We start from the raw sequence: 57,142 nt of genomic DNA on the forward strand, positions 1-57,142 counted from the left end.
CGGCCGTGTAGCGCTCCAGGTCGGCTTCATCGACACCGCGATAGTACAGCCCGACCAGATGGCGAAATTTATCGCCCTTGCTGGTTGCCTTGACCGCTGCCTTGATCAGCGCGCGTCGACGCGCAGGTATCTTTCCAGACATGTTTCTGATTCTTCGCCTCGTGGCTCAGGGCGTGCGCCCGGCCAGAACGGGTATCGGCATTCTGACCGCGGTTTTGAGTAGCGGATTGAGATGCAGGTCGCCATTGCGCCGTGGCGGTGGCAGGTTTCGGGACTGCGATTATACATCGCCGTCGGTTCAATTGGCCTCGCAGCGTGATCAGTCGTTGCCGCCGGACGCAAGTGTCTGCGGCGGCAGGAAATGAGCTCGCGAAAGATAGTCCTCGCTCTGCATTTCCATCAAGCGGCTGGCCGTGCGCCGAAATTCGAAAGTCAATTTGCTGCCACGGTACAGCTCGCCCGGTGGCGCAGCGGCCGAAACGATCAGGTTGACGCTGCGATCGTAAAGCTCGTCCACCAGAGCGATGAAACGTCGTGCCGCGTCCTCATGGCGGGCGTCGAAAACCGGTACGTTGCCAAGCAGCACCGATTGGTATTGGTCGGCGATCTCGATGTAGTCCGTCTGGCTGCGGTGACCCTGGCAAAGGGCGCTGAATTCGAACCATATGACATTGTCGCTATGGCGGACGTAGGGAATCCTTCGGCCGGCAACGGCAATGCTGTCATCTCGCTCGCCCACTTCGCCGCTCAGCAGTTCGAACAGTGTCGCCAGTTCGTCGCTGCTCGCCGCGACGGCGCTGTCGAGATAGAGTCGGTGGCGCGTCAATTCGCGAAGGCGGTAATCGACGCCGCGGCCAATCTCGACGACTCGCGTGTTGCGCTTGATGTGCTCGATGGCCGGCAGGAAGCGTTGCCTCTGCAGCCCGTCGCGATAAAGCTCATCCGGCGGTACGTTCGATGTCACCACGAGCGTCACGCCGAGATCGAACATCGCCTTGAACAGGCCGCCGAGTATCATCGCATCGGCAATGTCGGCAACGAAGAATTCGTCGAAGCAAAGCAGCCGCGTATCCTTGGCGATCTTCGCGGCAACCCGCTCGAGTGGCGCAGCGACATTGCGCAGGCTTCGAAGCTGGCGGTGTACTTCGAACATGAAGCGGTGGAAGTGCACGCGCCTGCGCCTGTCGAGATCGAGGTGGTCGAAGAAAAGATCCATCAGGAAGGTCTTGCCTCGCCCGACATCGCCCCACAAGTAGATGCCGCGGACAGGCGTCTGCGCGCGTGAATTACCGAGCCGGCGCCTCAGCTTGGCCGCCAGGGACTGCGAGTCGAGCTCCGCTTCGAGTAGCTCGCTCCCCAGCCGGTCGAGTTCCGTGAGGACCTTGCGCTGCGCCGCATCGGATTTGAGGCCGCGCGCCTCGAGCGCGTGCTGGTAGGCAAGCAGTAGTGGTGAGCGCGGCGTGCGATTTGCAGACATGGGCGGACTCGCCTGCGCTTGGCTGATGTCAGTTCAAAGCGTCTGGTAGTTCGGTCCCGAGCCGCCTTCCGGAGGCACCCAGTTGATGATCTGGTAAGGATCCTTGATATCGCAGGCTTTGCAGTGCACGCAGTTGGCGGCATTGATCTGCAGTTTTTTGCCACCAGCGCCATCGTCGATCATTTCATAGACATTGGCCGGGCAGAACCGTGTGCAGGGGTTGCCATATTCCTCCACGCAGCGGCTGGCGCAGATGCTGGTATCGGCGACATGCAGATGTGCCGGCTGGGATTCGTCGTGCGTCGTGGCGGCGAAGAACACCGATGCGAGCCGGTCACGCGGCGGCAGATCGCGATCCTCCCACTGCTGCGCCGTGCCTTGTGTCGCCGCGAGCTTCTCGAGCGGGTAGGTTGCGCTGTTGTGCAATGTCCATGGCGAGTGCCCGCGCGTAATGTAGGTTTCGAACGCGGCGTTGGCCAGACCAAACCACAGACCGCGTTTGAAGCCGGGTTTGATGTTGCGGATGCGCTTCAATTCCTGGCCGCCGGGCGATGCGCGCCATTTCGCGTCGAACCCGGCCAGCTGGCCGCTATCGCCATAGTGGTTGGCTGCCAGCATGCCGCTGCGCAACGCCTGGTGGATGCCCTTGATCTTGGCAAAATTGAGCGTTCCGCCAGCATCTCCGATCAGTACCGCTCCCGGCATCTCGAGGACGGGGGTCGACTGCCAACCCCCTGCCGACACGGTACGAGCACCGGCCGATAGTATCTCGCCACCCTCCAGCAACTCATGCACCTGCGGATGGTTCTTGAATTGCTGAAAGACCTCGAACGGAAAGAGGCGCGGATCGCGATAGTCGAGGCCGACCACCATGCCGACGTAAACCCGGTCGTCGTCGAGGTGATAAATGAAGCTGCCGCCGTAGCTGCGGCTGTCGAGAGGCCAGCCCATGCTGTGCTGGATGAGTCCAGGCGTAACGCGCCCGGATGGCACGCGCCACAGTTCCTTGAACCCGAGGCCATAGCTTTGCGGGTCGCAGCCGCGCGCCAGATCGTAGCGTTTGATCAACTGCTTCGCGATGCTGCCGCGACAGCCCTCGGCAATAAAGGTCACGGGTGCGCGAACCTCCGGACCCGGCGCGTAGTTCGGGCCCTGGCTGCCATCGCGCGCCACACCCATATCGCCAATGCGTACGCCCGCGACGGCGCCCCGTTCGTCGAACAACGGTTCTGCAGCTGCAAATCCCGGAAATACGTCGACACCGAGTGCCTCCGCCTTGGTGGCCAGCCAGGGCGTCAACAACCCGAGGGAGATGATGAAATTACCGTCGTTGTGCTGCTGCGGCGGGGTTGGCAGCCGCACGCGCCCACGGCGCGTGAGGTACAGGAACTCATCGCGCACCGCGGGCACGCAGATGGCAGGCGGATCCTCACGCCACTCCGGCGTCAGTTCATCGAGCGCCGCCGGCTCCAGTACAGCGCCGGAAATCGAATGCGCGCCTATCGTCGAGCCTTTTTCGAGCAGGCAGATATTGAGATCAGGCTTGCGCTGCTTGAGCTTGATCGCGCACGCGAGGCCGGCCGGGCCGCCGCCGACGATGACGGCGTCGTATTGCATGACATCGCGTTCGCTCATGGCAGTCGCGTTCCTGTTATTTCGGTTGCATGCGTATGGCGCCATCTAGGCGTATGACTTCGCCATTCAGCATGGGGATCTCGAAGATGGTCTGCACCAACTGCGCATACTCTTCCGGCCGCCCAAGCCGGGAAGGAAAGGGAACCTGCTCGCCGAGCGAACGTTGTGCGTCGGGTGGAAGCGAAGCGACCATGGGCGTTTCGAAAATGCCCGGCGCGATGGCCATGCAACGAATGCCGAACCGGGCCAGTTCGCGCGCGATGGGCAGCGTCATGCTGAGTACGCCGCCCTTGGTGGCCGAGTAGGCCGCCTGGCCGATCTGTCCTTCGAAGGCTGCAACCGAGGACGTATGAATGATCAGGCCGCGCTCGCCTTCGGCATTGGGTTCGTTGTTCTGCATGATTGCGGCAGCCGCCTTGTCGCAGAAGAAAGTGCCGATCAGGTTGATGTGTATGACCTTGGTGAAGAATTCGCCGGCCATCGGTCCATTCTTGCCGAGCACCCGGCCGGCGCCGATGACACCGGCGCAGTTGACCAGCAGGTTGAGCCCACCCATCTGCGAGCGGGCGCTCGCTATCGCCGAGTCGACCTCAGCCTCGGACGTGACATCGCATTTCACGAAGAAGGCATTTGCTCCAAGTTCGCGTGCGGCTTTCTCTCCGGGACCTTCCTGCACGTCGAGCAGCGTCGCTTTGCCGCCCTGCGCAACGATATGGCGTGCAACCGCATTGCCGAGTCCGGAGGCGGCACCTGTTATTACCGCGCATGCTTCACTGATCCGCATCTTGATGAGTCCTTGGGTTTGAAGCGAAGTGGTTCAGACGAGTTCGATTGCCATCGCGGTGGCTTCGCCGCCGCCGATGCAAAGCGAAGCCAGGCCGCGTCTCAACTTGCGGGCCGAGAGCGCATGGATCAAGGTCGTGAGTATGCGCGCACCGGTCGCGCCGACCGGGTGCCCGAGCGCGCAAGCGCCGCCGTTGACGTTGATGCGCTCGCGGGCAATGCCCAGGTCGTGCATGGCCGCCATGGTTACCGCCGCGAATGCTTCGTTGACCTCATACAGGTCGACATCACCGGCGGACCAGCCAACCTGCTGCAGTGTCTTCTTGATGGCCCCGACAGGCGCGGTCGTGAACCACTCCGGTTCGTGCGCATGGCTGCCATAGGCGAGGATACGCGCCAGGGGTTTGATGCCCTGCGCCTTGGCTGCCGCAGCATCCATCAGCACCAGTGCAGCCGCGCCGTCGGATATCGAGCTCGATGAGGCGGCCGTGACGGTGCCATCTTTCGCGAACGCCGGTTTCAGTGCCGGAATTTTCTCGATATTGCAGGTAAAGGGTGTTTCGTCGCGATCGACCACAACCTCGCCCTTGCGACCCTTGAATTTGACCGGCGTAACCTCGGCGGTGAAGGCACCGGATTCAACGGCGTGGAGCGCACGGCGCACGGACTCGGCGGCAAATTCGTCCTGCGAGGCGCGCGTGAAACCATATTTGGCGGCGGTCGCGTCGGCGAAACAGCCCATCAACTTGCCGTCGAACGGGCTCTGCAGGCCGTCGTAGAACATGTGATCGAGCAATTCGCCATGTCCCATCCTGTAGCCGCCGCGTGCTTTGAGGAGCAGATAGGGCGCATTGGTCATGGACTCGAGGCCGCCGGCAACCGCCAGCGAAACATCGCCGGTACGAATCTGGTCGGCGGCCATCATCACGGCTTTCATTCCCGAACCGCACATCTTGTTGATGGTCGTGGCGGGTGTGCGGTCCGGTATGCCCGCTGCGATCGCTGCCTGGCGCGCGGGCGCCTGGCCCTGGCCTGCCGGCAGCACGCAACCCATGATCACCTCTTCGATGGCGGCCGGCTTGACACCCGCTGCATCGATCGCGGCGCGTATGGCGGCCGCGCCGAGCGCCGGCGCCTTGACTTCGCTGAACACCCCCTGCAACCCGCCGATTGGCGTTCGTTTGGCCGCTACGATGACAGTTTCGATCTTGCTCATGTTCTCCTCGCCGGACTCATGCTAGAGAGCTGCCGCACAGTATGACGCGATGGAAGCATTGCCGGCATGCGGCCACGCCATCGCGCTGCTAGACTCGCGCGGGTGAAGGACCATTTTGACCAATTTTGAGCTCCATGAGTACTCCCGCGCGACAAATGACCGCCGAAAACCCGCAAAGCCGGGCTCCCCTGCGCTTTATCAGCGCGGCATCCCTGTTCGATGGGCACGACGCGGCCATCAACATGATCCGGCGGTTACTGCAGGCTGCCGGGGCGGAAGTCGTCCACCTCGGGCATAACCGCAGTGTCGCCGACATCGTGCGCGCGGCCATCGAGGAGGACGCCGACGGCATCGCGGTCAGTTCCTATCAGGGCGGGCACAACGAGTATTTCGCGTACATGATCGACATGCTGCGCGAGTTGAATGCGAGCCACATACGCGTGGTCGTCGGTGGCGGCGGGACGATAGCACCGCAGGAAATCGCCGATCTCGAGGCCCATGGCGTCGAGAAGATCTATACGCCTGAAGACGGGCGACGCCTCGGTTTGAAGGGCATGATCGACGATGTATTCGCGCGGGTGCGCGCTGCTTCGCGGCCGCCCTACGCCTTCGGGCCCGTCAATCATCGCGACCGCCAACAGCTGGCGCGGACGATCTCCGTGCTCGAGACGGCGCCCGATGGCGATGCCGCGCTCGAGCAGATTCGCCGGGCGTTGTCACGCAGCCAGCGCGGGATTCCAGTGGTCGGAATCACCGGCACCGGCGGTGCCGGCAAGTCGAGCCTGACCGACGAGCTGCTGCAACGATTCGTACGTCACTTTCCGCAATACAAGATCGCGGTGGTGGCAATCGACCCGACGCGCCGCCGCAGCGGTGGTGCTCTGCTCGGCGATCGTATTCGCATGAACAGTCTGGCGGCGGAGAGCATCTTCATGCGCTCACTGGCCACCCGCCGTGCCAATCTCGCCACGAGCGCGGTGCTGCGCGACGTGATCGGGCTCTACAAGCTCGCCGGGTTCGACCTGGTCATCGTCGAGACCGCAGGGATCGGCCAGAGCGATACTGAAATCGTCGATCTCGTGGACCATTCGATCTACGTCATGACCAGCGAGTACGGTGCTGCGAGCCAGCTCGAGAAGATCGATATGCTCGATTACGCCGAGCTGATCGTACTCAACAAGTTCGAAAAGCGCGGTGCCGAGGATGCCTTGCGCGACATTCGCAAACAATGGCGCCGCAACCACCACGATCGCGCAATGCTTGCCGACGAGCAGCTGCCGGTCTATCCGACGATTGCCAGCCGGTTCAATGATCCGGGTGTCAACGCACTGTTTGCGGCGATCTGCGAACGCCTGGCATCGGATGCGCAGGCGCTGCAGAAATGGCAGCTCGACGATCCGGGGCCAACCGCATTTCGCGGCCGTGATGCGCTGATTCCGGCCAATCGTGCCCGCTATCTTGCCGATATCGTGCAGTCGGGCAGGGACCGCGCCCGGCGTAATGAGCGCTCCGCCAGTGCTGCCGGGCGCGCGCAGTCGCTGCACGAGGCATTGCGGGTACTCGGCGCCGAGCCATTGCCGAAGCTTCTCGCGTCCTTTGACGAAGATGACCTCGCGCGGCTGCCGGCGGAAAAGACGCTGCGCCAGCTGGCCCGTAGCTACAACGATGCGCTCGCCGAAATCGAACCGGCGGCGCTTGCCGAGCTGCGCGACTGGCCGCAACGCGCCGAGGCCGTGCGTGCCGATACTTACACCTACCAGGTCCGCGGCAAGGATGTCACGGGAGAGAACTACACCGAGACATTGAGCCAGAACAAGGTGCCGAAGATTTCGGCCCCGACGTATCCGAGCCTTGCAGAGCAGGCGCGCTTCCTGCTCAAGGAAAACCTGCCGGGCTTTTTTCCGTACACGGCTGGCGTATACCCGTATCGGCGCGAAGCCGAAGACCCGACCCGCATGTTCGCGGGCGAGGGTGCGCCGGAGCGCACCAACCGCCGTTTCCACTACCTGGCAGCTGGCCACGAGGCGACCCGATTGTCGACCGCCTTCGACTCGACGACGCTGTACGGCGAGGATCCGGACACGCGCCCCGATATCTACGGTCGTACAGGCAATTCCGGCGTCTCGATAGCGACCATCGACGACATGAAGAAGCTCTACTCGGGTTTCGATCTGTGCGCGCCGACGACTTCAGTGTCGATGACAATCAACGGGCCGGCACCGATGTTGCTCGCCATGTTCCTCAATACCGCCATCGACCAGCGCATTGAGACCTTGTTGCGCTCGAATGGCCGGTTCGAGGACGTGCGCGGTCTCATCGCGGAGCGCTCCGGGGCGGCGGGCGATACCTGGCCCCGCTACAACGGCGATTTGCCGGAAGGCAACGACGAGCGAGGCCTCGCGTTTCTGGGACTGCGGCCGCAGGATCTCATGGAGGCAGGCGTTCTGAGCGTCGCCGAGTATCAGCAATGCCGCGGCGAGGCACTGCGCGCGGTGCGCGGCACTGTCCAGGCCGACATACTCAAAGAGGACCAGGCGCAGAATACCTGTATCTTCTCCACCGAATTCGCCATGCGCATGATGGGCGACGTGCAGGCGTATTTCATTGCCGAACAGGTTCGCAATTTCTATTCCGTGTCGATCTCGGGCTATCACATCGCCGAGGCCGGCGCGAATCCGATCTCGCAGCTCGCGTTCACACTCGCCAATGGCTTTACGATCGTCGAGTATTACCTGGCGCGCGGTATGCAGATCGACGATTTTGCACCGAACCTGTCGTTCTTCTTCTCGAACGGTATGGATCCGGAATACGCGGTCATTGGCCGGGTGGCGCGGCGCATCTGGGCCAACGCAATGCGCGATGTCTACAGCGCCGGACCTCGCAGCCAGATGCTCAAGTACCACATCCAGACATCCGGGCGATCGCTGCACGCCCAGGAAATCCAGTTCAACGATATCCGCACGACATTGCAGGCGATGTATGCGCTGTTCGACAACTGCAACAGCCTGCACACTAATGCCTATGACGAAGCGCTGACGACGCCGACCGAGGAGAGCGTACGCCGGGCGGTGGCGATACAACTGATCATCAACCGCGAGCTCGGGCTCAATCGCAGTCAGAATCCTTGGCAGGGATCGTTTGTCATCGACTACCTCACCGACCTGGTCGAGGAGCAGGTCTACCGCGAGTTTGAATCGCTGTCCGAACGTGGCGGCGTGCTCGGCGCGATGGAGACCATGTACCAGCGCGGCAAGATCCAGGAGGAGAGCCTGTACTATGAGACGCGCAAGCACGATGGCAGCCTGCCGATCGTGGGTGTCAATACCTTCCTGGCTGACGACGGCGAAGCCCACGACAACGCACCCGTCGCGTTGATCCGCTCGACCGAAGAAGAGAAGCGTAACCAGGTCGCCGCAGTGCGCGCATTCCAGCAACGCCATGCCGAGCATGCCCCTGCCGCGCTTGCGAGGTTGCAGCAAGTCGCCGCGAGCGGCGGCAATGTCTTTGCGGAACTGATGGAAACAGTGCGTGTGTGCTCGCTGGGCCAGATCAGCCGCGCGCTCTACGAAGTCGGCGGCCGTTACCGCCGCAGCGTCTAGGCGGCCTTCGCCGCCCCGTCCTTCGCCCCGAGCGCCTCGAGCATCAGCTGGCGTGAGCGCTCGCTCAGCCGCTGACGCTGCTCCTGGCCGTTCAATGCTTCGACGGGGTCGACGCGCAGTATTGCGAGGCGCAGACGCGCAGGGCGGGGCAGCAGGGCGCCGGGCGGCAGGGCATGGCGGGTACCGCTCAGCACTGCGGTTACCAGCGGCAGGCCCGAACGAGCTGCGGTTGCGAATGCGCCGGCGTGAAATTTCAGCAAACCCGGTTCACGGGCAAAGGTTCCCTCCGGGAAGAACACCAGCGATGCGCCGCTCGCTGCCGAGCGCAGCACACGGCGGGCATCACTTGCGCCCTTGTGCCGGTCGCTGCGCTCGACGAAGTGCGATCCGATGCGGCGCAGCAACAGGCCGGCCAGCGGCACGGTCGCCATTTCCCGCTTTATGACAAAAGCAAAACGCGGCGGCAGTGCCGCCTTGACTACGAGGCCATCGATATAGCTCTCGTGGTTCACGACCACGATGCACGGTCCCGCGGGCAGCATCTCGAGCCCGTTTACTTCGAGCGAGGTCGCGCTGAGGCGCAGATAGCTGCGCGCGACCCAGTGCGTCACCCTGCGTCGCAGATCGAGCCCCGGCAGCAACAGCAACACCAGCACCGCACCGAGCGCGAGCAGAAGGAAAACGAGCCAGGCGCAGATTCCGTAGATTGTGCGCAGCGGCGCAGCCAAAGGCCTCTGGCGCAGCGCCGGCAACGGCAGGGAGGACGTATCCATCGTGAAATTCGACCGCTTTTGCCGCAGCATACCTGTGAACTGGTTCTCTTTATGTTAACGCTTGTCGATGGATGTGATGATGGTCACGTCCGGCATCACGCTGCGCACCCATACTGCATTCAAGGCGAACCCGGTCGTCGCCACCTTGACGCTTGAATTGGTCCGGAGCCTGCGATGGCCCGGACTCGTGGTTGATGTGACCGGGCATTGAGTTCACGAAAGAGACTGACATTGGTAACGCAAGCCGCAGCGCGCATCAGTAAAGCAGCCGATTCGACCGATCCTGCGGTTTCCAAGTTCCTGGACGCGGTGTGGATGGAGCGTGGCCTTTCGCCCAACACACTGGCTGCCTATCGTGCCGATCTGACGGCTCTCGGCCGCTGGCTGGGCGAGCGCGACCGGCCGATCGTGCAAACGACGCGCCCGGACCTGCTCGCGTTCATAGCCGCCCGGGTCGAAGCTGGCGCCCGCCCGCGTTCGACTGCCCGGCAATTGAGTTCGTTCCGCCGCTTCTTCCGTTACCTGGTGCGCGAGGGTCAGCTGCGTGAGGATCCGACGGCGGACATCGCCATGCCGAAGATCGGCCGATCGTTGCCAAAATCGCTTTCCGAGGAAGAAGTCGAATCGCTCCTCAATTCCCCGACCGTCGCGGATCCGCTGGGCCACAGGGATCGCTGCATGCTCGAGGTGCTCTACGCAACGGGACTTAGAGTCTCGGAGCTGGTCAGCCTCAAGCACAGCCAGGTCAACCTCAACCAGGGCGTCATACGAATCGTCGGCAAGGGCAATCGCGAGCGATTGATTCCACTCGGCGAAGAAGCCGTACGCTGGTTGCGTGAATTCCTGGAAGGGCCGCGCAACGATATCCTGCTCGACAGGGCGACCGATTATCTTTTTCCCACCCGCCGCGGCGATCGCATGACCCGCCAGGCCTTCTGGCACATCATCAAGCGCTATGCCCGCAAGGCCGGAATCTCCAAGGAGCTGTCGCCGCACACACTGCGTCATGCCTTTGCAACGCATCTCCTGAACCACGGCGCGGACCTTCGTGTCGTGCAGATGTTGCTGGGCCACAGCGACTTGTCCACTACGCAGATCTACACGCACGTCGCGCGCGAGCGCATGAAGGATCTGCACTCACAGCATCATCCGCGCGGCTAGGTCGCGGGCGCTGGCCCGGGCTGCTATCATTCCCCGCGTGGCGAACCTTTCCTCGCCAGCCAAGTCCTAGTCCTTATCGCCAGTTCGCGCAGGTCCTGCCATGAAATCCACGTCCGGCCGCATTTTGATCCTGGCCCTGTTGGGAGCACTGTCTGCTTCCCTGGCGAGCGCGGCGGACACCGAATCCGACACGCGCGCGGCGCTGGCGAAGCGATTGCCGGGTGCGAAGCCATCCGACCTGCGCCCATCGCCCATCGACGGCATGTATGAGTTCACTCGCGGTGCGGATATTGCCTACGTCACCCGGGATGGCAAGTACGTCATCGCAGGCGATCTCTACGACCTCGCCGCGGAGAAGAATCTGAGCGAGGATCGCCGACGCGACGCACGCCTGAAGCTCCTGGCCGGTGTCGGCGCAAGCGATCGGCTGGAATTCGCACCGAGCAATCCGCGTTACACGATCACGGTCTTCACAGACGTCGACTGCGGTTATTGCAGGAAGCTTCACAGCCAGATCGCCGAATACAACCGTCTCGGGGTTGCGGTGGATTATCTATTCTTCCCGCGCTCAGGCCCGGGCACCGATTCCTGGCACAAGGCGGAGAGCGTCTGGTGCTCGTCGGATCGAAACGCGGCGCTGACGTCGGCAAAGCGCGGCGAGCCCATCAAGGCCAAGCCCTGCGCCAATACACCGGTCGCAAGGCACTACGCGCTCGGCGAACAGGTGGGCGTGCACGGTACGCCTGCGATGATCATGCCGAACGGCGAGATGTTGCCCGGTTACGTGCCACCCGCGATGCTCGTGCGTCACCTTCAGACCAGCAGCAAGTGATCGCCCGCGCGCCTGCGCGGTGATAATCAGCGTTCGAGGAGCTTGCGCTTGTTCGGGACGCCTTCCCATTGCTTGGCGTCAGCGGGCACTTTGCCGATTTCCGTGATGACGGGCCATTGACGCGACAGTTCCGCATTCAACGGCAGGAACTCCTTCTGTTCAGCGGGCAGCTCCTCTTCGGAGAAAATCGCCTCGACCGGACATTCCGGTTCGCACAGTGTGCAGTCGATGCATTCTTCGGGGTCGATCACCAGGAAGTTCGGCCCCTCGTGAAAGCAGTCCACGGGGCAGACCTCAACACAGTCCATGTATTTGCATTTGATACAGTTTTCGGTGACGACGAATGTCATTGAATGCCTCGAAGATGATCCAGTCGCATGAGAAGCTCTGCAGGGCTTGCCTAGAGTTTATCCTGCCAGGACCGCTACGCGTCAACGCGCGCGGCGAGCCAGCTCCGTAAAGTGGTGGTGCTCGCGACCCGCGTCGCGGTCCTCCAGGTAACGGCGCAGCGCGTACTCGGTGCTGGGAAATGCCAGATCGACCCAGGGGATCTCCTCGGCGGTGAACAGCCGCGACTCGAGACTCTCGACGCCCACGCCGTAACGTCCGTCGACCAGATGTGCGCGGAAGAAAACGTGTACCTGATGCGCCTGCGTCACATGCGCGATGGCGAGGAGCGAGCCTATCTCGACAACGGCCTCGGCTTCCTCCAGGGATTCGCGCGCCGCGGCTTGCTGCAGCGTCTCGCCGTTTTCCATGAAACCGGCCGGCACCGTCCAATAGCCATGACGCGGCTCGATGGCGCGACGGCACAGCAGCAGCCGTCCGTTGTGCTCCGGAACACAGCCAACCACCAGTTTCGGGTTCTGGTAATGAATGCTGCCGCAGCTGTCGCACACGAAGCGCAGCGCATTGTCCCCTTCGGGAATGCGCTGCTCGAGCGGGCCTGCACAATTGCTACAGAATTTCACGAATATCTTCAGTTGGTGCCGGGAGAGGGAATCGAACCCACACTCTGTCGCCAGAACCGGATTTTGAGTCCGGCGCGTCTACCAGTTCCGCCATCCCGGCCGGAGGCGCGGATTATAGGGGTTGCTGCGACCATTTTGCGCGTGGCTGCATCTAAATCCCTGCAATGACACCGCTAGGCAGTCTGCACATCGACGGCGCGACAGTGGAGCGCGCCCGGCTGGGTGACCCGGCGGCCCAGCGGCAGATCTACGACCGTCTCGGCGGTGTGGTTTTCGCGCTGTTGCGTCGCATGTTGCGCGACGAGAGCGCTGCCGAGGACATGTTCCAGAACACCATGATGAAGGTTTTTTCACAACTCGGTTCATTTCGCGGGGCTGCGCCGCTCGGTATCTGGGTGCGGCAGATCGCATTGCGAGAGGCGCTGCAATACCTGCGGTCGCCCTGGCGCCGGCTGGCCTGGCTGGGCAATGAAGCGCAGGCACGCCTCGAGCTCATCGCCGAACCGGCACCGGCCGAGACGGCCGATTACCTGGATGCCGAAAAGGCGCTGGCGCGGTTGTCGCCGATGGCCAGGGCCGTACTGTGGCTTCATGAAGTCGAAGGCATGGGCCATGCGGAAATTGGCTCGAGCTTTGGCCGCTCGGCGAGCTTTTCCAAATCACAGCTCGCGCGGGCCAGGGCGGCTTTGCAGAAAGCCGCGCCGGGCGCATCAAAACCGGCAGCGGCTGTCACCGTGAGCAAAGGAGCGCCAACATGAGCGACGGGCGTCTGCTGCCACCTTATGACTTCGCGACCTTTCAGGCCCGGGCCGCGCTTCGCGAGCAGGCGAGGCTGCGGACGCGCCAGCGGCAGCGTGCCGTGCTGGGTGTGGTCGGCACTGTAGCGGTGGTCGCGATGGTCTTCGCCTCGCGGCCACGACCGTTGCCCGAGGGCGCCGCGCCCGGTGTCGCGTCGGTCATGACGATACATCCGCCTGAAGCGGCCGAACCCGTCGTGGTCAATGTGGCTGCCCAGGCGGCCCAGCTTGCCATCGAGGATCGGATCGCCCTGATGGATCAGGCCATCAACCAGGCGCGCATCAATGGTGCGACCGATGTCGTCCTGCCACTTCGTCGCGACCGCGAGCTGCTGCTGCGCAATCTCGACAGTATCCATTACGCCCAGGCGGCACTTGCAGCGGCACGTTAGTGGATTTTCCCAGATGATCACACTGGCTATCGGTATGGAGAATTGCATGAAAAACCTGGTTCGCGCTCTGGCGTTGACCCTGTTGGTCGGATCGGCAACGGGGCTCGAAGCCGCCGAAAATACCGCCAAGGCGGCGGAGAGGGATATCGACACGCGCATTGAAGTCGCGCGCGAACGACTCGAGGCGGCGGTTCGTGAGCTGACCGACCTGTCCATGCAGCTCGGCGAGCGCTTCACCGATCGGCTGGCCTTGTCCGGCGTGCGCGAACCGCGCGCGATCATTGGTGTTCAGGTGGATCCGGCCGGCGCCCGCGGCGGCGCCAAAGTCCTCGAGGTCAGTCCCGGTGGGCCAGCCGCTCGAGCCGGCATCAAACCGGGCGACGTGATCGTCGCGCTCAATGACGCCGATCTGGCGAGCTCGCCACGTCCTGCGGCTGCATTGGTCGAAGCCATGAATGAAGTCGCGCCAGGGGCCGAAGTGCAGCTTCGAGTACGCCGCGGCGACGACGTGGTCACACGGCGACTCAACACGCGCGCCGCAGCATCGCATCCGCCACTGCCGTTGCTGGCAGCGCCCGGCGGCAGGGTGTTCGATTTCGAATTCTTCGGTGCCGGTACCGATGCCATGGCGGGCCTTGAACTCGCGACGCTAAACAAGGACCTGGGCGAGTATTTTGGTGCAAACGAAGGCGTGCTTGTCCTGCGCGCCGGCGAAGACTCGCCGCTGAAACTTCGTTCGGGCGACATCATCACCGCAATCGATGGCCGCAAACCGGAGAGCGCATCGCATGCGACGCGCATCCTGCGTTCCTACCAGCGCGGCGAGCGCGTCCGGCTGGAGGTTCTGCGCAAGCGCAAGTCGGTGACGCTCGAGGTGGCAATGCCCGGCCGCAACGGCGAGGATGAGCCCACCTGATGCGCGCGCCGGGTGCGTGAACCCGTACACTCTGGCGGGTGGAACTCGCGGATTTCGACTATGAACTGCCACCTGGGCTGATCGCGCAGCGACCGCTGCCGCGGCGCAGCGACTCGCGCCTGCTGGTACTTGCGGCCGATGGGTTGGCACCGCTCGACAGCGATGTCCGTCAATTGCCGCAACTGCTGCGCCGTCATGATCTCGTCGTCTTCAACGATACGCGTGTCGTGCCGGCGCGACTCGAAGCGCGCAAGGCCACGGGCGGGCGCGTCGAGATCCTGCTGGAGCGGGCGTTGCCGGGGTGCGCTGCGCTTGCGCAGCTCGGTTCGAGCAAACCCATCCGGCCCGGCATGGTGTTGCACTGTGCGGGTGGCGAGCTGCGGGTGCTGGAGGGTGCCGACGGCATGTGGCGACTGGCATTGCCGCAGGATGCCTTGCAATTCTTCGAGCGCTACGGCTCGGTACCTTTGCCTCCGTACATCACGCATGCGGCCGATCAGTCGGACAGCGAACGCTACCAGAGCGTATTCGCCCGGGCGCCCGGCGCGGTCGCCGCACCGACCGCGAGCCTGCATTTCGACGACGGGTTGCTTTCGGCCATCGCGGCGGCTGGAATCGGCTGCGCGACGCTGACGTTGCACGTCGGCGCCGGGACCTTCCTGCCTGTGCGAAGCGCGCGCATAGCCGGGCATCGTATGCACAGCGAGATGTTTTCCATCCCTCAAAGCACGGTCAGCGCCGTCCGCGACTGCAGGGCTCGTGGTGGCCGGGTCGTTGCCATCGGCACGACCGTCGTACGCGCACTCGAGGCGGCAACTCTTGCCGGCGATGGCGCGCTCGCGCCACGGGCTGGCGAGACGGATATCTTCATTCGCCCCGGATTCGCTTTCAAGGTCGTCGATCTGCTGCTCACCAACTTCCATCTGCCGCGCTCGACCCTGTTGATGTTGGTAGCGGCCTTCGCGGGGCGCGATCGCGTGCTCGCGGCCTACGCGCACGCGGTGCGTCAGGGGTACCGTTTCTTCAGCTACGGCGATGCCATGCTCCTCGAACGCTGCGGTGCCGGCAGCTACAATGCGCGCGCCTGATGAATCTTTCGAATCAAGTTTCGTTGCCACGCGGCGCGCGATTTGCCATTACCGCCGAGTGCGGCGCAGCGCGTTGCGGCCGGCTGCGCCTTGCGCACGGCGAGGTCGAGACGCCCGTGTTCATGCCGGTCGGCACCTATGGCACGGTCAAAGGCATGACGCCGCTCGAGCTCGAAGGGCTGGGCGCCGAGATCATCCTGGGCAATACGTTTCACCTGATGTTGCGTCCCGGGGCCGAGATCATCGCCCGTCACGGCGGGCTGCACGGCTTCATGGGCTGGCGCCGTCCGATTCTGACGGATTCGGGAGGATTCCAGGTGTTCAGTTTGAAGGCCATGCGGCGTATCGACGAAGACGGCGTCGAGTTCGCCTCGCCGGTCGACGGCGCGCGTGTGCGTCTCACGCCGGAGTCCGCGACAGACATACAGCGTCAGTTGCGATCCGACATCGTGATGGCCTTCGATGAGTGCACGCCCTATCCGGCAAGCGAGGCCGCTGCCCGCGCCTCCATGCAGCGCTCCATGCGCTGGGCGGCACGCTGCCATCGCCACCATCACGCGGGCGAACCGGCCGGAAGCCTTTTCGGGATCGTGCAGGGCGGAATGTATCCGGCGCTGCGGGACGAGTCACTGCAGCGATTGATGGAACTCGAGTGGTCGGGGCTCGCGATCGGTGGTCTTGCGGTCGGCGAGAGCGAAGGGGAACGCATACAGGTGCTGGATGCCTTGCTGCCGATAATGCCGCGCAGCCTGCCGCGCTACCTCATGGGCGTCGGCAGGCCGGCGGATATCGTCGCGGCCGTGGCGCGCGGTGTGGACATGTTCGATTGCGTCATCCCGACCCGCCACGCGCGTAACGGCCATTTGTTTACTTCCCAGGGCGAGATCAACATCCGCAATGCGGTGCACCAGGATGATCTGGCGCCGGTCGATGCCGGCTGCGAGTGCTATACCTGCAGGAATTTCTCCCGCGCCTACCTGCGTCATCTTGACCGCTGCAACGAGATCCTGGGCGCGCGGCTCAACACGATCCACAACCTGCATTTCTACCTCGGCCTGATGCGTCGCATACGCGCGGCCATTGCTGCGGGGCGTTTTTCGGCCCTGGCGAGCGAATTTTCCGGCGCCTAGGCGAGGGCGGGACGGCCCTGTGGCATAATTCGCGGCCTTTCCGGAGCTGCCCCAGGTGAGCCGATGAATGGTCTGATCCCCGTAGCCCATGCGCAGGCAGGCGGTGCCGCCGCCCCCGGCGGTTCGATGGCGCCACTGCTGATGATGGTCGTCTTCGTCGTCATATTCTATTTCCTGCTGATACGGCCGCAGCAGAAGAAGGCCAAGGAGCACCAGGCCATGCTCGGCAAGCTCGCGGCCGGCGATGAAGTCGTCACTTCGGGTGGCCTACTCGGCAAGGTCATCGAAGTCGGAGAGACCTTCCTCACGCTCGAGATCGCCCAGGGCGTGCAGGTCAAAGTGCAGAAATTTCAAGTCAGCTCGTTGATGCCCAAGGGCACGCTGAAGTCAGGCTAAGGATCACATGCTCGAATTCGCCCGCTGGAAATACTGGCTGGTCGGCGGCGTATTGCTGCTGTCCCTGTTCCTCGCACTGCCCAACATCTTCGGCGAGGACCTCGCCGTGCAGGTGGCTGCCAAGGATCGCGCGCCGCTCGATGCTGCGGCGCAGACCCGGATCGAGGAATTCCTGCGTGGGCAGAACGTCGCGCTGCAGAAGTCCTATATCGACGAAGGCCGCGTGATGCTGCGTTTCGCCGATGCACCGGCGCAGCTGCGTGCCCGGGACGCCATCAACGACGGTTTCAAGAACGAATACGTAACTGCGCTGTCCTACGCGCCTCGTGCTCCGGCCTGGCTCCGTGCCGTGGGGCTCCGGCCCATGCCGCTTGGACTCGACCTGCGCGGTGGCCTCTATCTTCTTTACCAGGTCGATGTGAATGGTGCGGTTGGGCAGCTCCTCGAAGTCTACGAGCAGGACTTTCGCCGTGCGCTCAGCGCTGCAGACGTCACAGTTCGCGACGTCACGTTGTCGCGCAGTGAGGACAGTGCCATCGACGACGGCCTGCGCATCGTGCTTGCCCCTGGCGCCGACGTCGCCAAGGCGCGCGCTGCGCTGCGCGATACGCACAGTGACCTCACGTTCAGCGAAGGCGTCAGCGGCGATAGCCCGGCGCTTGGCATGCAGCTCTCCCCGGCGCAGATTCGCGAACGTCAGGATTACGCCATCCAGCAGAACATCACCACGCTTCGAAATCGCGTCAACGAACTGGGTGTGGCCGAACCCATAGTGCAGCGCCAGGGCCTCGATCGAATCGCCGTGCAACTGCCCGGTGTACAGAACTCCGCCGAAGTGAAGGACATTCTCGGCAAGGTGGCCACCCTGGAGTTCCGGCTGGTCGACGTGCAGAACAGTGTTGCCGAAGCCGTGCAGCGTGGCCGCGCACCGTTGGGCTCGAAACTCTATCACGAGAAGAACGGCCAACCAGTGCTCCTCAAGCGCGACATCATCGTTACCGGTGATCAGCTGACCGATGCCACCACCGCCGCCACCCAGGAAGGCCCGGGCGTGTCGGTCAAGCTCGATTCGCTCGGCGGCGAGGAAATGCTTCGCACGACGCGGGCCAACCTCAACCGACCCATGGCCGTCGTGTTCATCGAGAAGAGCCGGCAGATCGTCACGGTCGATGGCCGCGACGTCGAGCGCGAGATCAAGGACGAGAAGGTCATCAGCGTCGCCACCATCCGCGGCGTGTTCAGCAACAACTTCCAGATTACGGGCCTGTTGCCGAGTGAGGCGCGCGAACTATCGTTGCTGTTGCGAGCTGGCTCATTGGCGGCGCCGATCTACATCGTCGAGGAGCGGGCAGTGGGTCCGTCGCTCGGCCAGGAGAATATCAACAAGGGGCTGTTTGCGCTGTTGATCGGCATGCTCGTCGTTTTTGCGTTCATCGCGGTGTACTACAAGAGCTTCGGACTGGTCGCCTGCGTCGTGCTGCTCGCGAACGTCGTCATGCTGGCGGCATTGTTGTCGGGCCTGCGCGCGGCGCTTACCCTGCCGGGCATTGCCGGCATCATCCTCACGGTCGGCATGGCGATCGATGCCAACATCCTCATCTACGAGCGCGTCAGGGAAGAGCTGCGCAATGGCGTATCGCCGCAGGCAGCCATCCGCGCAGGTTTCGAGAAGGCCTTCTCCGCCATTGCCGATGCCAATATCACGACACTCATCGCGGGTGTCGTGTTGTGGGTGTTCGGCACGGGCCCGATCCGCGGTTTTGCCGTGGTGCTCACGCTCGGCATACTGACCTCGATGTTCACTGCCCTGCTCGGCGCGCGGGCCCTGATCACACTCATGTACGGCGGCCGGCGCCGTATCGAAAAACTCGCAATCTAGGCCGCTACACGGAGCCGGCGCGATGGAATTTTTCCGCAAGCAAACGAATTTCCCCTTCATGAATACACGGCGGATCTGGTACGCCGTGTCGGCCATCCTGATCATCGGCTCGCTCGTGTCGTTGGCTGTGCGCGGTCTCAATCTCGGCATCGACTTCACCGGCGGCGTGGTCATCGAGGCGGCTTTCAAGTCGGCGCCCGATCTCGAAGCCGTGCGTGCGGATCTTGCGCGCGGCGGCTTTGCCGAGGCGCAGGTGCGCGCGTTTGGTACGTCGCGCGACATCGAAATCCGCCTGCCACCGCTCAAGGACCAGACGAGCAAGGAAGTACGCGATGGTATCGAGTCGGTGCTGCGCACGTTCGACAAGGAAGTCGAGATCCGCCGCGTCGATGTGGTCGGACCGCAGATCGGCAAGGAGCTGCAGAGCAGCGCGTTACTGGCCCTGGTGTTCACGCTGCTGTTCATCTTCATCTACGTCGCCCTGCGCTTTCATACCTGGCGACTGTCGGTCGGCGCCATTCTCGCTGCCTTGCACGACCCGATCCTGGTGCTTGGCGTATTCTCGGCGACGCAGCTCAGCTTCGATCTTTCGGTCGTGGCGGCGGTGCTTGCCGTTATCGGCTATTCGCTGAACGACACCGTCGTGGTGTTCGACCGGATACGCGAGCGATTCGAGAGCAACCGCCGCTCGCCATCGCAACAGGTGCTCGATCAATCCATCAACCAGACCTTGTCGCGCACGATCATGACGAGCGGCACGACGTTGCTGGTGGTGATCGTGCTTCTCGTTTTCGGCGGTGCCGCACTCACGGGCTTTGCTGCCGCACTGGTGGTTGGCATGGTGGTTGGCACTTATTCGTCGATCTACGTGGCCAGCGCCATCGCGCTCGATTTCGGCCTGACCGCCGAGCATCTCTTTCCGACCGCCAAGAAGTCCGCTATCGACGACATGCCGTGATGACGGCGCCCGCCCGGCCGGCCTGCTGCAATGCTTGAGCTGCTGAGCCAGCCGTCTGCCTGGTTGGCGTTCGTTACGCTCACGGCGCTCGAGATCGTACTCGGCATCGACAACATCATCTTCATCGCGATCCTGGTCGGGAGACTGCCACCGGAGCGACGGCCGCTTGCCCGGTTCTGCGGGCTCGCGTTCGCCATGCTGACGCGCGTCATGCTGCTGTTCTCCATCGTCTGGCTGACGCGCCTCACCCGACCATGGTTCGTGCTCTTCGAGCAAGAGATTTCCGGGCGCGACCTCATCCTGCTGCTCGGCGGGCTGTTTCTTTTGGCCAAGAGCGTCAGCGAGATTCACCAGACCCTGGAGGGCGCCGAGACCGAGCGCAAGAGCCGGGTCTTTGCCAATTTCCTCGTGATCGTCTTTCAGATCGGCATCATCGACATCGTGTTTTCGCTCGATTCGGTGTTCACGGCCGTTGGGCTCGCACGGCCCGACCAGGTGCCGATCATGGTTGCTGCGATCGTCATTGCGATCATCGTCATGATGCTGGTTGCAGGGTCATTGAGCGACTTCATCGACCGGCACCCGACCATCAAGGTGCTGGCGCTGGCGTTTCTGCTGTTGGTGGGCTTCGCGCTGGTCGCGGAGAGCTTCGACGTTGCGATACCGAAGGGCTACCTGTATTTCGCGATGGCGTTTTCGGTCGGAGTCGAAATGGTCAACATCCGTCTGCGCCGGGCGCTCGACCGGCGCCGGGAGACACGGCGGGAGCGCGGCGGGGATTGACCGTGGCGCTGGCGCCGGGAGAGGCCAGCACAAGTAAAGTTGGCGCCCGGCGGCCGCTGTCCATACAATCCGGCTCACCATACGAATTCCCTGGGGGATCAGCATGAATTTTCGTATCAAGCCGCTGGATGAAATCCTGCAGACGGCGGAGAAGAAATCCCTGCACCGTTCGCTCGGCGGCTTCCAGCTGATGATGATGGGTGTCGGCGCAATCATCGGCACTGGTATTTTCGTGCTCACCTCCGAAGCGGCGCAAAAGGCCGGGCCGGGCATGCTGGTCTCGTTCATCATCGCAGGCTTCGTCTGCGCGGTTGCTGCCCTGTGCTACGCAGAGCTCGCTGCGATGGTGCCGGTCTCGGGCAGCGCCTATACATATTCATACGCGGTACTCGGCGAGGTGATCGCCTGGGTCGTCGGCTGGGCGCTCATACTCGAGTATGCGGTTGCGGCAAGTGCCGTATCCGTGGGTTGGTCCAATTACTGCGTCGGGTTGCTCGAGCGAACCTTCGGTTGGGACATACCCGATGCGCTCACGCGCGGTCCCCATGTTGGCGGCATCATGAACGTGCCGGCGGCATTCATCGCATTGGCCGTTACGGCGCTGCTCGTCATCGGAACACGCGAAAGCGCCACGGTGAACGCGGTGCTGGTTTCGATCAAGGTCGCCGCATTGACTGTATTCATCGCCCTGACGATCACCATCATCAATGCCGACAACTTCGAACCGTTCATGCCGAACGGTTTTCTTGGACCCGAAGGCTCATCTTTCGGCGCCGGCATGGGCGTCATGGGTGCCGCGGCGTCGATCTTCTTCGCCTATGTCGGTTTCGATGCGGTCTCGACCGCTGCCGAAGAGACCAAGAATCCGCAACGCAATGTCCCGATCGGCCTCATTGGCAGTCTCGCCATCTGCACGATTTTCTACCTGTTGGTCGCTTCCGGCGTCATCGGTTCGGTCGGCGCACAGCCGGTGGCCGATCCTGCAACGGGACTTGCCTACGAACCCGGTACGGCGGCGCTGGCCGCGGCCTGCGAGAATCCGGCCAACGCCGACAAGCTCGGCTGTACCGGCGAACCCCTCGCCCATGTGCTCGACCTCATCGGCTGGAAGAAAATCTCCCAGTTGATCGGCCTGGCTGCCTTCCTTGCCTTGCCGTCCGTCATCCTGATGATGCTGTTCGGGCAGACGCGCATATTCTTCGTGATGGCGCGTGACAAACTGCTGCCGTTCAACGAATTCCTGAGCCAGGTGCATCCGAAGTTCCACACACCGCATGTCGTGACCATCATCACCGGACTTGCGGTGACGGTATTCGCAGCGTTCTTTCCCGTGGGTGTGCTCGCCGATATTTCCAACAGCGGAACCCTGTTCGCGTTCCTCGCCGTCGCGGTCGGGGTAATGGCGTTGCGGGTGCGTTCGCCCGAGCGCAAACGCCCCTTCCACACGCCGGCGATCTGGGTGATCGGACCGCTTGCACTCGCGGGTTGCGGCTTCCTGTTCTTTTCATTGCCGTTGCGAACGCAGCTGTGGTTCGCGCTTTGGACCGCGATCGGCCTGGCCGTCTACATGATGTACGGCTATCGCCACAGCCCCTTGCGGGGAAGTGGCGGCAGCTGAGTGAGTTCTAGTCGAGATCGGCGGGGCGGTGCGGTGCGAGCGCCTCGACCAGGGCGGCAAAAACACGCGGATTGCCTGCGATGATATTGCCGCCCTGCGCGTAGGGTTCGCCGCCCAGGGTGCCAACGCGACCGCCTGCTTCGGTAATGAGCAGGGTGCCTGCGGCCGTATCCCAGGCGTTGAGGCCGATTTCCCAGAAGCCGTCGACGCGGCCAGCTGCGACATAGGCGAGATCGAGCGCTGCCGAACCCGGACGGCGCACCCCGGCCGCGGCGCTCATGACTTCGCGCAACATCGCAAGGTAGTTGTCCATGTAGGCGGCATTGGCGCGGTAGGGGAAGCCGGTGGCAATCAGGGCGCCTTCCAGGGTTGCCTGCTGACTGACGCGTATGCGCTTGTTCTCGAGCTGCGCGCCGACGCCGCGGCTCGCAGTAAAACACTCCTGTCGCATCGGGTCGTAGATCACGGCGTGTTGCAATTGGCCGCGTTGCTGACAGGCGATCGAAACCGAGAACGTCGGGAAGCCGTGGAGGAAATTCGTTGTGCCATCGAGCGGATCGATGATCCAGACAGTATCGGACTCGCCGCTCGCACCACTCTCTTCGGCAAGGAAGGCGTGGTCGGGATAGGCTTTGCGAATGGTGGCGATGATCTCGCGTTCGGCGTGCCTGTCCACCTCCGATACGAAATCATTGCGACCCTTGGCAGAGACCTCGAGGCTCTCGAGCCGCGACAATGAACGCACGATGATTTCGCTGGCGCGCCGCGCGGCGCGAATCGCGATGTTGAGTAATGGAGCCACGATGAAACTGCCCGGTGGGGGTAGCGGCTAGAATATCACGTCATGCAAATGCGCTCCGATGCACTCGAAAATCTCGCGATCGTGCTGGTGGGTACGTCCCATCCCGGCAATATCGGTTCGGCAGCGCGCGCCATGAAGAACATGGGACTCGGCTGCTTGCGGCTGGTTCGACCGCGCCTGTTCCCCGATCCGGAGGCGACCGCGCTGGCCTCGGGGGCCGACGACGTGCTCGCATCGGCGCAAGTGCATACCGACCTGCACGCAGCGATTGGCGAGGCGCGGCTGGTGGTGGCTACGACCTCGCGTGCCCGCGAGAAGAACTACCAGGTGCTCGACGTGCGCGATGCTGCGCTTCGCATCGCCGCGACCCTGCCTGCCGCGCCAGTCTGTGTGCTCTTTGGCAATGAGCGGACCGGTCTTACCAACGAGGAGCTGGCGAGCTCGCATTTCCTGCTGCGCGTGCCGGCGGATTCGCGCTACGAATCGCTGAACCTCGCCATGGCCGTGCTGCTCGTTGCCTACGAAGTGCGGCGCGCGGTCATCGAGTCGGGCGGCAGCAGTCCGCCTGCCATCGCGCCTGCGCCGGTCGCCGAGATGGAACGTTTGTACGAACATTTTGCTGCGGTGCTGGAGGAAATCGATTTTCGCGATCGCACGGCGAGCGGTACACACCTGATGACGCGCATTCGACGCCTGTTGCAGCGCGCCGCGCCTGATCAGAACGAAGTCAACATCCTGCGCGGTATCCTGACCGCGGTGCAACAGCGTCGTCGGCGCGCGGGAGAGCGTGAGTGAGCGCACCGATTTACCTCGATTATGCCGCGACCACGCCGGTTGCAGACGAGGTCGCGGCGGCCATGTGCGACTGCCTCACCGCGAATGGCGTGTTTGGCAACGCGGCCGCGACGACCCACGCCTACGGACGCGAAGCCGCGGCGCGCGTTCGCAAGGCGCGGGACGAGCTCGCGCAGCTGCTCAACTGCGATTGCGACGAACTGGTGTTCACCTCGGGCGCCACGGAAGCTAACAACATGGCGATCTTCGGCGTGGCGCATTCGCTCGCCGACCGCGGCCGGCACATCATCAGCAGCCGGATGGAGCACAAGGCAGTCATCGACCCGTTGCGTTCGCTCGAGCGCGATGGCTTCGAGGTGACCTGGCTCGAGCCGGGAGCCGAGGGGCGCATCGAGGCGGGCCAGCTCGCCGCGGCGATACGTAGCGATACGGTGCTCGTGACCCTCATGCACGCCAACAATGAAACCGGTGCGGTGCAGGACATTGCGGCGATGGCGGCGATCTGCCGCGATGCCGGCGTGACGATGCACAGTGATGCCGCGCAATCCGTCGGCAAACTTGCCGTGGATGTAACGGCAATCGATATCGACTTGCTCGCCTTGACCGCACACAAGTTCTACGGGCCAAAAGGTGTCGGCGCGCTCATCCTGCGCCGCCGCGCGCGCGGCCGCATGCGGCCATTGATCCTCGGCGGCGGGCACCAGGGCGGTTGGCGCTCGGGGACCTTGCCTACGCACCAGATCGTCGGTCTCGGGGCTGCTGCACGGCTCGCAGGCGAACGGCTTGCCGGCGATGCAAAGCGCCTCGGCGGGCTGCGCGAGCGGCTTTGGCAAGGCTTGTCAGGGCTCTCAGGCGTCGTTCGCAATACGCCGCAGACACATTGCCTGCCGGCGACGCTCAGCGTTTCGTTCGAAGCGGTGCATGGCGAGAGCCTGATCACAAGCCTGCCGGGCATTGCCGTTACGGCCGGCGCGGCATGCCACTCGGCCGATGGCGAACCCTCCTATGTGCTGCGTGCGCTGGGGCGTCCGCCACGGCTCGCCCAGGCGACACTGCGCCTGTCACTCGGCCGGTATACGACCGCGGCGGACGTGGACAGCGCCGCCGGCCACATCGTGGCCGCCGTGCGGCGACTGCGCGTCATCGGCCCATGAGGCCACCGCAGGCCGCAAGCCCGCTCTGCGCGCTCGCCTGGGACCATTTCATCCATTCGCCGCATGCGGGCGATCTGCCGCCGGGCGAGGGCGCTGTCGTCACGGGCGAGGCCGGCCGCATCACGGGGGAATGCTGGGTGCGCCTGCAGGTCCGGCACGATGCCGGGCACGTGACGGCTGCACGGTTTAGAAGCTTCGCTTGTCCGCATACTGTGGCAACCTGCGACTGGTTGTGCGCTCAGCTCGACGGGCGGCCGATTGCGGATCTGCAGCCTTCTGCACCCGCCGAGTGGGCCGCAGCGCTCTGCGTGCCGCGGGAGAAACTCGGCGAGCTGCTGCTGGTCGAAGATGCACTGCGGTCGATCGCCGCGCAGCTCGGAGTTCATCGGGTAAAATAGACATTATGGCAATTGCACTGACGGAATCAGCAGCGACCCGGGTGCGGCATTTCCTCGCCCAGCGTGGTCATGGCATCGGCCTTCGAATCGGCGTGCGCAAGACCGGCTGCTCGGGATTCGCCTATGTGGTGAATTATGCCGATGCGCCCGAGACGGACGACCTTGTATTCGAAGACCGCGGTGTGCAGATTTTCGTCGACCCGGACAGCCTGAAACTGATCGACGGCACGACCGTGGATTTCGTCAAACAAGGCCTCAACGAGGCATTTCGCTTCAATAATCCCAACGTGACCGGGGAGTGCGGTTGCGGCGAGAGCTTCAACGTCTGACATTCGCCGGACGGGCCCCGGGGATGCGGCCGCGTGGCCTGGCGCAAGTCGTTGGCGCGGCGCCGGATTCCAGCTAAAATCAATGGCTTGTAAATATGCCCTGGCGGAGTTCAAGCGCACAGGGCACATTCTTTTTCACCGACCAGGATTTCGAAGGAGTTCCGCATGGCGCTCGAGCGCACCCTGTCCATTGTCAAACCCGACGGCGTAGCCCGTAACCTGATCGGCCAGGTGTATTCGCGCTTCGAAAAGGCGGGACTGCGGATCGTTGCTGCGCGCATGATGCATCTGTCGCAGTCCGAGGCCGAAGGATTCTACGCCGTGCATCGCGAGCGACCATTCTTCGCGGATCTGGTGCGCTACATGACTTCCGGGCCGGTGGTGGTCCAGGTGCTCGAAGGCGAGAACGCCATTGCGCAGAATCGCGAAATCATGGGCGCGACCGATCCGAAGAAGGCATCGCCCGGCACCATACGTGCCGATCTGGCGCAGAGCATCGAGGCCAATACCGTGCATGGCTCGGATGCACCCGATACCGCGGCGCGAGAAATCGCTTATTTCTTCCGCGGCACGGAGTTGTGTCCGCGCGGCTGAGCGAACACTGCCCGCCGCTACGCAGCCATGTCAGCCGTCCCGCAAGTCGCCCAGCCTGCTGCGCCGGTCAACCTGCTTGGCCTCGATCGCAATGCGCTCGAGCAGTTCGTCGTGGCGCAAGGCAGTCGACCCTTTCGGGCGCGCCAATTGATGGCATGGATCTACCGCCGCGGCGAATCATCGCTTGCCAACATGACGGATCTCGCGAAGGGTTTTCGTGAGCAGATGGCCACGATGGCTGAAGTGCGCGCGCCCGAGGTGCTCACGCGCCAGCTCGCAGACGATGGCACGGTCAAGTGGCTGCTGCGCGCCGATGCAAGCCAGGCCTTCGAAATGGTCTATATCCCCGAGCCAGACCGCGGCACGCTTTGCATTTCATCGCAAGTCGGCTGCGCCCTCGATTGCAGCTTCTGTGCGACCGCACAGCAGGGTTTCAATCGCAACCTCGCTGCGGCGGAAATCGTCGGCCAGCTCTGGCTCGCCAATCGCGAACTCATCGCGCGCGATTGCGGACAACGGCCAGTGACCAACGTCGTCTTGATGGGGATGGGCGAGCCGCTCGCCAACTTCCGCAATGTCGTGACGGCGGTGCGCATCATGATGGATGATTTCGGATTCGACATCTCGCGGCGACGTGTCACCTTGTCCACTTCCGGTCTGGTGCCGCAGATCTACCGTCTCGCGAACGAGGTCAATTGCGCGCTGGCGGTCTCGCTGCACGCGCCGGATGATCAATTACGCGACCAGCTCGTGCCGATCAACCGCAAGCATCCAATCGACGAGCTGCTCGCGGCCTGCTGGCATTACCTGGATGAACAGAACGGCCGCAGTGTGACTTTCGAGTATGTCATGCTGGATGCCGTCAACGATTCGCCGGCCCAGGCCCGGGCGCTGGCGCGGCTCCTCGCGGGCCATCCGGCCAAGATCAACCTGATCCCTTTCAATAGCTTTGCCGGCACGCGCTATCGCCGCTCGAGCGATGCGGCGATTCGGCAATTCCAGCAGGTATTGCTCGATGCTGGCATAGTCGCAACCATCCGCCGCACGCGCGGCGCGGAAATCAGCGCGGCCTGCGGCCAATTGGCAGGGCAGGTGAGGGACCGGGTGCGTGCACGGCTCGGCGAGAAGCTACAAGGAGCGATCGGTCAATGACGCATTTTCGACGTGCCTGCCTGGTCATGGCCGTGCTGACGGTTGCGGCCTGTGCATCAGGTGGCGGCACACAGAGTCAAGCCAACAAGAGTCGCGAAAACGCCGCGCGCTACAACCTGCAGCTCGGCGTCACGTACTTGCAGCAAGGCAATCTCGCGCTGGCCAAGGACAAGCTCGATCGTTCCCTGAAGCAGAATCCACGCGACCCGAACCTCTATAGCGCGCGCGCCCTCCTGGCCGAACGTCTTGGCCACCTGCGCGATGCCGAAAAAGCGCATGCAAGCGCCATGCGGCTCGCGCCGAACGATCCGGAGATCAACAACAACTACGCGGTTTTTCTGTGCCGGACGCAGCGCGCCGACGAGGGCGTCAAGCGTTTCCTTGCCTCCGCACAGAACCGCCTGTACAGCACGCCATGGGTTGCCTATACGAACGCTGCCGTCTGCCTGCGGGACGCAAAGTCCACGTCACCGCAGATCGAGCAGTACCTGCGCCAGGCACTGCAATTGCGCCCCAATCATGCCGAAGCGGAGTTGCAGCTCGGTTCGTGGTTGCTTGCGCAGAACCGCAGCGCCGATGCGGCCAGCGAGGTGCAGCGTTTTCTGGGTTCGTTCCGGCCGACGCCCGAACTTTTGTACCTCGGCGTCGAAATCGCGCGTCGGCAGCAGGACAAGATCAGCGAGATCAAGTACTCGCGTCAGCTGCGCCTCGAATTTCCAGACTCCGCGCAGGCCCGCGCGCTTGCAACCAGTCCCGGCAAGGGCGGCTGACGGGTCGATCGGGTGGCTGAGTTCGACGCAGAACCCGCGATGACCGGCATTGGCGAGCGCCTGCGTGCAGCGCGCGAACGCCAGGGTTTCGATCGCGCCGCGGCCGCGGAACGTCTGCACGTCGATGAAGCGATACTCGAGTCACTCGAAATCGAGGCGTTTTCGAGTCTGGGCGGACTGGTTTACGTGCGGGGACATCTGCGTCACTACTGCGAGCTGCTGGGCGAGCCGGCCGATGAACTCGAGCAACTGTTGCCACGCGATCTGGGCGGCGGCTACTCCGCGGTCACCCACCAGATCAAGTTGCCCGCGCAGGCGCGTCCCGGTGCCGAGCGGCGCGGTGCCATTGGCTGGATGATTCTGGCGGCGATCGCCGCGGTTGCGGCGGGCTGGTACCTGTTTCGCATTTTGAAGTGATCGCATCATGACCTCACGTGTCCTGCAGCCGGTGCGCGGCATGAACGACCAGTTGCCCGCGGACCTGCCGCTATGGCACAGGCTCGAGGGCGAAGTGCGCGCGCTCCTGCACAGCTATGGCTACGACGAGATCCGCGTGCCCATAGTCGAGCAAACCCAGCTGTTCAGCCGTGCGATCGGCGAGTACACCGATGTCGTCGAAAAGGAGATGTACAGCTTCACCGACCAGGGCGGTGAACAGCTGACACTTCGCCCGGAGGCGACTGCGGGCGTCGTGCGCGCGGTGATCAGCAATGGCATGTTGCGCGGTGCGCGGCTCAAGCTCTGGTGCGCGGGGCCGATGTTCCGGCACGAGCGGCCGCAGAAGGGCCGTTACCGGCAATTTCATCAGGTCTCGGTCGAGGCCATTGGCTTCGCCGGACCAGATGTCGATGCCGAACTCATTTTGCTGGGAACGGCGCTGTGGCGCCGGCTGGGAATTGCGCCGGTCAGCCTGTCGATCAATTCGCTGGGTACCGCATCCGCGCGCGCCGCATACCGTGCCGTACTCCAGGATTACTTCCGCGGCTATTACGCAGAGCTCGATGATGACAGCCGGCGGCGCCTTGATGGCAACCCGCTGCGCATCCTCGACAGCAAGAACCCCGACCTGCAGAAGATCATCGCTGCCGCGCCGTCGCTGTCGGATCACCTCGATGGCGAGTCGGCCGAGCACTTCGGGACCCTGCAAGGGCTGCTCGGTGATGCCGGCGTTGCCTTCACTGTCAATCCGCGTCTGGTCCGCGGGCTCGACTATTACTCGCGAACGGTGTTCGAGTGGACAACCACGGCGCTCGGTGCTCAGGACGCCATTTGCTCGGGCGGCCGCTATGACGGTCTCATCCAGGTGCTGGGCGGCGAGCCGACCCCGGCAATTGGTTTTGCCATGGGACTCGAGCGCATCGTCTCGCTGATGCAGCACTGCGGTGCGGCCGCCCCCGTTCCGGCGCCCGATGTCTACGTCATTGCCGAGGGCGATCGAGCCTTGTCGCGGGCCATGCGCCTGGCGGAACACCTGCGCACCGAGCGGCCCGGTTGGCAGGTGCAGGTCAATCTCGGCGGCGGCAATTTCAAGGCGCAATTCCGCCGCGCCGCTAAAATGGGCGCCCGCGTAGCCCTGATTCTCGGCGATCGTGAACTCGAGCGCGACGTGGTGGGTCTGAAGGTGCTGGCGGGCGGCCAGCAGGGCGAGCAACTCGAACTGCGGCCGGCCGAGCTGCCTGGCGCAATCGACGCGCATCTGTGAATCGACAAAGTTAAAAGGGGACGACCTTGGACGAGTACATGAATGAGCAGGAACAATGGGAGAGCGTCAAACGCTGGTTGCGCGAGAACGCGACGTTTCTGCTCGTCGGCATCGTGCTGGGTCTCGGCGTGGTCTTCGGCTGGCGCTATTGGCAGGAGCACCAGGACCAGCAGGCGCTGAATGCAAGCAACGAGTACGGGCAGATCATCGACGCACTTGGCTCCGGTGACAACGCCAAGGCGCTCACCACGCTGACGGCACTCGAAAAAGCCTACCCGCAATCGCCCTACGTGGATCAGGGGCGACTGGTGCTGGCGCGGGCGCACATCGACAAGCGCGAATACGGACCGGCCAGCGAACTTCTGGCGCTGGTCGCCGAATCGAAAACCGATCCGGTGATGGCACTCGTCGCGCGTGTGCGTCTTGCCAAGACGCAAACGGCCGATGGCAAGGCGGACGCGGCGCTCACGACGCTGCAGGCCGTCGAGCCCGGCGCCTTCAAGGCGCAGTTCGACGAAGCGCGCGGCGATGCGCTTCTCGCCAAGGGCGATCGTGGCGGCGCGCTGGCCGCCTATCAGGCGGCGCGTTCGACCGGGCTCGCCGCTGCCATCGACACCGAAATACTCGATCTGAAAATCGCCGATCTCGCCACGGGTGCACCGGATGCACCGGCTACGCCGGCCGCGGATGCGGGCTGACACCATGCGCAACTCACTGCCGCTCGTAGCGCTGGCCCTGTTGCTGGCCGCCTGCTCGAAGGACAAGGACGTCACACCGCCCGCCGAACTGGTCGATTTCAAACCGCTCGTGCGCGTTGAGCGCGTGTACGAGGCACGCGTCAGCGGTGCCGAGCGCGAGCTGCGGCTCAATCTCGGTTTCGCGATCGTCGATGATCAGCTGTTCGTTGCCGGTTACGATGGCGATGTGCTCGCGCTCAATGCCGACACGGGCCGGCAATTGTGGCGCAGCAAGGTCGGTCACCGCATTACCGGTGCGACCGGCGCGAGTGCGCAGCTGGTCGTGGTCGGCAGCGCCGACGGCGAAATCGTCGCCCTGGCATCGGACACGGGCGCCGAAAAGTGGCGCACACGGCTCAATGGTGAGGTCATTGCCGCACCCGCGGTCGGTGCCCAGGCTGTTTTCGTGCGCACTGTCGCCGGCGACCTTTTTGCGCTCAATGTGGGTGACGGTTCGGAGCTGTGGCAGGCCTCGCAGCAAGTGCCGCGCCTGTCATTGCGCGGCGATGCCGCACCGGTGCTCGATGGCGACCTCGTCGTCGCCGCGTTCGACAATGGGCGCGTCGCGGCCTATGCCCGCGGTGATGGCGCACCGATCTGGGACACGACGGTCTCGCCGCCGCAGGGCCGCAGCGAACTCGAGCGACTGGTCGACATCGACACTGCGGTCGCCGTTGCGGGCGATGACGTATTTACCGTCGGATTCCAGGGTCGCGTCGCGATGCTGCAGCGGGACACGGGACAGATCTGGTGGTCGAAGGAAATGTCGAGCTACCGAGGCGTTGCGCTTGACGACAACAACGCCTATGTCGCGACGACGGACGGCGCCGTCGAGGCGCTATCCCGTCGCACCGGCGCATCGCAGTGGCGGCAGGAATCGCTGGCAAGGCGGCGCCTGTCGACACCGGCGGCTGGCGCGGGCTACGTCGTGGTTGGAGATTTCGAGGGTTATCTGCACTGGCTCGATCCGCAGACGGGCGAATTCCTGTCCCGCTACGGCCTTGGCTCGGAAGTGAGCGGGCGGCCGGTGTTCCGCGGCGATCTGCTGATCGTTCGCACCGAAAGCGGACGTCTGCTCGCCTTGCGCGCGCCCCGACCGCAAGCGCCCTGATCGCCTCACCAATGCCATGTTGCCTGTCATCGCGCTCGTCGGTCGCCCCAATGTCGGCAAGTCGACGCTGTTCAATCGGCTGACCGCCAGTCGCGCTGCCATAGTCGCTGATGAGCCCGGCGTCACGCGCGACCGGCAGTACGGTCGTTGCCGTATCGGCGATCTGCCGTGCATCGTCATCGACACCGGTGGGCTGACCGAGGCTGCCGGCACCGTCGAGACACAGATGCAGCGCCAGGCAGAGCGCGCAATCACCGAGGCCGACCGGATCATTTTCATTGTCGATGCGCGCGACGGCCTCACCACGGCCGATGAGAGCATCGCCGCCTCGCTGCGACGCGCCGGCAAGCCCGTGACCGTCGCGGTCAATAAATGCGAGGGGCGTGACGAGGCGATCGTTACCGCTGAATTCCATGCGCTGGGACTCGGCGAACCCGTCGCAATCGCCGCCGCACATGGCTCGGGCGTCGATGAGCTGCTGCAGGCGGCGCTCGCTGGCTGCGAATCCGCGTCCGCGCCGGAGGAGGAAGCGGATGGCATCATCCGTGTGGCCATCGTCGGTCGTCCCAATGTCGGCAAATCGACCCTGGTCAATCGGTTGGTTGGCGATGAACGCGTGATCGCAGCCGACGAGCCCGGTACGACCCGCGACAGCATCCATGTGCCATTCGAGCGCGACGGCCAGCGCTTCGAGTTGATCGATACGGCTGGCATGCGCCGCCGTGGCCGAATCGACGAGGGTGTCGAGCAATTCAGTGTCGCCCGAGCACTGCAGGCGATGGCATCGGCGCACGTTGTCATCGTCATGATCGATGCCCACGAGGTCGTCGCCGAGCAGGATGCGAGCATTCTGGGCATGGCGCTCGACGAGGGTCGTGCGCTGCTCATCGCCGTGAACAAATGGGACGGCATCGCGGCGGAGCAGCGCGACGAGATCCGCAACCAGCTGCAGCTGCGGCTCGATTTCGTCCCTTATGCGCCGGTGCATTTCATTTCAGCGCGTCACGGCACAGGTGTTGGCGAACTGGCGGAATCCGTGGTTCGCGCCTACCAATCCGCAATGCGCGCCATGCCGACGCCCGAGCTCACCCGCGTGCTCGAGGCGGCCATCGCGGCGCACCAGCCACCACTCGTGCGTGGTCGGCGCATCAAACTGCGCTATGCCCACCAGGGTGGCAGGAATCCGCCGCGCATCGTCGTGCACGGTGGCCAGACGCGCGCGGTCCCCGCAGCTTACCAGCGCTATCTGGCGAATCGCTTCCGTGAGCACTTCGACCTGTATGCCACGCCGGTGTTCATGGATTTTCGCAGCGACGAAAACCCCTATGCGGCCCGCGGAGGTCGCCGATCAGGGAAGCCATAGCGCCGGGTCGACCATCACGCCATTCAGCGCGACACCGAAATGCAGGTGCGCGCCGGTCACACGGCCGGTTGCGCCGACGAGACCGAGTTGCGCACCGCGCTCGAGTTTAGTGCCCGGCGTGACGTCGATGCGGCTCAGGTGGCAGTAGATCGTGACCAGCCCCTGGCCATGATCAACGATGACCGTATTGCCGTTGAAGAAATAATCGCCCGTGTTGCTCACCGTGCCATCCGCGGCGACGGCGATCGGCGTGCCGGCTGGTGCGGCGATATCCATACCACTATGGGGGCTGCGCGCCTGTCCGTTGAACATGCGCCGCAGCCCGAATGAACTCGATCGAGGGCCAGTGACCGGCGCTGCGAGCCGCAGCGTCGTCGGTGCGGTGGCGGTGAATTCGCCGAGCGCCGCGACGATCACCGCGCGCTCCCTGCTTGCGCGCGCTTCGTCATCGGCCGAGAGGTTCACCTGTCGCGCTGGCACCTTGAGCTTCTGCACGGCGTAGCTGTGGTCGGCGACGTCGAATTGCACCGTCCTCGCCGGCGCCCCGGCAGTTTCGACTTCGAGAGCCGCTTTGCCAACGGGCTGCGCGAGTGCAATGCCCACGAGGGCTTGCCAGTTCTCGGCGCCGCGCAACAGCATGACTTCATGGTCGTCGAATCGTGCGCTCGCCTGCGACGTGATGGGCACGCCCGTGTCGATGAGCGTGATACCGCCCGGCACGCTGCGCAATTGCGGCAATTGCGGCGCGGCGGCGACATCGGCGGCCAGCGTCACGTCGGCCGCATGACCGCAGAAAAGCAGTACTGCAATCAATCGGTATCCGTATGTCATGGTTTGGTCACTTTCGCATGCAATTCGCCCTTGGCAAGCCGCGCCTTGATGGTATCGCCGTCCGTCAGTTCGTCGGCGTTGCGCAGGATGCGGCCGTTGTCGCCCCGGGTCACGATGGCAAATCCTCGATCGAGGGTGGCAAGAGGGCTGACGGCCTGCAGCGTTGCGCTGGCTGCGCGCAGGCGCTGAGCGGCCGAATCGAGGCGCGTCCGTGCCGCGACGTCGAGGCGCCGCCCGAGTGCCGCAACGGTCATCGAGAGTTGCTGCACCCGGCGTTCCGGCGACAGCCGCAGCAGTGCCGACCGCGCTTCGCTCCATCGTGTGCGCCTGACCAGGATGACATGGCGCATGCTGTGCGCCATGCGCATTTCGAGTTCATCGAGGCGCTGGGCGAGGTATTGAAGCCGTTGGCCCGGGTGGGCCCTGCCAAGCTGCAAGGTCGCGGCATGCAAGCGGTGCCGTGCATCGCCGAGGGCGCGGCGCATGCCAATGATCAACCGGCCGAGCGTTCGCTGCAGCGCGGCAAGGTAGACCTCTGCATCCGGCACGACCTGCAGGGCCGCGGCCGACGGCGTTGCGGCGCGAAGGTCGGCGACGAAATCGGCGATGGTGACGTCGGTTTCATGGCCGACGGCACTCACCACCGGAATCTCAGACGCGGCGATGGCCCTCGCCAGGGTCTCGTCATTGAACGCCCACAGGTCCTCGAGCGAGCCACCGCCGCGCGCCAGAATGAGCACATCGCATTCTGCGCGTTGGTTGGCTGTGCGCAGCGCCTGCACGAGCCGCGGAGCCGCCGTCCTGCCCTGGACCTGCGCGGGATAGACGATGATCCGCACTGGCGGGAAGCGCTGTCTCAGTACCTTGATGATATCGCGTACGGCAGCGCCGCTCGGCGAGGTGATGATGCCGACCCGTTGCGGTATCGGCGGCAGCGGTCGTTTACGTTCGCTCGCGAACAGTCCTTCGGCAGCAAGTTTTCGCTTCAGTTCCTCGAATTCGCGGCGCAGCGCGCCTTCACCGGATTCCTCGAGTACGTCGACGATGAATTGGTAATCGCCGCGCGGCTCGTAAAGACCGACGCGGCCACGGGCGAGCACGGTCAGGCCATCACCCGGCGCAAAGCGTACGGCGCCGTTGCGATTGCGGAACATGGCGCAACGGACCTGGGCGTCCCGGTCCTTCAGTGTGAAATACCAATGGCCGGACGCAGGGCGGGCGAGGTTCGAAATCTCCCCCTCGACCCAGAGCACCGGCAGGCCGCCCTCCAGCAGCAGCCGGACCTCGCGGTTGAGCCGCCCGACGGTATAGATATCGCGTTCCCGGGCCGTGCCGGGCGGAGTGTCGGGGGATGACATCGAAACAGTTTACCCTTGCTGGCCGAGTGCGTAGAATGCGCCGTCCAATTCTCCTGGACATTCCCTGCCGCATGCGAATTCTCGAAGAAGCACTGACCTTCGACGACGTCCTGTTGGTTCCAGCCTACTCGGAGGTCCTGCCGCGCGAGGTCGACCTCTCCACGCAGGTAACCCGCCGCATCCGCCTCAACCTGCCGATCATGTCGGCGGCCATGGATACGGTCACAGAAGCGCGTCTCGCCATCGCCATCGCCCAGGAGGGTGGCATCGGCATCGTGCACAAGAGCATGTCCATTGCCGACCAGGCCGCCGAGGTTTCGACGGTCAAGAAATTCGAGAGCGGCGTCATCCAGAATCCCATCACGGTCAAGCCCGACCTCACCGTGCGCGAAGTGCTCTCGCTCACCCGCGCCCACGGCATCTCCGGCGTGCCGGTCGTGCAGGACGGCAAGGTCGTCGGCATCGTCACCCATCGCGACCTGCGTTTCGTCGAGAAGCTCGACGAACCCGTCTCGCGCATCATGACGCCGAAGGAGCGACTGGTGACGGTGCGCGAGAATGCGCCGCGCAACGAAGTACAGGCTTTGCTCCATAAGCACCGCATCGAGAAGGTCCTGGTCGTGGGCGATCGCGGCGAGCTGCGCGGGTTGATCACGGTCAAGGACATCCAGAAGGCGAGCGATCGCCCTAATGCCTGCAAGGATGCGAGCGGGCGACTGCGGGTCGGAGCGGCGGTCGGCACTTCGCCCGACACGATTGATCGGGTAGCGGCGCTCGTGGAAGCGGGCGTCGATATCGTAGTGGTCGACACATCGCATGGCCATTCGCTTGGCGTGCTGCGCACGGTCGAGGCCATCAAGAAACGATTTGCCGATGTCGATGTAGTGGGCGGCAACATCGTCACGGCGGATGCCGCGCTCGCGCTCGCGGATGCGGGGGCCGATGGCGTCAAGGTCGGCATCGGCCCGGGTTCGATCTGCACGACGCGGATCGTTGCCGGCGTCGGCGTGCCGCAGATTTCTGCGGTGGCCACCGTCGCGGAGACACTCGCCAGGCGCGGCCTGCCGCTCATCGCCGATGGCGGCATCCGTTATTCGGGCGACATCGCCAAGGCATTGGTCGCCGGCGCCCATGCCGTCATGATCGGTGGGTTGTTCGCCGGCACCGAGGAATCGCCCGGCGAAGTCGAGCTCTACCAGGGTGCCTCGTACAAGTCTTATCGCGGCATGGGATCGCTGGGTGCAATGGCTGAGCGGCACGGTTCGAGCGATCGCTACTTCCAGGATACGACCACCGAACTCGAGAAGCTGGTTCCTGAAGGTATCGAGGGCCGCGTGCCCTACAAAGGCAGCCTGGTTGCCATCCTGCATCAGCTGACGGGCGGTCTGCGCGCGGCGATGGGTTATACCGGCAGTTCCAGCATCGAGGAGATGCGCACCCGTCCGCAGTTCGTGCGCATCACCACGGCGGGTGTGCGCGAGAGCCACGTGCACGACGTGACCATTACCAAGGAAGCGCCGAACTATCGCGTCTCATGAGCCGCCCAGCGTCGCCCCACGCGAACATCCATGACGATCGCATACTGATACTGGACTTCGGCGCCCAGTACACGCAATTGATCGCGCGTCGGGTGCGCGAGCTCGGCGTCTACTGCGAGATTCATCCCTGGGACATGGACGATGCGGCCCTGCGCGCCTTCGCGCCGCGCGGCATCGTGCTCTCGGGTGGTCCCGAGTCCGTGACCGCGACCGAACCGCCGCGCGCGCCTCAGGCGGCGTTCGATGTCGGCGTGCCGCTCCTTGGCATCTGCTACGGCATGCAGACCATGGCGCAGCAGCTGGGCGGGCGCGTGCAGGGCTCGGATCATCGCGAGTTCGGTTATGCCGAGGTGACGGTAGTCGGCAGCGATCGCCTGCTGACCGGCCTTTCCGACCGGCGCGACACCGACGGCCGTGCGGTGCTCGACGTCTGGATGAGCCACGGCGATCGGGTTGAGACGCTGCCCGACGGATTCACGGTTACGGGTTCATCGCGTAATGCGCCCATCGCCGCCATGGCCGATGAACGTCGCCGCTACTATGGCGTGCAGTTCCACCCGGAAGTCACGCACACCTTGCAGGGCCGCGGCATCCTCGAGCATTTCGTGCGCGAGATCGCGGGCTGCCGCGCGCTGTGGACGGCAGGCAGCATCATCGATGATGCCATCGCGCGGGTGTGCGATGTCGTCGGGAAGGGTCGCGTGCTGCTCGGACTCTCGGGCGGTGTCGATTCTTCGGTGGTGGCCGCGCTATTGCATCGTGCCATCGGCGCGCAACTCACCTGCGTGTTCGTTGACCATGGCCTGCTGCGCCACAGGGAAGGCGACCAGGTGATGGCGGTGTTCGCCGAGCACCTCGGCGTGCGGGTCATCCGCGTCAACGCGGCGGAGCGCTTCATGTCGGCGCTCGCAGGCGTCACCGACCCGGAGCACAAGCGCAAGATTATCGGTGGGCTCTTCGTCGAGGTCTTCGAGGAGGAGGCAGGCAAGCTCGAGGGCATCGACTTCCTCGCGCAGGGGACGATCTACCCGGACGTCATCGAATCGGCGGGCGCGAAGACCGGCAAGGCGCATGTGATCAAATCGCACCACAATGTGGCGGGGTTGCCGGCGCACATGCGCATGAAGCTGGTGGAGCCGTTGCGGGAGCTTTTCAAGGACGAGGTGCGACGCATCGGGCTCGAGCTCGGTTTGCCTGCCGCGATGATCAACCGGCATCCGTTCCCGGGACCGGGCCTTGGGGTGCGCATCCTGGGTGAAGTGCGTGCCGATTACGCCGATGTGTTGCGCCTCGCTGATCACATCTTCATTGAGGAGCTGCGCGCGCACGACCTGTACGACAAGACCAGTCAGGCCTTCGCGGTATTCCTCCCCGTGAAGTCGGTGGGTGTCACCGGCGACGGCCGGCGCTATGAGCACGTCATCGCACTGCGCGCGGTCGAGACCATCGACTTCATGACTGCGCGCTGGGCGCATCTGCCCTATGATTTCCTCGACCACGTCTCGCGGCGTATCGTCAACGAGATCGCCGGCATCTCGCGCGTGGTCTATGACATCTCCGGGAAGCCGCCGGCGACGATCGAGTGGGAGTGATTAGGTGCCTTTCGCGGTCTATCCGTGACCCACGAAATGCGAACCTAAGTTACTGAATAATAATAGATAACCTTTCTGGACCTATCGCCATCTATCGGCGCCAAGCGGGACACTCTGACGGTAAAACTGGGTTCTGGTGCATTGGCGTCCGAGCCCTAGAATCCGCGTCCCAATCGGAGGACGGACCGGATGGCCAGACGTATCGCGCGCGACCCGATCTACAGCGGCCGTCGCTTTTCCGCCGAAACCATCGAGACGTGCGTGCGCTGGTACATCACGTATCGCCTGAGCTATCGGGATCTGGTCGCGATGATGGCGGAGCAGGGGATCGTTCTGTCCCACACGACCATCATGCGCTGGGTGCTGCGATACGTCCCCGAGTACGAGCGGCGCTGGTCTCGGTTCGCGCGATCGCCGGGGTCGTCCTGGCGCATGGACGAAACGGCAGTGTCGGTCCGAGGAGGGCGTCACTACCTGTATCGCGCCGTGGATCGATCTGGGAAGTCGGTCGCGTCGCTGCTCTGCAATGATCGAACCATGGAGGCCGCGCAGGCATTTTTCCGTGCGGCCGTCAGCCAGGAAGGCGTGCCTTGGCCCGCGAAGATCAACGTCGATGGCAACAGCGCGACGCACCGTGGCCTGCGGTTGCTGGGCGATGAGGACCGTCGATGGCAGGGCGTGGAAGTACGGGCGCGGCGCTATCTGAACAACGTGGTCGAGCAGGATCATCGCGCCATCAAGCAGCGGTGTGCGCCGATGCTCGGCTTGAAGGGTTTCCACTCGGCGGCGATCACGCTCGCCGGAATTGAACTCGCCCATCGCATACGCAAGCGGCAGTACACGTTGCCGACGGGCACGAAAAGGTGGCCGGGTTCCTTGAAGGCGTCGTGGGAGGTGGCGCTCAACGATTCCGGTTCGCCAGTGCCTCGCGGCGTCGACCAAACTACGCCAATGCACCAGAACTCAGCAGAGCGTCCCAAGCCGCCGCGCGAGCGAGGCCACGTCGAGGGATCGGTACGGTATCCGCGGAAGATCTTCTTCGGCGGAGGCCTGTATCTGCTGGTCAGGCCTGAGGGCGGGCGGTACTGGCACTACCAATACCGGTACGGCAGCAAGCGAAAGACGCTCTCGCTCGGGACCTCACCTGATGTCCCGACTGCGCTGGCCCAGGCGCGCCACCGCGCCGCGCGGAGTCTGCTCGCGGCCGGCATCGATCCGTCGCTGCGGCGGCGCGAAGTGCGGCAGGTGGCCGGTGAAGGTCTCCCCGAGGCCGCAGAATTTCCGGGGATCTGGCGTCAGATTGGAGGCCGATCGGCGTCGCATGTGATCAATTCCGCGAGTACGGGCTTACGCCTTACTGGTCAGACTTGACGCCCGTTCACACCAGCGGATCATCGACACCTTCACAGCATCGTTTATGACCAGGCACGAGAACAGGGCATAGGTGAAAATCCCGAGCGTCTGCCACCAAGGCAATGGCATGAGCCCCGGAAGACCCACACGTGTCAGGAGCGTGCCTACGAACGTATCCGCCACGAGGGCGGCAACCAGAGTTCTGCTGGGCATCGTCGACCAGAATGCGCTGCGTTCGCGGGCGGACACAACGGAGAACACGGCAAAGTAGAGCAGCAGCAGGAAGCTAAATGTGTAGAGGGCATTATTGTCCGTTGCTAAACCGAAACGCGACCAACCCATCCACAACAACGCAAGCGTCTCTCCGACCATTGCGAGCCCCAGCACCACAGACACCGTGACGAAACCGCCGATATTCCATGTTTCAGGCTTCCTCGACGGCCGAACACGATCGGTGGCCAGGGCTATCTTCGCGAAGTCCGTCATGAAGACGAGAAGCAGCATCGCAAAAGCGGATACGATGAACTTTCCGGTTACCATGAACGCTACGGCGACAAAGGCGGCCTTCAGGATGGTCCGGCTAATCTTGTTGATGATCCAGGTCAGGATGCGCTGGTAGATAGTCCGCCCCTGCTCGACCAGCGCTACGATGTTCGTCAATCCTGGTCCCGTCAGGACAACGCTCGCCGCACCTTTCGCCACGTCGGTGGCCGTGCTGACCGCAATGCCCACCTCGGCCTGGCGGAGCGCGGGCGCATCGTTGACCCCATCGCCCGTCATGCCGGTGACGTGTCCGGCCGCCTGCAGGTGTTGCACCACAATGTATTTGTCTTCTGGATAAACCTCGGCGAATCCATCGGCGCCGGCCAAAAGATCGACCGACTCGTTGCCACTCTGAGTGGCCGTGGCCTTCAGATCCGCCACGCGCCTAATGGTTGACAACCCGACGCCTTGTCCAATCTCAGCCGCCACGGCGAGTGAGTCGCCGGTCAGCATCTTTACTGGAACGCCCAAATTCCGGAGTTCAGCGATCAGCTGTCTGGCATCAGCCCGGGGCGGATCATAAAGAGACACCAATCCGACCAAGACTGGTGCACCTGTCTCGGGGCCGCGTGCCACCGCCAGCGTTCGATAGCCCTTTGCGGCCGCGGCAATGACACGCTCTTCGAGTGACACAATTGCCGGATGATCGAGTCCGCAGGCACCGGCAATCGTGCGTAAGGCTCCTTTCATCACCCGTAGCCGCAGTCCGTTCTGCTCAACCACGGCTTCAGTTCGTCGAGTTGTTGCATCGAACGGCGTGAAGGAGATGGGTTCTATCTTGGAAACGTTCTCAAATACATGCCGCACTTTGGCCGCGGTTAAAAATGCGAGATCGATGGGGTCCTGATTGGCTTCCCGAGACGCGAGCGCGCCCGCAAACAGCACGTCGGCTTCCGTCGAATCCCCCAGCGGAATCACGCCGGTGACGGCAAGCTGGTTCATGGTAATAGTGCCCGTCTTGTCCACGCAGAGCACGTCCATCGTTGCGGCGTCCTCGGCGGCGCTCAGACGGGTGACCAACACGCCGCGCTTGGCCAGTTCTTTCGAGCCGACGGCCATGCTGACCGTGAACATGACGGGTAGAGCCACCGGCACCGCACTCATGAGCAAAACCAGCATGAGGGGGATCATTTCGATGAGTGGTACGCCGCGCATCAGCGATAGCACGATGACTACGCCAAGCAGCGTGCCGACGATGACGAACAGCCAACGGACAACCTTCGCCACCACGGCCTCGATGTGCAGCTTTGGGCGCGCCTCCTGTACGAGTTCTGTCGTACGGCCAAAGTAGGTCTTCGCGCCGGTAAGCATGACCGCGCCGTTGCCCTCTCCATGGCGCACGATTGAACCGGACGAAAGCACATCGCCAGATGCCTTTCCCACATCCTTCGATTCTCCAGTGAGCGCCGATTGGTCCACCGTCAACGATCCGCTGAGAAGTTTCAGGTCTGCCGGGATGATGTCGCCGGCGCGTACGCGCACGATATCTCCGGGGACCAGTTCCCTGGCGGGACGGACCTGCCAATTCGACTCGCGCAGGACACGCGCATTGACCTGCAACTGTCGGCGCAGCGCTTCAACGACGCCGGCGGCTCGATGCTCCTGCATAAAACTCAGTACGGCATTGATCACCAGCAAAGCGCTCACCACAATGAGGTCCGAGAGCTTTCGGAGCACTGCGGAAAGAGCCATGATCAGCTCTAGCATCCATGCCGACGTTCCCCAGAACTTCTGCAGAAACGTGCGGACCGGGTGTCCCTTTTGTTTCGCTACCTCGTTGTAGCCATGTGCCTTCCGGCGGCGCATCACCTCAACGTGCGTGAGTCCGGTATCAGGGTTTACTCGCAGAGCCGTGAGCGTGTCGGGAATCGACGCGGCGGTAAGGTCGAGCGGCCTGACATCTAGTAGAGGCGAGGGATCGACTACGGCGTTATTTGACGTCGTTTTCAAAGTGCCTCATACGATAACTCGCCAGGTCGTGGAGTTGAAACGGCGTTGGCGTGTCCCCATGTCGTAGTGAACAGCAACTTTTGGCGTGGGGAGTCCTCGGGTAGCCCCTGTCGTTACGCATGGGTCTTCGCATGCTTCTGATGGTCACTGGCGCCTTGCTGGCGTTCTCGTGAATGCCAGCATCAGGGCGGGCAGCAGCAGCAGCACGAGCGGTACAGCTGCAACCAGCCCAAAGATGATCGCTGTCGCCAGCGGCTGTTGAAGCCCGGCACCTCGGCTGATGCCCAGTGCCAGCGGGCTCAGGGTCAGGATGGCGATGAGCGCTGACATCAGGATCGGGCGAAGACGCTTCTCGCCCGCTTCCGCCAGCGCCGCGGCACTGACGGGTACTGCGGTGTCGAGCTCTGAAAAGTAGAACACGATCAGTTCGGTCGCCATGCCCACCACCATGGTGAGTCCCATGAGCGCCGAGATGTCGAGTTCGATGCCGGACAGCCACAGCCCTCCGAATACCGTCGCAGTGCTGAGCAGCACCGTCACCACGGCGGCCAGGGTCCACGCGATGTTCTCGAACAACACCGTCAGCAGCAGCGCCGCGAGCAACAGCGCGGCTGCGAATACCATGGTCATGTCGGCGAAGCTCTTGCGTTGCTGCGCGAAGAGCCCGCCGTAGTCGACACGGATCGAGGGCGGCAGGCGCAAGCCTGCGACGGTGCTGCGCACCTCGCTCATGGCAGAGCCCAGATCACGATTCTCGAGACGAGCCGTGACGTCGATGAACGGGGCCAGATCCTCGCGCGTCAACTGCTTTTGTCCTGCGATGATCGATACTTCGGCAAGCTGGCCAACCCGAACCCCGTGACCATCCGGGGCAGAGATGACGAGGTTCTCGACCTCTGCGGCGCGCGCGCGGATATTCTCCGGTCCGCGGACCCGCACGCCGATCAACTGCGCGCCGACCCTGACGCTCGTGGCAGGGCTGCCGCCGACCAGCGTCTCGATCTGGCTGGCAACGGTGGCCGGATCCAGGCCGTGCTGCTGGGCAACACCCGGACGGATGCGCACGGCGATCGCATCTCCGGCAACCCGCAGTCCGTCGACCACCTCGACCACGCCAGTGATCCTGGCGAGCGCCCCCGCGATTCGTTTGGCCGCCGATTCGATGGCGGCAGGGTCATCACCGAAGACCTTGATCTCGATCGGCTGCGGTACGGCGGTGAGATCCCCGATGAGGTCCTCCATGAGTTGCAGCGCTTCAATCTGCAGACCTGGGACGCCCGCCTCGATCCTGCCGCGTATCTCGCCCATGACCGCTTCTATGGGGCGGCGTGAGCCGCTCCTCAGGCGAATGAAGTAGTCTCCCTCGTCGGCCTCGGTCAGTCCGCCGCCCAGCTGCACGCCGGTGCGACGCGAATAACTGGCCACTTCCGGAGTCTCCTGGATGATCGATTCAACCTGACGCAGCAGGTTGTCGGTGTCGCCGAGGGCCGCGCCGGCCTGCGCCTTGTAGTCGAGGATGAACCCGCCCTCGTCCATTCTGGGCATGAACCCGGAAGGGACGGCATACCAGGCGAGTGCGCCCGACAGTGCCAGCACCGCGACGCTCATGGCTGCAAATCGCTGAGAATGCCCGAGCGCGCGGGTAATGGCCCGATGGTAGAGAGCGACCAGGTGCCCCAGCCAGCCCGACGCGCCTTCGGCCGCTTCGGCATCCGAAGGCCTGAGCCAGTGCGCGCAGATCAGCGGAATGAGAAATCGCGCATACAGCAGCGAGATCGTGAGAGCGGCCACCATGGTGACCGCGAGCGCCTTGAAGAAGCCGCCGCTCACCCCCGATATGAAGGCGAGGGGAATAAACACCACGATCGTCGCCCCGGTTGAGCCGAACAGGGGTTTCGCCATCTGCGCCGCTGCGTCAAGGATCTGCGGCTTGTCGCGCGCAGAGCCTTCCTGCATCCGGCGCATGACGTGTTCGAGCATGACCACGGCATCGTCGACCACTAGGCCCACGGCCGCCGCCATGCCGCCGAGGGTCATCATGTCGAAGTGCATGCCCATCGCGAACAGGATCAGGCAGGCGCCGGCAAGTACCGCAGGAAGAACCGCGGCGGTGATCAGCATCAGCCGCACCGAACGCAGGAACAGGAACAGTACGAGTCCGGCGAGCACGGCTCCGAGGAGAATCGCATCGCGCACTGCGTTTGCGGCGCCCACGACGAGTTCGGACTGATCGTAGTAGGGCGTCACATCGATGCTGGGTGGCAATCCGAGGCGCTTCAGCCGTGCAGTGACATCGCGGGCGACCTGGACGGTATCGCCGCCCAACGCTTGCCGGACATTGACGAGCACCGCGCGCCGGCCGTTGCTGTTGACGAGGGTGAAATCGGGACGGACATCGGGTCGGACGGTGCCAATGTCGCCGACGGTCACGATACCCGCGCCCCCGGAGGCACCCGATTTGACGGGTGTCGCTGCGATGTCAGCGATCGTGGCAAGGCGGTTTTCGACGAGCACCAAGTAGAGCCGGTGACGATCCTGGATGCGCCCTGCGCCGCGGACGATGTTGGCCTTGCCCAAGGCGTTCACCACATCGTCGGGAGACAGACCCAATGCGGCCAGACGCGACGGATCCAGATTGACGGAGAACTCGCGTGGAGAACCGCCAAGCACATCGACTCCCGCGACGCCAGGCACCGAGGTCAGCGCCGGGCGGATCTTCAGCTCGGCGATCTGGCGCAGGGCCTGCTGGTCGAGCGAGGCGGAGGTGAGGGCAAAGCCGACCACCGGAAACAGAGTCGGGTCCGACCGGCGCACCTCGAATGCCGTTCCCTGCGGGAGCGATGGCAGAACGGTGGCGAGTGCGCCCTGTGTGGCCAGCGTTGCCGAGGCCATGTCGCGTCCCCAGTCGAAGTTCAGCGCGACTTCGGCCGATCCGCGGCTGGTCGTAGACCTCAGGCGGACGACACCCGGCACCGAGCGCAGAGCTATCTCCACAGGGCGCGTGATCTCGGCTTCCATCTGCGCCGCGTCGCGATCGCCGGCATCGATGGCGACCACGACGCGGGGGTAGTCGATGTGCGGAAAAAGGCTGACGGGTAGATGCAGCGCACCCGCGATACCTCCGAGTGTCAGCAGCAGCGCCGCAAGCCACAGGCTCCTGGCATGGTTCGCTAGCCGCAGGTTCACCGCGTACGAACCTTCATGCCGTCTTCGACACCGGTGGCGCCGTCGATGATCACGGGATCGCCGCTGACGACACCCTCCAGGATTGCCGCGCGCGACGCGTCGCTCGCGCTTACTGTGACGTCCTTGCGCCGGGCAACACCGTCCTTGACCACAAAGACGAACGGCTGTCCGCCATCGTCGAGCAGCGCGGCGTAGGGAACGGTGACGGTGGCGCGGCTCGTATGTGTCACGACCCGCGCGGACAGCGGCAGTCCCGCGGCCAGTCCCTGCTGCGCGGGGATGGTCGCTACCACCGAGGCGAGGCGTGTCTGGGCGTCGGCCACAGGGCTGACGCTGGTGATCCGCGCTTCAACAGGCGGCGCGCCATCACCCGCAGAGATTTCCATCGGAGTGCCGGCGCTGAGGCGCCTTGCCAACGCTGGATCGATTCCGAAACGCGCCTTCATCGTTCCCGTGCGCGCGAGCGTGGCAACGACCGCGCCCGGTGCAGCGAGTTCACCGACACCGGTCCCCGTGGAATCGACATGTCCCGCTTGGGGCGCGCGCAGCACCAGCGTGTCCGCGCGCGCGGTGAGTGAGGCCAGCAGGGACGAAGCAGCCGTCGCGCGGGAACGGGCGGCCTCGACATCCGCATCGCTGGCGAGTCCGTCCGAGCGCAGGCGCTCCGCCCGTGCCAGTGCGGCGCTCGCCACCACCGAGTCGGCCGAGGCCGCCTGGAGCTGAGCCTGACTCGCGGGACTGGCGCGCAATCGTGCGATGACCTGCCCGGGAACGACGGCGGTGCCTGCCGGCGCCTCGATGGCGACGACGATCGCCTCGATTGGCGCAACGAGACGGATTTGGCTGTCGCTCCGCTCGATCTCGCCATAGAGCGACACCGTCTGGGCGACATCTCCGGTTGAGGCCGGTGCCACCTTGACGAGGGCCACCGGAATAACAGGTTGACCGTCGTCTTCTGCTCTTCCGGAGCAAGCCGCCAGGAGGATCACGACAGGTACGATCGATAAAGTACGCTTCATTTCCAGCCTTCCTGCAGTGCGCCGCTCAGCAGTTCAAGCGCGATGGTCTGTTCGCGGATGGCTTGCGAGGCCTGCGCGATCACGAGTTCACGATCGCGCAACTGCTGCGCCGCTGTCATCGCCGCGGCGTCTGACAAGTCGCCGCGGCGGCTGGCGTCCGTGCTGGCTCTGGCCTGCCGCTGCAGGGACGGCAGGCCCGCCTCTGCGTCTGTCAACTGGCGCCGAGCCAGCGCGAGTCCGTGCCAGGCTGCGATGATCTCGGCACGGGTGTTGAACAGGCGCGCATCGTACTCAGATTTCAGCGCCTCGCGCGTTGCGCGCTCCACCGCAATGCCGCCGCGATTGCGATTCCAGAGCGGCAGGGTGAAGTCGATGGCGGGACCCAGCAGGAAGTTTCCAGCCGAATCACGGTTGCCCGTGACGGTCAGGTTCAGCGAGGGGAACTGGTCCAGGACCGCCTTGCGGACCGCAGACTCCTGCGCTGCGTAGCCGGCGCGCAGGGCGGCAAGATCGGTGCGAGCGTCCTGCGCCATCACGAGAAGTCGGTCGGCGGGTGGCGGTTCACGCGGGGGATCCGCTGTCGCCAATGCGAGCGCGGTGTCCGGAGGCAGGCCCAGCAACCGTGTGAGTTCCTGCCGCGCAACCAGCAGGTCGCGCTCGGCGCTGCGCAGTCGCTCAGCAGCATCAAAGGCGGCGATCCGCGCCGTTTCGGCGTCGGCGGCCGGCAGGTCGCCGCGTGTGGTGGCCTGGGTCGAACGCGCAAGCTGTGACCGTGCCGCGGCATCGGTCTCTTGCGACAGGGCGACGATTCGCGTGAGGCTCGAGACTCGAACGGCCTGGATGCGGGCCTGGCCCGCGGTCAGCCAATCTGCCCACGCGAGGTCGAGTCGCACCTGTCGGGCCTGGGCAATCGCCTGGCTGCGCGTCACTGCACGCTTGCGCAGCGCATTGACATCAAGCCCCACACCACCTGCGATATTGAGCAACGTATCCGGCCCGCTCAGCACCTTGTCTACGCCGATGTTGAAGGTCGGGTCGGGAAGCAGTCCGGCAGCGAATGCCTGGGCATCGGCGACCCCGGCACGCGCGCGAAGGGCCAGCAGGTCTGGGTTGCGCACAACCGCCAGAGCAGCAATGGCCTGGGGGGAAAGCGGCGCGGCGAAATCTACGCTGACCGGTTGCAGCCATGGTCGATCGAGGGTCGCGGCACGCGCTTGCAGCACGCTGGCAACCGGCACAGCCAGAACTTCGGGAGAGTCCGAGAGGGGCAGGGGTGCGTAAGATGCGCAGCCGCCGATTCCGAGGGCGAGCGCAGCCGTCAGCGCCAACCTCATGCTTCCGCCGCACGCGGAATGACGAGAGTCGCAATCAAGCCGGGCATGGCATCAGCCAGCGAAAGAATCCCGCCGTGGGCCTGCGCAATCGCGGAGACGAGGCTCAACCCAAGCCCATGCCCAGGCGTACTGCGCGAAGCTTCCAGCCGTACGAAGCGTTGCTTTGCCCGCTCGCGATCAGTCGCGGGAATGCCAGGCCCGCTGTCACGTACCTCGACGGCAACGGCGCGGCGTATCGCGCGTGCCGATAGCGTTATGTGCGATCCTGGCGGCGTGTGGCGTTGAGCATTCTCGACGAGGTTGATGATGGCTTGGGCCAGCAGTTCCCGGTCACCCGTGATTCGCAGGTCGCTGGCCACTGCCACATCGAAGCTGTGCCCGCTGTCCTCGACCAGTGGTCTGAGCGTCTCGCCAAGATCAGTCAGCAGCGCCGACAGATCCAGGGGGGCGAACGCCTTGCGCAGGCTTCCTTCCTCGACTTCGGAAATGCGAAGGATCGCATTGAAGAGCGCCAGGAGGTCGTCGGCCTTGCCCAGAGCGCGCTCCGCCAAATCACTGCGCGCTTCGTCATCGCGTTCATGCTGCAAGGTCTCCAGTTGATTGCGCAGCGTTGCAAGCGGCGTGCGCAGATCGTGGGCCAGGTCGGCGCTAACCTGCCGCAGATTGGCCACCAGCCCTGCGATCCGTTCGAGCATGGCATTGAGCGCGGCCGCGACCCGGTCGAATTCGTCGTCGGCCAATCCCACCATCGCGCGCTGCTGGAGATTGCCGGACGAGATGACCGCAGCTGTGCCCTCGATGGTTGCCAGCCGGCCTCGCAAATAGCGCGCCAGCAGCAGTGAGCCGACCAAGCCGAGTGCCAGCAGGGCGACCAGTGCCAGCGTGAACATGCGGATGATCGTGCGGTCGATCGCCTCCAGCGATTCGAGGTCGGCCGCGACCACCAGGCGAAAGCCGTTTGGCAAGGCGGTGACCCTGGCACGCGCCGGATCTGCGCCTTCGATCGGGTCGACGAAGACGATTCGCTGCCAGCCGGGCGGCGGCATGGTCGTATCGATGTTGCCAGCGATGCGTCGCCCGTCCGGCGAAAACAGGGCCATGCCCAGTGCAACGGGTCCGGGCTTCTGCTGCTGCGCGATCGCATCGCGAAGCCCACTGATGCCATCATCCCGATACTCGGCCGCAAGCGCCGTCGTGGCCTGATCGATGCTGGCGTCGAGCTGCTGCGCGAAGGCTGCGTGCGTGGCAAGAAAGACGGCGATGCCCAACGCGGCGATGGCTGCCGCATAGACCATGAATCCCAGCAGCGCGATCCGCCAGGCGGCACTGCGCGGCCAAACTCTCATGGGGTCCGGATCCTGTAGCCGACGCCACGCACGGTCTCGATGGCATCTTCTGCAAAGCCGTCGTTGAGTTTGGCGCGCAATCGGCTCATGTGGGTTTCGACGATCTTGGTCTGGGGGTCGAAATGGAAATCCCAGACACGCTCCAGCAACATGGTGCGCGTCACGAACTCTCCCGCATGACGAAGCAATTCCTCGAGCAACCGGAATTCGCGGGGTTGAAGTGCGACGGCGCGGCCATTGCGTCGAACCTCGCGTCGCAGCAGATCCATTTCGATGGCGCCCACATGCAGGCGGGTCGTAACCTCAGCGGGTGCGCTGCGGCGTCCCAGGGCCTGAACCCGCGCGGCCAGTTCGCTGAAAGCGAAGGGCTTGACCAGGTAGTCATCGGCGCCTGCCTCCAGGCCGCCGACCCGCTCTTCGATCCGACCCAGTGCAGTCAGCATCAGAACCGGCACCTGGACTCCGCCGGATCGCGAGCGTCGAAGCACGCTCAAGCCGTCAAGGCGCGGCAGCATCCGGTCGAGAATGATGACGTCGATTTGCTCGCTCAGTGCGAGATGCAAGGCATCCAGGCCATCGTCCGCGACGATCACGTTGTGCCCCAGTTCACGCAGGCCGCGCTCGACGAAATGACGAGTATCGGCATCGTCTTCTGCGAGAAGGATGCGCAGCACGAGTCTGGTCAGTCCCTGGCGTCAAGCGGCTCGAATTTGTCTTCGACAATCCGCCCCGTTTTGACATCAACACCGATCTCGTGAATCTTGTTGCCCTGTCGGATGTCGAACGAATAGCGCTCAGAGCCGCCCTCGCGCTCGCGCTCTTCCTTCTCGATCTTCCCTGGCGCGGCCTTGAGAGCGATGGCACGGGCTTGGGCCATCGTGATGTCGCCTTGCTCCGCCAAGGCGAGTGGCGAAAGGGCGGCAAAGGCCGTGAGTGCCGAAATGATCAAGGCGGTCCGTTTCATGGCTCTACTCCTCAAGACACGTCGTCTACGTGCAAGGCCATTGTGCCCGAACGGGTTCTCGCCACGGATTCCGGCCGTATACAAAGTCCCAACCTTCAGGAGTCCCCGGGGCTGTGCCGGCGGTCATGGATGGGATAGGCGCTCGTTGAAATGTCTTGGCATGACGGCGATCCAGACAGCCGGTTCGGCGTCCGCAGGGTCAACGGCGATTTGTGCGGCGCGCGACGCTTGCGCCCAGCGAGCCACAACTTTCGGCATCGATCGCGGTCTATCGGCTCCAAGCGGCGTGTTCTGTCGGTCGCCGTGACGGTAAAATGGCTCAGCGTATTAGAGAAATCCAGCGGCGGCGTTGGGTTACGATGCTGCGAGACAATTGAGTGGGAGTGAGGTGCACCACGAATCCGTTACATTACAAAGAGAATCAATAGGTTAGAATGCGGAGGAGACAATTGACCTTGGATCGTCTCCGAGAAGGTCTGAGTTTCTAACCGACTGATCCTTATGGGAAATAGAACGATCCTCGGACTCAGTACTCTCGGCGGCGGGACTCTCGTGACGGCAGAGTTGACGGTCATTGCGTGGGCGACTCGGCCAACTGCACTGGCTGGGTGAAATGCAAATGTGCTGCGGGCTGCCGAATTCTTGTAGTCGCAAGTTCCGCAGCGGTGGTCGTGGCAAGATCGGTTTGGCAAGTGCCCAAAATGCTCACTCATGGTGACTAACATCCGCGTTGCATGAACCGGCATCACCATCGACGCTCTGCAATGGACGCCCAGCAGTACCATCGCAATCATGCCGTCCGAGTTCGATGACCTGACATTCCGGCCACTGGCGCGAGCCGACCTGCGAGTGCTGCACGAATGGATTCAGCGCCCGCACGTGGCGGAGTGGTGGGACAACGACTACTCCCAAGAGGAAGTCGAGCGCGACTACCTGCCGACCATCGATGGCGGCTCAACGACCAAAGCGTATATCGCATACCTGTCGGGCAAGCCGATCGGGTTCATTCAGTCCTACGTAGTCAAGGATTCCGGTGGAGGTTGGTGGACCTCGGAGCAGGACCCCGGGGCCCTCGGCATCGATCAGTTTCTCGTCGATGCGAATCGCCTGAATCAGGGTCTGGGCACCACGATGATCCGCAGCTTTGTGGCTCGCCTGTTCAGCGATCCGGCAGTCACCCGGATACAGACAGATCCTGACCCGGAGAACCATCGTGCCATTCGTTGCTACGAGAAGGCCGGCTTCGTGCAAATCTGTCCGGTGATGACTCCGGATGGTCCGGCCCTGCTGATGGCATGCGATCGTTCGAGGTCAGGTCAATGAAACTGGCGGAAGTGCGCGCGTTCATGACCGCCCAGCCATGGGGGGTGGAAGCCACATGCTCAAGCAGCGGAACCCCGCAGGCCGCGGTGATCGGGGTTGCGATCACCGACAGACTCGAACTGGTATTTGACACGTTGGTAGCTTCGCGCAAGCACGCCAATTTATTGCTGAGGCCGGCAATTGCTCTGGTCATCGGGTGGGACGCGGCGATCACCGTACAGATCGAGGGTGCCTGCGATCAGCCCGTAGGTGCAGATCTGGCGCGGCTCAGGGACTGCTACATCGCGCGATTTCCCGATGGACGAGACCGGGCGGCCAGTTCCGAGGTGGCTTACTGGCGAGTGCGGCCCCACTGGATCCGCTACAGCGATTTCAACGTCGATCCGCCTGTGATTCTGCAGTGGGGTCGCGAAGATATTGCCGCATACGCCGGTGGCGACCGTCGATACCACGCAGACCGTATTGCAGAACCAGGTCGATAAGTTGCGGCAGCGCGGCGTCAGCTGGAATGCGATCGGCAGCGTATTGGGCATGTCCCGCCAAGCGGCGTGGGAACGATTTTCCTAGTTGCCGTCACGATCCCCAGCGATGGACCGCTGGCCCCAGCAGCCACTGTCACGGCTGCGCGGCAAATTGGCGCGCGGAGATGTTGATGTCTCCCCACTGACCGTGTGGGATGGGTGTTTGCCGTTCGCGCGCGTCGAACACGGCCCATCCGTCTGCATCAAGCTGCAGTGCCACCGGGTGAATCGTTCGCGGGGCGCTGCTCTTTGCCTGGATTCGGACAACGACGGAACGCCGGATGGCATCGGCGAGTGCGGCCACACGTGGATCAGCTGTCGTGAGTGGTTTCGCAGCAAAGCGAAATCGGCGCTGAGAGTCCTGAACTCGATTCCGCACTATCTCCGGCAACGACTCCACCAGTTTGTCGCGCACGCGTTGCGCGGCTGATCTGATATCGAGTTCGGCGAGCGCGGCGTTAGGCGCTGACAGAATCACGCCCAGTGCTTCGGCCTCTTCGGCGTCCAGCCCCACTAGGCGTGAACGATAGTTGAAGGCCAGCTCGACTCCGCCCTTGTAGCCGCGGTGGACAATGACTGGCAATCCGGCCTCGGTCAGCGCATCAATGTCGCGCAGTATCGTCCGTCTGGCGACTTCAAGTTCATTCGCCAGCTGTAGCGTTGTCAGTCGACCTCGATTCTGCAGCGCCAGCAATATCCGCAGTAGTCGGGAAGCGCGCATGTCTGCCTATCCATATATGACTTAAGAAGTCATATTACCTGCTCCAACATTCGCCGTACCGGAACAACGGTGGAGGGTGATGTGCGCACATGTCCTGGAAAGGTCTTGGCTGGTCGGTATCTGGAGGGACGGTCAACATGGGAACCGTAACCTACGGTTCGGGCACGCCCGATGACCCCTGGAAGTTGAAGACGCCGCCGCAAACATCCGAGTTCCTGGCGTGGCGGGATGAGAGCGAGAAGCCGCACAAATTGGTGGTGCAGGTCGGTACGACGAAGCTGTCCTACCAGCTGCGGTGCCTTGACGATCTTCACGCGATGCTCAAGAAGCACAAGGACTGGATGCTGCTCGGCAACGCCGATGAAGGAAAACCGGTTGTTCCAGGGACGGTCGAAGCCTGGGCGCGCAGCGAATCCAATCCAGTCGGCGGCTACTACGGGCTTCGGAAAGGATATCGGGGTCGATTCGCCAACTATGTGCCGCCGGTGCTCGAACTCCTCGGGTGGGTGGAGCTGGAGCACAACGCGCGCAACAACCGCGTGCGTGCGTTGAAGAAGTAGCACAATTGGCCATGAAGCTCTTCTATTCATAGAGAGATTTGATGAAGTCATTCGCAACGCGAATTGCCATTCATGCGCCGGCTGAGAAGGTCTGGCGTGTGCTGACGGACCTGCCGAATTGGCGACAGTGGAACACCACGGTAGAGCGCACTGAAGGCATCGTCGGTCCTGGCGCAAAGGTCACCGTGTACGTCAAACAAAGTCCGAATCGGGCCTTCCCGCTGCGCGTGAGCGAGTTGGATAGTCCACGGCGCATGGTGTGGGTGGGCGGCATGCCGCTCGGACTTTTCCGCGGCACGCGCGTCTACGGCATTGCGGCAGCGCCTGGCGGCGGCGTCGAATTCAGTATGCACGAGGATTACACAGGCCCTTTGGCAGGCCTCATTGGTAAGTCGATACCCGATCTGCAACCGGCTTTCGAAGAATTTGCGCAGTGTCTCAAACGCGAATGCGAGCGGACATGATCGATCCGCACGAGCCGCCGTACAGAGTCTCTCCAAATCAATCGCGATCTATTGACGTCAAGCGAACCAATTTGCCGGTCGTCGTGACGGTAAAGTCGTCCAGCACACGCAAGAAGTTCAGCAACGGCGCGGGGTTGCGATGCTGCGAGACAATCGAGTGGGAGTGACCAGGAAATCTCTACGCTACCAGGCGCTACCGCTTGGATCAGCCGTTGTTTTCGGGAAAAAGTGGCGCAAACCGCAACGTCAGTATTGTCGCTGCCGAACGATTCGAGTAGTCGTCATTCGAGGCGTCGGAAAGCATCAGAATAACGAACTGTCGACGGTCGACAATCGATCCTAGTCGGCCACTCGAGCAAGCGCTTACGAACGTCGCTGCAAACGCCGCATTGAGCCGCCCCGTGAAGAGGGACCACAGGCACTCGTCGAAGGTCTCGTCGAACGCGTCGGCCGCGCGCCACAGCGGCAAGGCGTCTTGCTCGCGATGCAGAGGACGGCCATATCGAAGTCGACGCCGCTGCGGGTGGCCCCCTCGACGATCCGATCGCGGCCTCAATCGGCGATGATTGAGCAGCTTGAGAGCTATCTCGCCCGCTGGGCGCACAGACGGCGAGCTCGAGGCCGACGTCCTCGGCGCCTGTAGATGCGGTGCCGGTCGGGCTGACCGGCATCGCCTCAATTCATGACCGCGTGCAGAATGACCATGCGGCAGTGGCTGTCGGCATACACATCCACGACGGACAGCCTGTCCTGCCATTCGTCGATCAGTGCGGCGGAACACTCGTCCCGGATTCCTTCGATCGCCATGCGATAAGCCAGGTTGGCGTTGGCAAAACCGATCGCAGCCAGGTTCTCGCCAACGCGCTGATCGAAGCCGGGCATTCGGCTGCGAACTTGCTGCTGCACATCCCGCGTATACGCCTGTGCCTCGAGCACATCGTCACGCGTGGCAAGGAACGAGATATGCCCGCTGAGCAGCAGGTCGAAGTCGTACGCCAGCAGCTCATCGAAGTTCTCAAGATACGCCTGGAAGTCGGACGTCGCACCGAAGTTCATGAACGGCACTTCGCCGGGTGTCACCGTATCGACTGCCACCAGGAACTTCTTGTTAGGCAGATAGATGATCGCGTCGTGATCCGTCGAGTGATAGTTGGCCGTTCGCAGCTCGAACACTTCACCTCCGAGCGAGAACTCGTAGTCATCCTCATAGGTCAGATTTGGCACGAGAATCCCAGGGTGCCCGCGTTGTGCGATGCTCTCGGCGACGCTGGCAGGGGCAAGGATTTGCAGGTTCGGCACGTCGGCGAACACACTGCTTCCGCCGATGTGGTCCGTATGCCCGTGGCTGTACACGAGATATGCAATCGGCAAGCCAGGGGCAGCTTCCGCGAGGACGTCAGGCAACGCGTTCCCGAAGCTCGGCGGCGCGTCGATGACGACCAGACCCTCGTCCGTGACGACGAAAGCCGACGTGTAGACGCCACCCGTCACATAGAACAGGTTGGGCTTCACTTCTTCGACGTAGACGCCGGTCCCCGGGATATCCGGCATTCGCGCCCGCGTTGCCGGGAGCTCGGGTGCGAATGCATCGTAAGAATTCGGGTGCGAAGGGTCGAGCCTAACGGTGTCGCCGGTATAGCGTGTGCCTGCCGCATCGGAACTGGACTCGTCTTGCGCGATTGCGGAGTCGGTCAGCAATTGGGCGCCGATACCGGACACCGCAAAGAGAGCGATATTGGCGGCTGTATGCATGAGCTTCTTGTGCATCGGATACTCCTGGTCGGTGCGAATGACGCTTGCGGCATTGCCGTTAGCGGATGCTCATCGCGGTCAGCAACAGAGCGCAGGCGGAAGTGGCCAGCACGGTTCTGACCGAATTCCACAGGACCCAGCGGCCCTCGAAGTCGGTGCGCGCTGCCCGAACGACAGCGTCATCGATTGCGTCGACGTCGAGCGCCTGAAGCTTGTTGTTCAGTGGAACATTGATCGCGAAGGTGGGTGCCTGAACGCCGAAGAGGTAGATCAGCGTGGCGATGACGAGCAGCGCGCGCTCGATGCCGTCCAGGCGCCAGAACCCAAGCACTGCCGCGACCAGCAGGGCGACGGCAGATCCCATCCAGACCAGGCCGAAGATCGGCTGGCCCCGCTGGATCACGCCATCGATCACCTGAAACGCGCGAATGAAGCCCCGATCGCTGAGGTTTCTGATCCCCGGCATCACGACCGATGCGAAAGCGAACACGAATCCGGCGGTCAGTGTACACAGCAGTGTCGCCAGTATCAAAATGAAGTCGAAGAGGTCCATGAATCTGTCCCCTTGGTCTTCGAATCGAGGCTGAACCCTGATACTGCCTCATTCACGCCGGAGTTTCTACCTGCGCCGCGCGCGATCGAAAAAACGACGCGGCCGGGAGGATCTCTCCCGGCCGCGTCCAACGGCTACAGCTTGTTGACCGCCTTGTGCTCGATCGAGGGCCAGATCCGCTTCGCGTCGGCGAGGATCCGCTCGTTGTCCGCCACGTACTTATCGAAGATCGCACCGTTCACGAACAGATAGAGATTGCCGTCCATGATGTCGGCAAAGCGGGGATCGCCGTCGAACTTGCGGCCGAGCGCCCGCCGACACGTTCGCGAAGGACACGCAAGGCTACCTGCCGCTCTTTGATGTCCAACAGCTCGGCGGCCCCACCCGGACCTGAAACGCGCCAGTCGGCCTGCTTCAGCGCGCCGATCAGATTGTTCCTCGCCGCTCTCTCTCGACGGCTTCAAGGGATCCGGTTACGGGACCAGACAGTTCGATTGCAGCGCTCAGTAGAAGGCTGGTCATGCGGTGCGGGTTGGTCTGCTTCTCGTGATAGGCACAGTGGGCTGCGACGCAGTCGCGAGGTGCCTGGCCGTTGGGAAGCTCGCGAGCCTTCCCAGGCGCACTAGCCGCGTTGCGGAGACGCACCGGCCGAAGACGGCGGCCGTCCACTCTTGGCCGATCTCTGCCGAATCGACGAGCACGTGGTCGCCGAATCATAATGGTCAAAGAGACGCCGGTTCCAGCCGTTCACGGGAGCGTTACGACGACGTATAGTGATTTGCGCCCGACGGCAAAAGTTCTTGGGACTTATACGCTGCGGATGCTGACAAGGGCGGATGCGACGAGCTTTTCCTGCGGCTTCTTTCGCGATCTATCGCCCTCCAGCGAAAGTTTTCGACGGGATCCCTGACGGTATTGACTCG

55 protein-coding genes and 1 tRNA gene (1 of these 56 only partly in view) are annotated in these 57,142 nt (G+C 63.6%); 32 read left to right on the top strand and 24 right to left on the bottom strand.

Going from position 1 to position 57,142, the window contains the following annotated elements; translation table 11 throughout:
* The 5 genes from R3E77_05015 to R3E77_05035 all read right to left on the bottom strand — a co-directional run.
* A protein-coding gene (locus R3E77_05015) for an NAD-glutamate dehydrogenase (GenBank protein ID MEZ5498778.1) crosses the window boundary here: on the bottom strand, positions 1-142 show its 5' portion. Its footprint begins 4,661 nt before the window's first position; only the first 142 of its 4,803 coding nucleotides appear in the window; its start codon is at positions 140-142; the stop codon falls past the left edge of the window.
* A gap of 177 nt (positions 143-319) precedes the next feature.
* Positions 320-1,477: a cell division protein ZapE gene (zapE, locus tag R3E77_05020; GenBank protein MEZ5498779.1), complete on the bottom strand. Its 1,158-nt coding sequence runs from the start codon at positions 1,475-1,477 to the stop codon at positions 320-322.
* A gap of 33 nt (positions 1,478-1,510) precedes the next feature.
* Positions 1,511-3,112 carry an electron transfer flavoprotein-ubiquinone oxidoreductase gene (locus R3E77_05025; GenBank protein MEZ5498780.1) on the bottom strand — a complete coding sequence of 534 codons (1,602 nt, stop codon included), beginning with the start codon at positions 3,110-3,112 and terminating at the stop codon, positions 1,511-1,513.
* Between the two features lie 16 nt (positions 3,113-3,128).
* A complete protein-coding gene (locus tag R3E77_05030; GenBank protein MEZ5498781.1) occupies positions 3,129-3,896 on the bottom strand; it encodes an SDR family NAD(P)-dependent oxidoreductase in 768 nt (255 codons plus the stop codon).
* Positions 3,897-3,929: 33 nt separating this feature from the next.
* The gene (locus tag R3E77_05035) at positions 3,930-5,111 is read right to left on the bottom strand and encodes an acetyl-CoA C-acyltransferase (protein ID MEZ5498782.1); all 1,182 of its coding nucleotides are present in this window, start codon (positions 5,109-5,111) and stop codon (positions 3,930-3,932) included.
* 134 nt (positions 5,112-5,245) lie between these two features.
* Here R3E77_05035 and R3E77_05040 point away from each other — a divergent pair, with 134 nt between their 5' ends.
* Positions 5,246-8,710, top strand: coding sequence for a methylmalonyl-CoA mutase family protein (locus R3E77_05040; GenBank protein ID MEZ5498783.1), 3,465 nt, complete (start codon positions 5,246-5,248; stop codon positions 8,708-8,710).
* Here the strand turns inward: R3E77_05040 and R3E77_05045 are convergent.
* Positions 8,707-9,483: a lysophospholipid acyltransferase family protein gene (locus R3E77_05045; protein MEZ5498784.1), complete on the bottom strand. Its 777-nt coding sequence runs from the start codon at positions 9,481-9,483 to the stop codon at positions 8,707-8,709. The two genes, R3E77_05040 and R3E77_05045, sit on opposite strands and share 4 nt — an antisense overlap.
* 255 nt (positions 9,484-9,738) lie before the next feature.
* Between R3E77_05045 and xerD the strand changes: the two genes are divergently transcribed.
* Positions 9,739-10,644 carry a site-specific tyrosine recombinase XerD gene (gene xerD, locus R3E77_05050; GenBank protein ID MEZ5498785.1) on the top strand — a complete coding sequence of 302 codons (906 nt, stop codon included), beginning with the start codon at positions 9,739-9,741 and terminating at the stop codon, positions 10,642-10,644.
* 100 nt (positions 10,645-10,744) lie between these two features.
* A complete protein-coding gene (locus R3E77_05055; protein MEZ5498786.1) occupies positions 10,745-11,476 on the top strand; it encodes a DsbC family protein in 732 nt (243 codons plus the stop codon).
* 26 nt (positions 11,477-11,502) lie between these two features.
* Here R3E77_05055 and R3E77_05060 read toward each other — a convergent pair whose 3' ends face one another.
* From R3E77_05060 to R3E77_05070, 3 genes are all read right to left on the bottom strand, one after another.
* Complete coding sequence (locus R3E77_05060; protein ID MEZ5498787.1) at positions 11,503-11,826, bottom strand: ferredoxin family protein; 324 nt, start codon at positions 11,824-11,826, stop codon at positions 11,503-11,505.
* An 81-nt stretch (positions 11,827-11,907) separates the two neighbouring features.
* Entirely contained in the window at positions 11,908-12,447 is a 540-nt protein-coding gene (locus R3E77_05065; GenBank protein MEZ5498788.1) for an NUDIX hydrolase, read from the bottom strand.
* Positions 12,448-12,460: 13 nt separating this feature from the next.
* A tRNA-Leu gene (locus tag R3E77_05070) sits at positions 12,461-12,547 on the bottom strand.
* A gap of 64 nt (positions 12,548-12,611) precedes the next feature.
* Between R3E77_05070 and R3E77_05075 the strand changes: the two genes are divergently transcribed.
* The 10 genes from R3E77_05075 (at position 12,612) to R3E77_05120 (ending at position 22,404) form a co-directional block, all read left to right on the top strand.
* Positions 12,612-13,205, top strand: a complete 594-nt coding sequence (locus R3E77_05075; protein ID MEZ5498789.1) for an RNA polymerase sigma factor — start codon at positions 12,612-12,614, stop codon at positions 13,203-13,205.
* On the top strand, positions 13,202-13,636 hold the full coding sequence (locus R3E77_05080; protein MEZ5498790.1) for a hypothetical protein: 435 nt from the start codon (positions 13,202-13,204) through the stop codon (positions 13,634-13,636). The genes R3E77_05075 and R3E77_05080 overlap by 4 nt, the downstream gene beginning before the upstream one ends.
* 46 nt (positions 13,637-13,682) lie before the next feature.
* Complete coding sequence (locus R3E77_05085) at positions 13,683-14,552, top strand: PDZ domain-containing protein (GenBank protein ID MEZ5498791.1); 870 nt, start codon at positions 13,683-13,685, stop codon at positions 14,550-14,552.
* A 38-nt stretch (positions 14,553-14,590) separates the two neighbouring features.
* Positions 14,591-15,640 carry a tRNA preQ1(34) S-adenosylmethionine ribosyltransferase-isomerase QueA gene (gene queA, locus R3E77_05090; GenBank protein MEZ5498792.1) on the top strand — a complete coding sequence of 350 codons (1,050 nt, stop codon included), beginning with the start codon at positions 14,591-14,593 and terminating at the stop codon, positions 15,638-15,640.
* Positions 15,640-16,770, top strand: coding sequence for a tRNA guanosine(34) transglycosylase Tgt (gene tgt / locus R3E77_05095; protein ID MEZ5498793.1), 1,131 nt, complete (start codon positions 15,640-15,642; stop codon positions 16,768-16,770). The genes queA and tgt overlap by 1 nt, the downstream gene beginning before the upstream one ends.
* 63 nt (positions 16,771-16,833) lie before the next feature.
* Complete coding sequence (yajC, locus tag R3E77_05100; GenBank protein MEZ5498794.1) at positions 16,834-17,166, top strand: preprotein translocase subunit YajC; 333 nt, start codon at positions 16,834-16,836, stop codon at positions 17,164-17,166.
* Between the two features lie 7 nt (positions 17,167-17,173).
* Positions 17,174-19,045 (top strand): protein translocase subunit SecD, encoded by a 1,872-nt coding sequence (gene secD, locus R3E77_05105; GenBank protein ID MEZ5498795.1) that lies wholly within the window; start codon positions 17,174-17,176, stop codon positions 19,043-19,045.
* Positions 19,046-19,103: 58 nt separating this feature from the next.
* The gene (secF, locus tag R3E77_05110; protein MEZ5498796.1) at positions 19,104-20,003 is read left to right on the top strand and encodes a protein translocase subunit SecF; all 900 of its coding nucleotides are present in this window, start codon (positions 19,104-19,106) and stop codon (positions 20,001-20,003) included.
* A 30-nt stretch (positions 20,004-20,033) separates the two neighbouring features.
* Positions 20,034-20,786: a TerC family protein gene (locus tag R3E77_05115; protein ID MEZ5498797.1), complete on the top strand. Its 753-nt coding sequence runs from the start codon at positions 20,034-20,036 to the stop codon at positions 20,784-20,786.
* A 103-nt stretch (positions 20,787-20,889) separates the two neighbouring features.
* The gene (locus tag R3E77_05120; protein MEZ5498798.1) at positions 20,890-22,404 is read left to right on the top strand and encodes an amino acid permease; all 1,515 of its coding nucleotides are present in this window, start codon (positions 20,890-20,892) and stop codon (positions 22,402-22,404) included.
* A 7-nt stretch (positions 22,405-22,411) separates the two neighbouring features.
* Here R3E77_05120 and R3E77_05125 read toward each other — a convergent pair whose 3' ends face one another.
* Positions 22,412-23,206, bottom strand: coding sequence for an inositol monophosphatase family protein (locus R3E77_05125; protein MEZ5498799.1), 795 nt, complete (start codon positions 23,204-23,206; stop codon positions 22,412-22,414).
* A gap of 42 nt (positions 23,207-23,248) precedes the next feature.
* Here R3E77_05125 and R3E77_05130 point away from each other — a divergent pair, with 42 nt between their 5' ends.
* From R3E77_05130 to der, 12 genes are all read left to right on the top strand, one after another.
* Positions 23,249-24,001, top strand: a complete 753-nt coding sequence (locus tag R3E77_05130) for an RNA methyltransferase (GenBank protein ID MEZ5498800.1) — start codon at positions 23,249-23,251, stop codon at positions 23,999-24,001.
* Positions 23,998-25,155 carry an aminotransferase class V-fold PLP-dependent enzyme gene (locus tag R3E77_05135; GenBank protein ID MEZ5498801.1) on the top strand — a complete coding sequence of 386 codons (1,158 nt, stop codon included), beginning with the start codon at positions 23,998-24,000 and terminating at the stop codon, positions 25,153-25,155. Before R3E77_05130 ends, R3E77_05135 begins: the two co-directional genes overlap by 4 nt.
* The gene (locus R3E77_05140; GenBank protein MEZ5498802.1) at positions 25,152-25,553 is read left to right on the top strand and encodes an iron-sulfur cluster assembly scaffold protein; all 402 of its coding nucleotides are present in this window, start codon (positions 25,152-25,154) and stop codon (positions 25,551-25,553) included. Before R3E77_05135 ends, R3E77_05140 begins: the two co-directional genes overlap by 4 nt.
* Positions 25,554-25,558: 5 nt before the next feature.
* A complete protein-coding gene (gene iscA, locus R3E77_05145; GenBank protein MEZ5498803.1) occupies positions 25,559-25,882 on the top strand; it encodes an iron-sulfur cluster assembly protein IscA in 324 nt (107 codons plus the stop codon).
* Between the two features lie 165 nt (positions 25,883-26,047).
* Complete coding sequence (ndk, locus tag R3E77_05150; protein MEZ5498804.1) at positions 26,048-26,476, top strand: nucleoside-diphosphate kinase; 429 nt, start codon at positions 26,048-26,050, stop codon at positions 26,474-26,476.
* 27 nt (positions 26,477-26,503) lie between these two features.
* Complete coding sequence (gene rlmN / locus R3E77_05155; protein ID MEZ5498805.1) at positions 26,504-27,628, top strand: 23S rRNA (adenine(2503)-C(2))-methyltransferase RlmN; 1,125 nt, start codon at positions 26,504-26,506, stop codon at positions 27,626-27,628.
* Positions 27,625-28,398: a type IV pilus biogenesis/stability protein PilW gene (pilW, locus tag R3E77_05160; protein MEZ5498806.1), complete on the top strand. Its 774-nt coding sequence runs from the start codon at positions 27,625-27,627 to the stop codon at positions 28,396-28,398. The genes rlmN and pilW overlap by 4 nt, the downstream gene beginning before the upstream one ends.
* A gap of 12 nt (positions 28,399-28,410) precedes the next feature.
* Positions 28,411-28,815, top strand: a complete 405-nt coding sequence (locus R3E77_05165) for a helix-turn-helix transcriptional regulator (protein ID MEZ5498807.1) — start codon at positions 28,411-28,413, stop codon at positions 28,813-28,815.
* 7 nt (positions 28,816-28,822) lie between these two features.
* Complete coding sequence (gene hisS, locus R3E77_05170) at positions 28,823-30,100, top strand: histidine--tRNA ligase (protein ID MEZ5498808.1); 1,278 nt, start codon at positions 28,823-28,825, stop codon at positions 30,098-30,100.
* A gap of 38 nt (positions 30,101-30,138) precedes the next feature.
* Positions 30,139-30,798: a tetratricopeptide repeat protein gene (locus tag R3E77_05175; GenBank protein MEZ5498809.1), complete on the top strand. Its 660-nt coding sequence runs from the start codon at positions 30,139-30,141 to the stop codon at positions 30,796-30,798.
* A gap of 4 nt (positions 30,799-30,802) precedes the next feature.
* Positions 30,803-31,948 (top strand): outer membrane protein assembly factor BamB, encoded by a 1,146-nt coding sequence (bamB, locus tag R3E77_05180; GenBank protein MEZ5498810.1) that lies wholly within the window; start codon positions 30,803-30,805, stop codon positions 31,946-31,948.
* A 16-nt stretch (positions 31,949-31,964) separates the two neighbouring features.
* Positions 31,965-33,311, top strand: coding sequence for a ribosome biogenesis GTPase Der (der, locus tag R3E77_05185; protein ID MEZ5498811.1), 1,347 nt, complete (start codon positions 31,965-31,967; stop codon positions 33,309-33,311).
* Here the strand turns inward: der and R3E77_05190 are convergent.
* A complete protein-coding gene (locus tag R3E77_05190) occupies positions 33,297-34,142 on the bottom strand; it encodes a peptidoglycan DD-metalloendopeptidase family protein (GenBank protein ID MEZ5498812.1) in 846 nt (281 codons plus the stop codon). The genes der and R3E77_05190 overlap by 15 nt on opposite strands.
* Complete coding sequence (xseA, locus tag R3E77_05195; GenBank protein ID MEZ5498813.1) at positions 34,139-35,500, bottom strand: exodeoxyribonuclease VII large subunit; 1,362 nt, start codon at positions 35,498-35,500, stop codon at positions 34,139-34,141. Before xseA ends, R3E77_05190 begins: the two co-directional genes overlap by 4 nt.
* 71 nt (positions 35,501-35,571) lie before the next feature.
* Between xseA and guaB the strand changes: the two genes are divergently transcribed.
* From guaB to R3E77_05210, 3 genes are all read left to right on the top strand, one after another.
* Positions 35,572-37,038, top strand: a complete 1,467-nt coding sequence (gene guaB / locus R3E77_05200) for an IMP dehydrogenase (protein MEZ5498814.1) — start codon at positions 35,572-35,574, stop codon at positions 37,036-37,038.
* Positions 37,035-38,630 (top strand): glutamine-hydrolyzing GMP synthase, encoded by a 1,596-nt coding sequence (guaA, locus tag R3E77_05205; protein MEZ5498815.1) that lies wholly within the window; start codon positions 37,035-37,037, stop codon positions 38,628-38,630. The genes guaB and guaA overlap by 4 nt, the downstream gene beginning before the upstream one ends.
* A gap of 189 nt (positions 38,631-38,819) precedes the next feature.
* Positions 38,820-40,001: an IS6 family transposase gene (locus R3E77_05210; protein MEZ5498816.1), complete on the top strand. Its 1,182-nt coding sequence runs from the start codon at positions 38,820-38,822 to the stop codon at positions 39,999-40,001.
* Here R3E77_05210 and R3E77_05215 read toward each other — a convergent pair.
* The 7 genes from R3E77_05215 to R3E77_05245 form a co-directional block, all read right to left on the bottom strand.
* Positions 39,978-42,476 (bottom strand): plasma-membrane proton-efflux P-type ATPase, encoded by a 2,499-nt coding sequence (locus R3E77_05215; GenBank protein ID MEZ5498817.1) that lies wholly within the window; start codon positions 42,474-42,476, stop codon positions 39,978-39,980. The two genes, R3E77_05210 and R3E77_05215, sit on opposite strands and share 24 nt — an antisense overlap.
* Before the next feature lie 144 nt (positions 42,477-42,620).
* Positions 42,621-45,662 carry an efflux RND transporter permease subunit gene (locus R3E77_05220; GenBank protein ID MEZ5498818.1) on the bottom strand — a complete coding sequence of 1,014 codons (3,042 nt, stop codon included), beginning with the start codon at positions 45,660-45,662 and terminating at the stop codon, positions 42,621-42,623.
* Positions 45,659-46,681: an efflux RND transporter periplasmic adaptor subunit gene (locus R3E77_05225; protein ID MEZ5498819.1), complete on the bottom strand. Its 1,023-nt coding sequence runs from the start codon at positions 46,679-46,681 to the stop codon at positions 45,659-45,661. Before R3E77_05225 ends, R3E77_05220 begins: the two co-directional genes overlap by 4 nt.
* Complete coding sequence (locus R3E77_05230) at positions 46,678-48,015, bottom strand: TolC family protein (protein MEZ5498820.1); 1,338 nt, start codon at positions 48,013-48,015, stop codon at positions 46,678-46,680. The genes R3E77_05225 and R3E77_05230 overlap by 4 nt, the downstream gene beginning before the upstream one ends.
* Positions 48,012-49,361 (bottom strand): HAMP domain-containing sensor histidine kinase, encoded by a 1,350-nt coding sequence (locus tag R3E77_05235; GenBank protein MEZ5498821.1) that lies wholly within the window; start codon positions 49,359-49,361, stop codon positions 48,012-48,014. The genes R3E77_05230 and R3E77_05235 overlap by 4 nt, the downstream gene beginning before the upstream one ends.
* Complete coding sequence (locus tag R3E77_05240) at positions 49,358-50,035, bottom strand: response regulator transcription factor (protein ID MEZ5498822.1); 678 nt, start codon at positions 50,033-50,035, stop codon at positions 49,358-49,360. The genes R3E77_05235 and R3E77_05240 overlap by 4 nt, the downstream gene beginning before the upstream one ends.
* An 8-nt stretch (positions 50,036-50,043) precedes the next feature.
* The gene (locus tag R3E77_05245; protein MEZ5498823.1) at positions 50,044-50,325 is read right to left on the bottom strand and encodes a PepSY domain-containing protein; all 282 of its coding nucleotides are present in this window, start codon (positions 50,323-50,325) and stop codon (positions 50,044-50,046) included.
* A 792-nt stretch (positions 50,326-51,117) separates the two neighbouring features.
* On the opposite strand from R3E77_05245, the gene R3E77_05250 reads away from it, so the two are divergent.
* Together R3E77_05250 and R3E77_05255 are read left to right on the top strand one after the other, a co-directional pair.
* Positions 51,118-51,648: a GNAT family N-acetyltransferase gene (locus R3E77_05250; protein MEZ5498824.1), complete on the top strand. Its 531-nt coding sequence runs from the start codon at positions 51,118-51,120 to the stop codon at positions 51,646-51,648.
* Positions 51,645-52,130, top strand: a complete 486-nt coding sequence (locus R3E77_05255) for a pyridoxamine 5'-phosphate oxidase family protein (protein ID MEZ5498825.1) — start codon at positions 51,645-51,647, stop codon at positions 52,128-52,130. The genes R3E77_05250 and R3E77_05255 overlap by 4 nt, the downstream gene beginning before the upstream one ends.
* 133 nt (positions 52,131-52,263) lie before the next feature.
* Here R3E77_05255 and R3E77_05260 read toward each other — a convergent pair whose 3' ends face one another.
* Entirely contained in the window at positions 52,264-52,890 is a 627-nt protein-coding gene (locus tag R3E77_05260; GenBank protein MEZ5498826.1) for an HTH domain-containing protein, read from the bottom strand.
* Between the two features lie 137 nt (positions 52,891-53,027).
* Here R3E77_05260 and R3E77_05265 point away from each other — a divergent pair, with 137 nt between their 5' ends.
* On the top strand, positions 53,028-53,450 hold the full coding sequence (locus R3E77_05265) for a hypothetical protein (GenBank protein ID MEZ5498827.1): 423 nt from the start codon (positions 53,028-53,030) through the stop codon (positions 53,448-53,450).
* Between the two features lie 41 nt (positions 53,451-53,491).
* The gene (locus R3E77_05270; protein ID MEZ5498828.1) at positions 53,492-53,914 is read left to right on the top strand and encodes an SRPBCC domain-containing protein; all 423 of its coding nucleotides are present in this window, start codon (positions 53,492-53,494) and stop codon (positions 53,912-53,914) included.
* Between the two features lie 205 nt (positions 53,915-54,119).
* On the opposite strand, the gene R3E77_05275 is transcribed toward R3E77_05270, so the two are convergent.
* The 4 genes from R3E77_05275 to R3E77_05290 form a co-directional block, all read right to left on the bottom strand.
* Complete coding sequence (locus R3E77_05275; GenBank protein ID MEZ5498829.1) at positions 54,120-54,383, bottom strand: hypothetical protein; 264 nt, start codon at positions 54,381-54,383, stop codon at positions 54,120-54,122.
* A gap of 206 nt (positions 54,384-54,589) precedes the next feature.
* Positions 54,590-55,681, bottom strand: coding sequence for an MBL fold metallo-hydrolase (locus R3E77_05280; protein MEZ5498830.1), 1,092 nt, complete (start codon positions 55,679-55,681; stop codon positions 54,590-54,592).
* 43 nt (positions 55,682-55,724) lie between these two features.
* Positions 55,725-56,219, bottom strand: coding sequence for a DUF1772 domain-containing protein (locus R3E77_05285; GenBank protein ID MEZ5498831.1), 495 nt, complete (start codon positions 56,217-56,219; stop codon positions 55,725-55,727).
* Positions 56,220-56,353: 134 nt separating this feature from the next.
* Positions 56,354-56,485: a hypothetical protein gene (locus R3E77_05290; protein MEZ5498832.1), complete on the bottom strand. Its 132-nt coding sequence runs from the start codon at positions 56,483-56,485 to the stop codon at positions 56,354-56,356.
* Positions 56,486-57,142: the final 657 nt, after the last annotated feature.

This window comes from Steroidobacteraceae bacterium (assembly GCA_041395505.1).
Taxonomy (GTDB): Bacteria; Pseudomonadota; Gammaproteobacteria; order Steroidobacterales; family Steroidobacteraceae; genus JAWLAG01.

Bases quoted from the DNA above. Each gene is read 5' to 3' on its own strand.
- R3E77_05280 (MEZ5498830.1), bottom strand. From the start codon at position 55,681: ATGCACAAGAAGCTCATGCATACAGCCGCCAATATCGCTCTCTTTGCG.
- R3E77_05175 (MEZ5498809.1), top strand. From the start codon at position 30,139: ATGAATGAGCAGGAACAATGGGAGAGCGTCAAACGCTGGTTGCGCGAG.
- R3E77_05225 (MEZ5498819.1), bottom strand. From the start codon at position 46,681: ATGAAGCGTACTTTATCGATCGTACCTGTCGTGATCCTCCTGGCGGCT.
- R3E77_05130 (MEZ5498800.1), top strand. From the start codon at position 23,249: ATGCAAATGCGCTCCGATGCACTCGAAAATCTCGCGATCGTGCTGGTG.
- secF (MEZ5498796.1), top strand. From the start codon at position 19,104: ATGAATACACGGCGGATCTGGTACGCCGTGTCGGCCATCCTGATCATC.
- yajC (MEZ5498794.1), top strand. From the start codon at position 16,834: ATGAATGGTCTGATCCCCGTAGCCCATGCGCAGGCAGGCGGTGCCGCC.
- R3E77_05115 (MEZ5498797.1), top strand. From the start codon at position 20,034: ATGCTTGAGCTGCTGAGCCAGCCGTCTGCCTGGTTGGCGTTCGTTACG.
- rlmN (MEZ5498805.1), top strand. From the start codon at position 26,504: ATGTCAGCCGTCCCGCAAGTCGCCCAGCCTGCTGCGCCGGTCAACCTG.
- xseA (MEZ5498813.1), bottom strand. From the start codon at position 35,500: ATGTCATCCCCCGACACTCCGCCCGGCACGGCCCGGGAACGCGATATC.
- guaA (MEZ5498815.1), top strand. From the start codon at position 37,035: ATGAGCCGCCCAGCGTCGCCCCACGCGAACATCCATGACGATCGCATA.
- R3E77_05055 (MEZ5498786.1), top strand. From the start codon at position 10,745: ATGAAATCCACGTCCGGCCGCATTTTGATCCTGGCCCTGTTGGGAGCA.
- R3E77_05075 (MEZ5498789.1), top strand. From the start codon at position 12,612: ATGACACCGCTAGGCAGTCTGCACATCGACGGCGCGACAGTGGAGCGC.
- R3E77_05250 (MEZ5498824.1), top strand. From the start codon at position 51,118: ATGCCGTCCGAGTTCGATGACCTGACATTCCGGCCACTGGCGCGAGCC.
- zapE (MEZ5498779.1), bottom strand. From the start codon at position 1,477: ATGTCTGCAAATCGCACGCCGCGCTCACCACTACTGCTTGCCTACCAG.
- R3E77_05085 (MEZ5498791.1), top strand. From the start codon at position 13,683: ATGAAAAACCTGGTTCGCGCTCTGGCGTTGACCCTGTTGGTCGGATCG.
- secD (MEZ5498795.1), top strand. From the start codon at position 17,174: ATGCTCGAATTCGCCCGCTGGAAATACTGGCTGGTCGGCGGCGTATTG.
- R3E77_05290 (MEZ5498832.1), bottom strand. From the start codon at position 56,485: ATGGACGGCAATCTCTATCTGTTCGTGAACGGTGCGATCTTCGATAAG.
- R3E77_05190 (MEZ5498812.1), bottom strand. From the start codon at position 34,142: ATGACATACGGATACCGATTGATTGCAGTACTGCTTTTCTGCGGTCAT.
- tgt (MEZ5498793.1), top strand. From the start codon at position 15,640: ATGAATCTTTCGAATCAAGTTTCGTTGCCACGCGGCGCGCGATTTGCC.
- R3E77_05245 (MEZ5498823.1), bottom strand. From the start codon at position 50,325: ATGAAACGGACCGCCTTGATCATTTCGGCACTCACGGCCTTTGCCGCC.
- R3E77_05210 (MEZ5498816.1), top strand. From the start codon at position 38,820: ATGGCCAGACGTATCGCGCGCGACCCGATCTACAGCGGCCGTCGCTTT.
- R3E77_05140 (MEZ5498802.1), top strand. From the start codon at position 25,152: ATGAGGCCACCGCAGGCCGCAAGCCCGCTCTGCGCGCTCGCCTGGGAC.
- R3E77_05285 (MEZ5498831.1), bottom strand. From the start codon at position 56,219: ATGGACCTCTTCGACTTCATTTTGATACTGGCGACACTGCTGTGTACA.
- R3E77_05270 (MEZ5498828.1), top strand. From the start codon at position 53,492: ATGAAGTCATTCGCAACGCGAATTGCCATTCATGCGCCGGCTGAGAAG.
- ndk (MEZ5498804.1), top strand. From the start codon at position 26,048: ATGGCGCTCGAGCGCACCCTGTCCATTGTCAAACCCGACGGCGTAGCC.
- R3E77_05025 (MEZ5498780.1), bottom strand. From the start codon at position 3,112: ATGAGCGAACGCGATGTCATGCAATACGACGCCGTCATCGTCGGCGGC.
- R3E77_05230 (MEZ5498820.1), bottom strand. From the start codon at position 48,015: ATGAGGTTGGCGCTGACGGCTGCGCTCGCCCTCGGAATCGGCGGCTGC.
- R3E77_05120 (MEZ5498798.1), top strand. From the start codon at position 20,890: ATGAATTTTCGTATCAAGCCGCTGGATGAAATCCTGCAGACGGCGGAG.
- R3E77_05040 (MEZ5498783.1), top strand. From the start codon at position 5,246: ATGAGTACTCCCGCGCGACAAATGACCGCCGAAAACCCGCAAAGCCGG.
- iscA (MEZ5498803.1), top strand. From the start codon at position 25,559: ATGGCAATTGCACTGACGGAATCAGCAGCGACCCGGGTGCGGCATTTC.
- R3E77_05060 (MEZ5498787.1), bottom strand. From the start codon at position 11,826: ATGACATTCGTCGTCACCGAAAACTGTATCAAATGCAAATACATGGAC.
- R3E77_05255 (MEZ5498825.1), top strand. From the start codon at position 51,645: ATGAAACTGGCGGAAGTGCGCGCGTTCATGACCGCCCAGCCATGGGGG.
- R3E77_05030 (MEZ5498781.1), bottom strand. From the start codon at position 3,896: ATGCGGATCAGTGAAGCATGCGCGGTAATAACAGGTGCCGCCTCCGGA.
- pilW (MEZ5498806.1), top strand. From the start codon at position 27,625: ATGACGCATTTTCGACGTGCCTGCCTGGTCATGGCCGTGCTGACGGTT.
- R3E77_05265 (MEZ5498827.1), top strand. From the start codon at position 53,028: ATGGGAACCGTAACCTACGGTTCGGGCACGCCCGATGACCCCTGGAAG.
- R3E77_05045 (MEZ5498784.1), bottom strand. From the start codon at position 9,483: ATGGATACGTCCTCCCTGCCGTTGCCGGCGCTGCGCCAGAGGCCTTTG.
- R3E77_05260 (MEZ5498826.1), bottom strand. From the start codon at position 52,890: ATGCGCGCTTCCCGACTACTGCGGATATTGCTGGCGCTGCAGAATCGA.
- R3E77_05035 (MEZ5498782.1), bottom strand. From the start codon at position 5,111: ATGAGCAAGATCGAAACTGTCATCGTAGCGGCCAAACGAACGCCAATC.
- der (MEZ5498811.1), top strand. From the start codon at position 31,965: ATGTTGCCTGTCATCGCGCTCGTCGGTCGCCCCAATGTCGGCAAGTCG.
- bamB (MEZ5498810.1), top strand. From the start codon at position 30,803: ATGCGCAACTCACTGCCGCTCGTAGCGCTGGCCCTGTTGCTGGCCGCC.
- R3E77_05235 (MEZ5498821.1), bottom strand. From the start codon at position 49,361: ATGAGAGTTTGGCCGCGCAGTGCCGCCTGGCGGATCGCGCTGCTGGGA.
- hisS (MEZ5498808.1), top strand. From the start codon at position 28,823: ATGACCTCACGTGTCCTGCAGCCGGTGCGCGGCATGAACGACCAGTTG.
- R3E77_05080 (MEZ5498790.1), top strand. From the start codon at position 13,202: ATGAGCGACGGGCGTCTGCTGCCACCTTATGACTTCGCGACCTTTCAG.
- guaB (MEZ5498814.1), top strand. From the start codon at position 35,572: ATGCGAATTCTCGAAGAAGCACTGACCTTCGACGACGTCCTGTTGGTT.